Origin of the sequence: Paenibacillus sp. 2TAF8 (genome assembly GCF_052114825.1) — a bacterium.
Lineage (GTDB): Bacteria > Bacillota > Bacilli > Paenibacillales > Paenibacillaceae > Paenibacillus.
On sequence record NZ_JBFRFN010000031.1, the window covers coordinates 1 to 56,013 of the forward strand.

General features: G+C 46.2%; 58 protein-coding genes and 1 other annotated feature. Of the genes, 9 read left to right on the top strand and 49 right to left on the bottom strand.

Annotated elements, in window-relative coordinates; all coding sequences use genetic code 11:
- The 11 genes from AB4Z30_RS27460 to AB4Z30_RS27510 form a co-directional block, all read right to left on the bottom strand.
- Positions 1–399, bottom strand: a 399-nt coding sequence (locus AB4Z30_RS27460) for a DinB family protein (RefSeq protein WP_441930690.1), incomplete at its 3' end; no start/stop codon positions are given.
- 207 nt (positions 400–606) lie between these two features.
- On the bottom strand, positions 607–1,092 hold the full coding sequence (locus tag AB4Z30_RS27465) for a DUF1572 family protein (protein ID WP_441930692.1): 486 nt from the start codon (positions 1,090–1,092) through the stop codon (positions 607–609).
- Positions 1,093–1,266: 174 nt separating this feature from the next.
- Positions 1,267–1,800 (bottom strand): hypothetical protein, encoded by a 534-nt coding sequence (locus AB4Z30_RS27470; protein WP_441930694.1) that lies wholly within the window; start codon positions 1,798–1,800, stop codon positions 1,267–1,269.
- Between the two features lie 169 nt (positions 1,801–1,969).
- A complete protein-coding gene (locus tag AB4Z30_RS27475; RefSeq protein WP_441930696.1) occupies positions 1,970–2,680 on the bottom strand; it encodes a hypothetical protein in 711 nt (236 codons plus the stop codon).
- A 118-nt stretch (positions 2,681–2,798) separates the two neighbouring features.
- Positions 2,799–3,479, bottom strand: coding sequence for a hypothetical protein (locus tag AB4Z30_RS27480; protein ID WP_441930698.1), 681 nt, complete (start codon positions 3,477–3,479; stop codon positions 2,799–2,801).
- A 48-nt stretch (positions 3,480–3,527) separates the two neighbouring features.
- Positions 3,528–4,625: a Gfo/Idh/MocA family protein gene (locus AB4Z30_RS27485; protein ID WP_441930700.1), complete on the bottom strand. Its 1,098-nt coding sequence runs from the start codon at positions 4,623–4,625 to the stop codon at positions 3,528–3,530.
- 109 nt (positions 4,626–4,734) lie between these two features.
- The gene (locus AB4Z30_RS27490; protein ID WP_441930702.1) at positions 4,735–5,907 is read right to left on the bottom strand and encodes a Gfo/Idh/MocA family protein; all 1,173 of its coding nucleotides are present in this window, start codon (positions 5,905–5,907) and stop codon (positions 4,735–4,737) included.
- Complete coding sequence (locus tag AB4Z30_RS27495; protein WP_441930704.1) at positions 5,904–6,824, bottom strand: sugar phosphate isomerase/epimerase family protein; 921 nt, start codon at positions 6,822–6,824, stop codon at positions 5,904–5,906. Before AB4Z30_RS27495 ends, AB4Z30_RS27490 begins: the two co-directional genes overlap by 4 nt.
- Positions 6,825–7,094: 270 nt before the next feature.
- Entirely contained in the window at positions 7,095–7,592 is a 498-nt protein-coding gene (locus tag AB4Z30_RS27500; RefSeq protein ID WP_441930706.1) for a metallophosphoesterase family protein, read from the bottom strand.
- A 17-nt stretch (positions 7,593–7,609) separates the two neighbouring features.
- On the bottom strand, positions 7,610–8,059 hold the full coding sequence (locus AB4Z30_RS27505) for an Rrf2 family transcriptional regulator (RefSeq protein ID WP_441930708.1): 450 nt from the start codon (positions 8,057–8,059) through the stop codon (positions 7,610–7,612).
- Positions 8,060–8,101: 42 nt separating this feature from the next.
- Positions 8,102–8,479: a DivIVA domain-containing protein gene (locus AB4Z30_RS27510; protein ID WP_123067129.1), complete on the bottom strand. Its 378-nt coding sequence runs from the start codon at positions 8,477–8,479 to the stop codon at positions 8,102–8,104.
- 201 nt (positions 8,480–8,680) lie between these two features.
- Here AB4Z30_RS27510 and AB4Z30_RS27515 point away from each other — a divergent pair, with 201 nt between their 5' ends.
- On the top strand, positions 8,681–9,247 hold the full coding sequence (locus AB4Z30_RS27515; protein ID WP_441930710.1) for a TraR/DksA C4-type zinc finger protein: 567 nt from the start codon (positions 8,681–8,683) through the stop codon (positions 9,245–9,247).
- Between the two features lie 336 nt (positions 9,248–9,583).
- On the opposite strand, the gene AB4Z30_RS27520 is transcribed toward AB4Z30_RS27515, so the two are convergent.
- From AB4Z30_RS27520 to AB4Z30_RS27540, 5 genes are all read right to left on the bottom strand, one after another.
- On the bottom strand, positions 9,584–10,276 hold the full coding sequence (locus AB4Z30_RS27520; protein WP_441930712.1) for an ArsR/SmtB family transcription factor: 693 nt from the start codon (positions 10,274–10,276) through the stop codon (positions 9,584–9,586).
- An 87-nt stretch (positions 10,277–10,363) separates the two neighbouring features.
- Positions 10,364–11,620 carry an MFS transporter gene (locus tag AB4Z30_RS27525; RefSeq protein WP_441930714.1) on the bottom strand — a complete coding sequence of 419 codons (1,257 nt, stop codon included), beginning with the start codon at positions 11,618–11,620 and terminating at the stop codon, positions 10,364–10,366.
- Positions 11,621–11,886: 266 nt separating this feature from the next.
- The gene (locus tag AB4Z30_RS27530; RefSeq protein ID WP_441930716.1) at positions 11,887–12,903 is read right to left on the bottom strand and encodes a Gfo/Idh/MocA family protein; all 1,017 of its coding nucleotides are present in this window, start codon (positions 12,901–12,903) and stop codon (positions 11,887–11,889) included.
- Positions 12,904–12,905: 2 nt separating this feature from the next.
- Positions 12,906–13,280: a helix-turn-helix transcriptional regulator gene (locus AB4Z30_RS27535; RefSeq protein ID WP_441930718.1), complete on the bottom strand. Its 375-nt coding sequence runs from the start codon at positions 13,278–13,280 to the stop codon at positions 12,906–12,908.
- Between the two features lie 192 nt (positions 13,281–13,472).
- A complete protein-coding gene (locus tag AB4Z30_RS27540) occupies positions 13,473–14,654 on the bottom strand; it encodes an acyltransferase (RefSeq protein ID WP_441930720.1) in 1,182 nt (393 codons plus the stop codon).
- Between the two features lie 74 nt (positions 14,655–14,728).
- Here AB4Z30_RS27540 and AB4Z30_RS27545 point away from each other — a divergent pair, with 74 nt between their 5' ends.
- Entirely contained in the window at positions 14,729–15,106 is a 378-nt protein-coding gene (locus tag AB4Z30_RS27545; protein WP_441930722.1) for a YidH family protein, read from the top strand.
- A gap of 244 nt (positions 15,107–15,350) precedes the next feature.
- Here the strand turns inward: AB4Z30_RS27545 and AB4Z30_RS27550 are convergent, their stop codons facing one another.
- The 11 genes from AB4Z30_RS27550 to AB4Z30_RS27600 form a co-directional block, all read right to left on the bottom strand.
- Positions 15,351–15,959 carry a general stress protein gene (locus AB4Z30_RS27550; RefSeq protein WP_441930724.1) on the bottom strand — a complete coding sequence of 203 codons (609 nt, stop codon included), beginning with the start codon at positions 15,957–15,959 and terminating at the stop codon, positions 15,351–15,353.
- Positions 15,960–16,125: 166 nt separating this feature from the next.
- Entirely contained in the window at positions 16,126–18,663 is a 2,538-nt protein-coding gene (hrpB, locus tag AB4Z30_RS27555; RefSeq protein ID WP_441930726.1) for an ATP-dependent helicase HrpB, read from the bottom strand.
- A 261-nt stretch (positions 18,664–18,924) separates the two neighbouring features.
- Positions 18,925–19,731: an SDR family oxidoreductase gene (locus tag AB4Z30_RS27560; RefSeq protein WP_441930728.1), complete on the bottom strand. Its 807-nt coding sequence runs from the start codon at positions 19,729–19,731 to the stop codon at positions 18,925–18,927.
- 198 nt (positions 19,732–19,929) lie between these two features.
- Positions 19,930–20,772: a hypothetical protein gene (locus AB4Z30_RS27565; RefSeq protein WP_441930730.1), complete on the bottom strand. Its 843-nt coding sequence runs from the start codon at positions 20,770–20,772 to the stop codon at positions 19,930–19,932.
- Positions 20,773–20,782: 10 nt separating this feature from the next.
- Complete coding sequence (locus AB4Z30_RS27570) at positions 20,783–21,535, bottom strand: vWA domain-containing protein (RefSeq protein ID WP_090921050.1); 753 nt, start codon at positions 21,533–21,535, stop codon at positions 20,783–20,785.
- A 35-nt stretch (positions 21,536–21,570) separates the two neighbouring features.
- Positions 21,571–23,616, bottom strand: coding sequence for a hypothetical protein (locus tag AB4Z30_RS27575; protein WP_441930732.1), 2,046 nt, complete (start codon positions 23,614–23,616; stop codon positions 21,571–21,573).
- A 155-nt stretch (positions 23,617–23,771) separates the two neighbouring features.
- Positions 23,772–24,047, bottom strand: a complete 276-nt coding sequence (locus tag AB4Z30_RS27580) for a WXG100 family type VII secretion target (RefSeq protein WP_441930734.1) — start codon at positions 24,045–24,047, stop codon at positions 23,772–23,774.
- Between the two features lie 182 nt (positions 24,048–24,229).
- Positions 24,230–24,778, bottom strand: a complete 549-nt coding sequence (locus AB4Z30_RS27585) for a WXG100 family type VII secretion target (RefSeq protein ID WP_441930736.1) — start codon at positions 24,776–24,778, stop codon at positions 24,230–24,232.
- A 6-nt stretch (positions 24,779–24,784) separates the two neighbouring features.
- Positions 24,785–25,615, bottom strand: a complete 831-nt coding sequence (locus tag AB4Z30_RS27590) for a hypothetical protein (RefSeq protein ID WP_441930738.1) — start codon at positions 25,613–25,615, stop codon at positions 24,785–24,787.
- A 16-nt stretch (positions 25,616–25,631) separates the two neighbouring features.
- The gene (essC, locus tag AB4Z30_RS27595; protein ID WP_441930739.1) at positions 25,632–29,636 is read right to left on the bottom strand and encodes a type VII secretion protein EssC; all 4,005 of its coding nucleotides are present in this window, start codon (positions 29,634–29,636) and stop codon (positions 25,632–25,634) included.
- A 54-nt stretch (positions 29,637–29,690) separates the two neighbouring features.
- Complete coding sequence (locus AB4Z30_RS27600) at positions 29,691–30,011, bottom strand: hypothetical protein (RefSeq protein ID WP_441930741.1); 321 nt, start codon at positions 30,009–30,011, stop codon at positions 29,691–29,693.
- 420 nt (positions 30,012–30,431) lie between these two features.
- On the opposite strand from AB4Z30_RS27600, the gene AB4Z30_RS27605 reads away from it, so the two are divergent.
- On the top strand, positions 30,432–30,671 hold the full coding sequence (locus tag AB4Z30_RS27605; RefSeq protein WP_434751602.1) for a hypothetical protein: 240 nt from the start codon (positions 30,432–30,434) through the stop codon (positions 30,669–30,671).
- 163 nt (positions 30,672–30,834) lie between these two features.
- Here AB4Z30_RS27605 and AB4Z30_RS27610 read toward each other — a convergent pair whose 3' ends face one another.
- From AB4Z30_RS27610 to AB4Z30_RS27635, 6 genes are all read right to left on the bottom strand, one after another.
- The gene (locus AB4Z30_RS27610; RefSeq protein WP_441930743.1) at positions 30,835–30,984 is read right to left on the bottom strand and encodes a hypothetical protein; all 150 of its coding nucleotides are present in this window, start codon (positions 30,982–30,984) and stop codon (positions 30,835–30,837) included.
- 257 nt (positions 30,985–31,241) lie between these two features.
- A complete protein-coding gene (locus tag AB4Z30_RS27615; protein ID WP_441930745.1) occupies positions 31,242–31,334 on the bottom strand; it encodes a hypothetical protein in 93 nt (30 codons plus the stop codon).
- A gap of 188 nt (positions 31,335–31,522) precedes the next feature.
- Positions 31,523–32,044, bottom strand: a complete 522-nt coding sequence (locus AB4Z30_RS27620; RefSeq protein ID WP_441930747.1) for a GNAT family N-acetyltransferase — start codon at positions 32,042–32,044, stop codon at positions 31,523–31,525.
- Between the two features lie 64 nt (positions 32,045–32,108).
- A complete protein-coding gene (locus tag AB4Z30_RS27625) occupies positions 32,109–32,447 on the bottom strand; it encodes a L,D-transpeptidase (protein WP_441930749.1) in 339 nt (112 codons plus the stop codon).
- 57 nt (positions 32,448–32,504) lie between these two features.
- The gene (rsgA, locus tag AB4Z30_RS27630) at positions 32,505–33,599 is read right to left on the bottom strand and encodes a ribosome small subunit-dependent GTPase A (RefSeq protein ID WP_441930794.1); all 1,095 of its coding nucleotides are present in this window, start codon (positions 33,597–33,599) and stop codon (positions 32,505–32,507) included.
- Positions 33,600–34,164: 565 nt separating this feature from the next.
- Positions 34,165–34,758: a metalloregulator ArsR/SmtB family transcription factor gene (locus tag AB4Z30_RS27635; protein ID WP_441930751.1), complete on the bottom strand. Its 594-nt coding sequence runs from the start codon at positions 34,756–34,758 to the stop codon at positions 34,165–34,167.
- Positions 34,759–34,936: 178 nt separating this feature from the next.
- Here AB4Z30_RS27635 and AB4Z30_RS27640 point away from each other — a divergent pair, with 178 nt between their 5' ends.
- The 3 genes from AB4Z30_RS27640 to AB4Z30_RS27650 all read left to right on the top strand — a co-directional run bounded on the left by AB4Z30_RS27640 (position 34,937) and on the right by AB4Z30_RS27650 (position 37,134).
- Positions 34,937–35,977: a YpdA family putative bacillithiol disulfide reductase gene (locus AB4Z30_RS27640; RefSeq protein WP_441930753.1), complete on the top strand. Its 1,041-nt coding sequence runs from the start codon at positions 34,937–34,939 to the stop codon at positions 35,975–35,977.
- A gap of 5 nt (positions 35,978–35,982) precedes the next feature.
- Positions 35,983–36,426, top strand: coding sequence for a DUF441 domain-containing protein (locus AB4Z30_RS27645; RefSeq protein WP_441930755.1), 444 nt, complete (start codon positions 35,983–35,985; stop codon positions 36,424–36,426).
- Between the two features lie 195 nt (positions 36,427–36,621).
- Positions 36,622–37,134, top strand: coding sequence for an ADP-heptose synthase (locus AB4Z30_RS27650; RefSeq protein WP_441930757.1), 513 nt, complete (start codon positions 36,622–36,624; stop codon positions 37,132–37,134).
- 191 nt (positions 37,135–37,325) lie between these two features.
- Here AB4Z30_RS27650 and AB4Z30_RS27655 read toward each other — a convergent pair whose 3' ends face one another.
- On the bottom strand, positions 37,326–37,775 hold the full coding sequence (locus AB4Z30_RS27655) for an NUDIX domain-containing protein (RefSeq protein ID WP_441930759.1): 450 nt from the start codon (positions 37,773–37,775) through the stop codon (positions 37,326–37,328).
- Between the two features lie 444 nt (positions 37,776–38,219).
- Positions 38,220–38,516: a HesB/YadR/YfhF family protein gene (locus AB4Z30_RS27660; protein WP_441930761.1), complete on the bottom strand. Its 297-nt coding sequence runs from the start codon at positions 38,514–38,516 to the stop codon at positions 38,220–38,222.
- A 527-nt stretch (positions 38,517–39,043) separates the two neighbouring features.
- On the opposite strand from AB4Z30_RS27660, the gene AB4Z30_RS27665 reads away from it, so the two are divergent.
- Complete coding sequence (locus AB4Z30_RS27665) at positions 39,044–40,789, top strand: ABC transporter ATP-binding protein (protein WP_441930763.1); 1,746 nt, start codon at positions 39,044–39,046, stop codon at positions 40,787–40,789.
- Positions 40,790–40,801: 12 nt separating this feature from the next.
- The gene (locus AB4Z30_RS27670; RefSeq protein WP_441930765.1) at positions 40,802–42,895 is read left to right on the top strand and encodes an ABC transporter ATP-binding protein; all 2,094 of its coding nucleotides are present in this window, start codon (positions 40,802–40,804) and stop codon (positions 42,893–42,895) included.
- Positions 42,896–43,037: 142 nt separating this feature from the next.
- Here AB4Z30_RS27670 and AB4Z30_RS27675 read toward each other — a convergent pair whose 3' ends face one another.
- The 5 genes from AB4Z30_RS27675 to AB4Z30_RS27695 all read right to left on the bottom strand — a co-directional run bounded on the left by AB4Z30_RS27675 (position 43,038) and on the right by AB4Z30_RS27695 (position 48,028).
- Positions 43,038–43,670 (bottom strand): YdcF family protein, encoded by a 633-nt coding sequence (locus AB4Z30_RS27675; protein WP_441930767.1) that lies wholly within the window; start codon positions 43,668–43,670, stop codon positions 43,038–43,040.
- Positions 43,667–44,212: a hypothetical protein gene (locus AB4Z30_RS27680; protein WP_441930769.1), complete on the bottom strand. Its 546-nt coding sequence runs from the start codon at positions 44,210–44,212 to the stop codon at positions 43,667–43,669. Before AB4Z30_RS27680 ends, AB4Z30_RS27675 begins: the two co-directional genes overlap by 4 nt.
- Positions 44,213–44,379: 167 nt before the next feature.
- On the bottom strand, positions 44,380–46,107 hold the full coding sequence (gene argS / locus AB4Z30_RS27685) for an arginine--tRNA ligase (protein ID WP_441930770.1): 1,728 nt from the start codon (positions 46,105–46,107) through the stop codon (positions 44,380–44,382).
- Between the two features lie 64 nt (positions 46,108–46,171).
- Positions 46,172–46,463 (bottom strand) — a binding site (T-box leader).
- 80 nt (positions 46,464–46,543) lie between these two features.
- Positions 46,544–46,879, bottom strand: coding sequence for a four-helix bundle copper-binding protein (locus AB4Z30_RS27690; RefSeq protein WP_441930772.1), 336 nt, complete (start codon positions 46,877–46,879; stop codon positions 46,544–46,546).
- A 72-nt stretch (positions 46,880–46,951) separates the two neighbouring features.
- Positions 46,952–48,028, bottom strand: coding sequence for a CobW family GTP-binding protein (locus AB4Z30_RS27695; protein ID WP_441930774.1), 1,077 nt, complete (start codon positions 48,026–48,028; stop codon positions 46,952–46,954).
- 148 nt (positions 48,029–48,176) lie between these two features.
- Here AB4Z30_RS27695 and AB4Z30_RS27700 point away from each other — a divergent pair, with 148 nt between their 5' ends.
- A complete protein-coding gene (locus tag AB4Z30_RS27700) occupies positions 48,177–48,695 on the top strand; it encodes a MogA/MoaB family molybdenum cofactor biosynthesis protein (protein ID WP_441930776.1) in 519 nt (172 codons plus the stop codon).
- A 97-nt stretch (positions 48,696–48,792) separates the two neighbouring features.
- On the opposite strand, the gene AB4Z30_RS27705 is transcribed toward AB4Z30_RS27700, so the two are convergent.
- The 9 genes from AB4Z30_RS27705 to AB4Z30_RS27745 form a co-directional block, all read right to left on the bottom strand.
- Positions 48,793–49,380, bottom strand: coding sequence for a hypothetical protein (locus tag AB4Z30_RS27705; RefSeq protein ID WP_441930778.1), 588 nt, complete (start codon positions 49,378–49,380; stop codon positions 48,793–48,795).
- An 88-nt stretch (positions 49,381–49,468) separates the two neighbouring features.
- On the bottom strand, positions 49,469–50,476 hold the full coding sequence (locus tag AB4Z30_RS27710) for an oxidoreductase (protein WP_441930780.1): 1,008 nt from the start codon (positions 50,474–50,476) through the stop codon (positions 49,469–49,471).
- Positions 50,477–50,489: 13 nt separating this feature from the next.
- Positions 50,490–51,137 (bottom strand): hypothetical protein, encoded by a 648-nt coding sequence (locus tag AB4Z30_RS27715; protein ID WP_441930782.1) that lies wholly within the window; start codon positions 51,135–51,137, stop codon positions 50,490–50,492.
- Positions 51,138–51,545: 408 nt separating this feature from the next.
- Complete coding sequence (locus tag AB4Z30_RS27720) at positions 51,546–53,000, bottom strand: nicotinate phosphoribosyltransferase (protein WP_441930784.1); 1,455 nt, start codon at positions 52,998–53,000, stop codon at positions 51,546–51,548.
- Between the two features lie 91 nt (positions 53,001–53,091).
- Entirely contained in the window at positions 53,092–53,649 is a 558-nt protein-coding gene (locus AB4Z30_RS27725; protein ID WP_441930786.1) for a cysteine hydrolase family protein, read from the bottom strand.
- 46 nt (positions 53,650–53,695) lie between these two features.
- Positions 53,696–54,505, bottom strand: a complete 810-nt coding sequence (locus AB4Z30_RS27730; RefSeq protein WP_441930788.1) for an NUDIX hydrolase — start codon at positions 54,503–54,505, stop codon at positions 53,696–53,698.
- Positions 54,506–54,589: 84 nt separating this feature from the next.
- Positions 54,590–54,994, bottom strand: coding sequence for a PaaI family thioesterase (locus tag AB4Z30_RS27735; RefSeq protein ID WP_441930790.1), 405 nt, complete (start codon positions 54,992–54,994; stop codon positions 54,590–54,592).
- 264 nt (positions 54,995–55,258) lie between these two features.
- Complete coding sequence (locus AB4Z30_RS27740) at positions 55,259–55,672, bottom strand: RicAFT regulatory complex protein RicA family protein (protein WP_441930796.1); 414 nt, start codon at positions 55,670–55,672, stop codon at positions 55,259–55,261.
- Positions 55,673–55,819: 147 nt separating this feature from the next.
- Positions 55,820–56,013, bottom strand: a 194-nt coding sequence (locus tag AB4Z30_RS27745) for a hypothetical protein (RefSeq protein ID WP_441930792.1), incomplete at its 5' end; no start/stop codon positions are given.

The following is a 56,013-nucleotide window of genomic DNA, read 5'->3' on the forward strand; positions in this document are numbered from 1 at the left end:
TTTTAGATATCTTTCATAGGTATACGGTCGTTTATCATTGCCTATAAAAAAACGAATGTTTGAATGATCTACCTTACGGAATTGGTTGACTAAATGAGTTCGAGTTTCAATAAAGGTTTTAATCATACTTTCCCTGTCTGTAAATTCCTCCTTAGCCTTCTCTATCGCTTTTAAATTATGGGTATCATGATCGACGAACCCTGGAAGTTTCACTTGATCTTTTATGTGTGGGAACATCGTATTTAAAGTATATGTATCCCAATTCCATAGGTGGGCCACGACTTCCTTCACCGTCCACTTTCCAGGAGCAATCGGCTTTTTCCAAGTCCGATCATCAATTACTTTTACAAATTCATTGAAATGCTCAAACTGGTCTACTAGTTTTTTGTTTCTCTTCATTTCTATCATATAACGTTGTTGTATTCACGAACCCGAAAGGCTTAAGGTCCGCCAGGACTGGGTGGCTCCGCCACTTAGCCTCGCAGGGTTGTCTGCTGAATTCGCTTCCTCGAAAAGCCTCAGCAGGCCAAGGGCCGCAAGGCCAACAGCGTGAATATGGTGTTATCGGATGTTCTTGCCTTCTCCGAATTACTACAATAAACCTCTCTATTTAATACCCTTCTTAGGTATTGATGTTGTAACATATTCTCTGTCTTTAATCATCTTTCCTATATAAAGTACCTGTCCCATATGCTCAGAAAAATGTGTTGCGCACTGTATGAGCATGTCTAAATTTGTTCTTTCCTTATTCCTTACAAGTTGAGTCTTCATAAGAGATTCTTTAGTCATAATCTTTGTCGTTTCTATAATCTCATCAAACGATCCATTGGTTATATTAATCAAATCTTGTTTAGTTCTATATATAACTTCAAATTCTTCATCTCTATTTCTGGAGATTCCCTTATTATGAATTCCTTTAGTAATTCTTTCATTAATGTTCCCGCGAATATGGATAATTAAGTTCGCAATACTATTACTAGATTCATTAGGACGCCAATTGACCTGTTCATCACTTAACTGGTCTAAAACTAGTACTATTCTTCTTTGAATCTCTTCAAATTTTTTTGATAATAGTTTTATTACCTCTTCCATGTAATCACCCACTCTATAGATTTATATAAGCATTGCAAGAATCTCCGATAACGTTCCTGTATTCACGAACCCCGAAGGGGTTGTCTGCTGAAATCCCTCTTCGAATTTCCACGCAGACCAAGGCTCCGTAAGGAGCCGCTGCTTGAATATTATGTTAAGTGATGTTCCTCTGAATTACCTATCAAATACGTCTTTAAAATATTTATCCATTAATCCTTCATTCTTAAATCTGTCTTTAATATGTTCTTTTGCTCTTAAACAAGCATGTTTATAACCTTCACTTCTCATACTATCTGCAAGAAAAACCATTTCAATTATTGGATCACTTGGTTCCAACTCGTATGCTTTTGAAAGCATGTTTCTCCCTATGCTTTCCCAATGCTCATAGTCTCCAAAATGATGAGGAAACAACGTTATCATATAACCGAAAATCAATAAAAATTGCGTTTCTGTCGAGAAATTATGTATCCCTTCCTCTGTTACTTCGTTTAATGTCAATTCAATCATTTCATAATCGTTTTCATTAAGACCCTGAGTAACAAACGTATTTCCAGATTCGACACTCAAATACCAGGATAAAAAACCCAAATTCAAGCATATACTCAAATCACGCTTCCCTTTGTCCCATTCTCTTTTCGTCGACAGAAAGGCTTCTTGATAATTTTTTGCAGTCTCAAATTCATTTATCTGATCTCCATCAAGCATCATTTACCTTCCTTTCAATTTCCCTTCGGAATTTCACTTAACGTTGTTGCATTCCTGAAGTTGATTCCCTTAGATAGCTCTTATCTTAGGGAAATCAATGTGTCGCCTGAACCTCTTCCTCGAAACGCCTCTGGCGACCAAGGGGCGAATGCCCCGCAGTAGGAATGTGATGTTAGGTGATTTTATCAGACAGCATTGAATTAGCTCTCAAAAATTCTTTAGTTCTTTCATTATATTCCTCCCATAAATAATCTTTGTTTTCAATAATTAATTTTGGTATCTCCCATTCTTCGATCAATGACTTCATAAATTCTTGGTTCGGTTTCCAATCTCTTTCAGCTTCATCTAATCCTTCTTGAGTATGTAAAGAAGCTATCCATTCTACACCTCTTATCTTACCAAGTATTTCCCAATTTTTTCTAACATTTAATTGATAGATATAAATGAGAATAGGATTCATGTTTCTTAATATATCTACTAATTTGCTAAATAGTTCTTCAATCTTTAGTCGGTCCATTCCCCTGTTATATGCAAAACTTAATGTATCTTGAAATAGTACACTTTCGATTATTACAACTCCCGATTTATTTTTATGAGATTCTACAAAACTATTAAACAATTCAACTACTCGATTAAAATAATACTCTGCTTCCTCTTTATCTTTTAAGGTCGTAAATTTACGCTCACGTATAAATAGTGGGTGATTTTCAGTTAATTCATGATAAAATATATTGTTTATTTCTTGCTTATCCAACTCTTTAGATATCATTTCCGAAAGCGTTGACTTCCCAGATCCCGGTATTCCATCTACTATGATTAGTTCATGAGTCATTATATATTTTTCCTTCTTTCTGATAATTTCACCTAACGTTCCTGTATTCATGAACCCCGAAGGGGTTGTCTGCTGAAATGCTTCTCCGAATTCCTTCTCGCAGACCAAGGCTCCGAAGGAGGCATTGCTTGAATATTATGTTATCCGATGCTACTTCTTCTTAGWTAAACTATCGATTATTCATTTGTTTCTCCAAGAAATTAAGAAGTCCATTAATTATTATTTTTCTCATTTGTTCATAAGTAACCGATATATAATAAGTTCTTTCTTCCTCTACATCTTTTCCATACTCTTTCATTACTAATGAATTCAAAAATCTTTCTTCGTTATTTGAACTAAAATGGAAATTCGAATAAATACCTTCATGTACAAAGTCATGTCTAATGTTATAAAAGATCGTCGCTATAATACTTATATTTATTTTGGGTGAAACTTCTTCACGCATATCTGAAGCTGCCCTCTCTATATGCTCTAACAGAAAATCCTTATCTGTTTCAGTTATGTACTCCTCAAAAAAATCTCTAATAATCTTAATTTTAAATCTCTCTTTTTCTCCTTGATTAGCTATATGACTTACTGCTTCAATACATACTATCCAATAAAATATTGCTAATCCATATCTCCCTGGCTTTATTGATATAAGTTCATCTCCCAAAGAAATTAATCTTGAAATATTATTTATAATTCTTCTTGGTCTAACATCTTGATAAGTCATCTCATAACAATCTTTCAACAAATTTATTGCCTTCTCTTCGTCTCCAAAAAAATCATTAAAAAAATCTATATACTCTTTATTAATTACTGATACTTCTACAGTACCTTCATCTCTGTTCCTTCTTATTATTTCCAAAGCAATTCACCTCAGATTAGATTTAAAGTAGTTTCGGATAACTAAGCATTACTTGCCACCGACACTCCACACAACGCGCTCGCTCATTGCTTTATGCTGGGCGATCAGGCAAAGCTCTGCTGCCTTGAATGCATGCTCCTGTGTCATTGCGGTCTCAGTACGATCGAGACAGTCACGGATGAGCTGACCGAAGAATGGATAACCGATTTTGCCTTTGACATTGTATCTGAATTCACCTTCATGGTTGACCAGATATACCTGATCTCCTTCCGGCTCGCGTGCGATATCAATATACTTGCGCAGCTCGATGTAACCGTCGGTGCCGAGAATCACGGTACGGCCATCGCCCCAAGTGCCAAGACCGTCCGGTGTGAACCAGTCTACGCGGAAGTAACCGGATGCGCCGTTATCACCGATCAGGGAAGCTTCACCGAAATCCTCCAGTTCCGGGAACTGTGGATGATTGAAGTTGTTAACCCGGCTGAAAGCTACCTGTGCATCACTGCACGACGCAAAGGTCAGGAACTGCTCAATCTGGTGACTYCCAATGTCGCAGAGAATACCGCCGTATTGTTCATGGTTGAAGAACCAATCTGGTCGTCCCCCCGCGTTCAAACGGTGAGGCCCTGTGCCCATAACCTGCACTACTTTGCCGATGGCTCCTTGTTCAATAAGCTGTCCCGCATAGATGGCACTTTCCACATGCAAGCGTTCACTGTAATACACCATGTACTTTTTGCCTGTGCGTTTCACTTCTTCACGCGCCAAGTCTAATTGCTCCATCGTGGTGAACGGGGCCTTGTCTGTAAAATAATCCTTGCCTGCCGCCATCACTCTCATGCCGAGTGGCGCACGATCTGATGTTATGGCAGCACTAGCTACCAACAGTACCTCATCATCTGCAAGCACTTCAGCTTCCGACGCTGCAACCTGCGCCTGTGGGAACTGCTTGCGGAATGCTTCCACCTTGGCCGGGTCCGGGTCATATACCCATTTGAGCGTAGCTCCAGCATCCAGCAATGCGCCTACCATGCCATAGATATGTCCGTGATCCAAAGCCACTGCTGCGATAGTGAACTCCCCTGGTTCACACACAACTTCTTTTGTTACACTTTTGGGTGCATAAAACATTCCGTCTTTAGCCATGTTATCCCATCCTTATTAAAAGTTATATTCAAACGCATATAGATCAAGTTAGAAGTTCAAAAGTCATCGGAGTGTCCCGTGTAAATCTCCAGTTGAACTTATTTACATATCATTTAAAAGTCTGGCTCAGATCGGCAGGCTGCCCACCTGCATACGCTTTATCTTTCTTCGTAGTTGAATTGGCAATCCGCTCCTGCAAGTGCTCATAGAACAAGTCTTCATTGATCGGCAGATCGACCCAGTTATCCGTCCACGTGGAGAGTAACATCGCGTTAGATAACGTTAAGCCGTGAATACCATCCTGCCCTGGAGCGATCAGCGGCGCACCTGTGCGAATCGCATCAACCCAGTTGCGGATTAACCCTGGATGACCTGTCTCTATTCCTGTAATCGGCACATCACATTTCCAGCATTCGGGCTGTCCGAATCCGCCCGTAAAACGTTGATTGAACTCCGGCTCCGATTCGCGTAACCGCCAGAAGGTGAGCTGTCCGTCTTCGATGACGATTTTACCGCGGTCTCCGCTGACCTCAAAGCGGTTGGTTCCTGGTGCTTCACCCGTGGTGGTTACAAACACACCGGTCGCTCCATTTTCATATTCCACATAGGCAGTAACGTCATCTTCCACTTCAATGTTCCGGTATTTGCCGAAGGCGCAGAAGGCACGCATACGAACAGGCATCATGCCAATCGTCCATTGCCACAAGTCCAGCTGATGCGGGTCTTGGTTAATTAACACGCCGCCGCCCTCGCCTGCCCATGTTGCACGCCAGCCGCCGGAATCGTAGTAGCTCTGGGAGCGATACCAGTTGGTAATAATCCAGTTGGTACGCCGCACCTCACCAAGCTCACCTGAGGCAATCAGGTCTCGCAACTTGATGTACAGCGGATTCGTGCGCTGATTGTACATAATGGAGAACACTTTACCGCTTGCGGTTGCGGCTTCGTTCATCTCTCGTACCTGCTTCGTATACACACCCGCTGGCTTTTCAATCATCACATGCAAGCCATGACGGAATGCCTGGATTGCTTGTTCAGGATGATCATAGTGCGGTGTAGCAACAATGACGGCATCAATCGTTCCGGAATTCATCATCTGCTCTGCATCCTGCCAATAGGTTACGGTGGACGGAAGATTACTCGTTACCCAGCTCCCCATCTCTTCTCTCACATCACAGACGGCTACCAGCTCAGCACCCGGCACTTCTCCAGCCACCAATGTTCTGGCATGTGACGCTCCCATATTTCCAATACCAATGACCGCTACTCGAACGATACTCATACTTGCTCCTCCTCGTATACGCGACGCTCAATTTCTGCAAAAACGTCGGCAAAATGCTGCAACATCGCTCTGGAATCCAAAGCTCCGCTAAAATCTTCGATGCCATAATAACCGTCATATCCAACCGCCCTCAGATCACGGACCATCTGCACCCAGTCCACCATACCCTCCGTAAGCGGAGCCCAGTGGCACTGCCATGACGTACTCAATAATTGTTCAGATTCACCGCTTGCAGGAAGCGCCGCCCGATCGGACGTGTTCCCGGCGTTATCCTTGTACCATCCCGCATTTTTCACATGCACATGGGCGAGATACGGGCCAAGCAGTTCAAGTCCCATGCGATGGTTTTCATACCCTTCATGAACCATATTGCCTGGATCATAGAGCACCCCGATATACTGCGGGTCAAGGGACTGCACAAGACGGTAGGCTAGAGAAGCCGTTGGCGCAATCGTTTGATGATGCGTCTCAATGATCGCCTTGATGTTGTACTGTGTTGCCATATCCTGAACTTCGTTTAGGTAACGAACGGCCTTCGTGTATAACTCCGGATAAGCTGTACTTCGTTCATAACCGGGAACTCCGACACGCATCATGGAAGCACCAAGTTGAGACGCAGTCTGGAATGCTTGCTCGGTTGCAGCCATGTCCCCACAATTCAGATACGGCACAAGGGCAATAGACTGTCTACCTTGAGCCAAGGCTGCCTCTCGAAAAACAGGAACCTGTTCCTGCCACTTATCCGGATCAATAGAGCATCGATTGTTTCTCCAGAACGAAGGCTGTTCAGACAACGCATCCTCCGGTATTCCGCGATATCTCCACTCAATACCATCAATTCCCGCTGCTGCAGCTGCAGAAGCAAGTGCGTGTGCATCCAGATCAGGGACTGCAACGGTGAATATGGACAGCTTCATGTTCTTGACCCCCTTTATGTAAACGTATTCATTTTATGTCGTAAACGCATTGTATCACTCTCTTGAACACTCACATAGTGCTTAACATAAACAGATGAATGACAGATAACAATCCGCACATATTCCCCATTCAGAGATAACCCTGCAAACCAAAATCAGGCTACCAACTAAAAAAAGCATCTCCAAATCAGAAATCCATTCTGATCAGAGATGCTCTTCATATGAATGATATTCAAACGGTGTTCAAGCAACTTGTCCCTATAAACCGATCTATTCCCGGTCAAAAAATACATGCTCGGCCTGCAATTTACCATCTTCTGCCGTCATAATTCCGAACGAAAAACGTTTCTGGAATCGCCGGTCCGTAGGTGAACCCGGATTAAATACAAGCAGGTCATCTACCGTATGCATCACAGGGATATGTGAATGTCCATAGATCACCGCATCTAGCTGCTCTCCAGCAAAGGTCTGAATGGCGTTCTGCTCCGTACCTTTTGACCCACGGTGACCATGTACAATTCCCAACCGTAACCCTTCCGCCTCAACAATACGGGAAAAACCAAGCTTTTCCCCAATTTCGGATGGATCAGTATTACCAGCGACGCCCTCCACCGGAGCATATTGGCTTAGAAGCTCGTACACGCTCCAGTCCGACCAGTCACCCGCATGAAGAATGAGATCAGCACCTGACAATGCGTTAACCAAAGGTGCTGGCAAAGTCCGTGATTTCTTAGGTAGATGCGTATCGGAAATGACTATGATTTTCATATGACAACCGCCTTCCCTTAGTTAGGCTTTTGATTCGCCTCTAATTGTGCAGCTTGCATCTGCTGTGAACAGGTACGTTCCATATCTTTTAATGTAATCGTTGCAAAAAACTGTTCCACCTTCGACTCCGCGATCTGATACAAATTCGAAAGCAGCCCGTCCATTTGGATACCCACCTCGCAATTGGGATTGCAACTTCCATGAATCGGGAATAGAGGTCCTTCATCCTTGGCTGCCTGATAGATCATATCCAGCGTAATCTCACTGGCTGGCATCGCCAGATAAAATCCTCTTGTGCCTGGTGAAGAATTGACCAATCCAGCCTTTTTCAGTCCTCCCAGTATACGTCTGACAACGACAGGATTGGTATTGACGCTGCCCGCAATTTCAGCAGACGTGATTCGTTCAGGCGCGCTGATAGAAAGTAACAACAAACAATGCACACTGACCGAAAAATGAGTACTCATGGTTAACCACCTTTATTTAATATAATCCCACATGAAACATCGTTATTCTGTAAACAGATCCTTTTCAGGACGTGCTCTGACTTTAAGTTGTCGCACCGTATACTCCAGTTGCTTCACGATGTCATCCAGTTGTTTGCGATCAATCTTATTCGGATCATCTACAGGTTTGACCGAATTTTTGAGATCACGAATGGTCAGCTGCTGCTCCTGCCATTTATCCATTAAATCCGCAATATTCGCATAAAAGCGCTCGTAATCCTTAATCACCAGATCCAGGTATGCATCTACCTCATCCGGGTCGTAACCACGAAGTTTATAATTAAACTGTTTCTCATGAATAGATAGAGCATCCAGCTGTACACCCAGTTGTTTGAACAATTGTCTCTGTTTGTCCAATCTTCGTTTCATATGTTCATCCATCTTGACAACCCTCCATTATAGCCGAGCAGCGGTTCGATTCGTCCGAATAGAACATACGGCAATTTCTCTCTCTATTTTTTATAACACATAATTCATCAGATATAAAACGAAACAGCCCTCTCATGCGCAAAATGATTGCATCACTTGCTTTTCGGGTAAGAAGTCACTACAACCCCTCAAGCGGGAAAGGAGCATGTCCTTATGAGTACATTAACCCAAGATCAACGTAAAGAATTGCAGCAAGCGCTACTGGAACAGCGTGAGGATCTGCAACGTCACTTTGAATCCAGCATGGAAGACGGTGCACCAGCAGAATCGTTAAAAGATTCAACAGGCGAGCTCTCTTCTTACGATAATCACCCGGCAGATGCGGGAACAGAAACGTTTGAACGCAGTCGTGACCTCGCGATCGACGACACACTAACCGAAGAGTTTAATCAGGTCAATGAGGCCCTCGAACGCATGGAAGATGGCACATATGGAACTTGTGTTACGTGTGGTAAAGACATTCCTTTTGAACGTCTGCAAGCCATACCTTATACCGCCTATTGCATTGATGATACTCCAAACCGGAACGTAAGCAATGATCGTCCTGTTGAGGAAGAAGTCATGACGATGCCGCCAAGTGGCGCCGGAGAAGTGAGACAGCGTAATGCTGGCAAGTTTGACCAGGCGGAGGCATGGGAAGCGGTCGAGGAGTATGGTACATCCAATTCCCCTGCGATGGCCGCCAAACGTGATGTGCACGATTACGATGAGAACATGTAAAGAAGCAAATAATCCGACCTAGTCCAGCTATGCAGATTTCTCGGATAATCGTGTTACCGAGGTTATCGAGCAGAGTGTTTATTTTATAAACTATAGAACAGACTATCACGATTTAATAACAAAAAGCCGCCACTGGCGGCTTTTTATGTTCTATGGATCCTTGCTGCTGCCCTTTTTTTAATTATCTTCCTATAATTATTAAATGTTCCGTTCCAACCACTCACTCAGGTCCATTGTGCATTCTACATAGAAAGAAATAACCTATTTAAGTTATAACGCTAGCCATCTGTTGGCCCCGAAGCCTCGCAGCTTCCAGAACGTCTAGATCTCTTCGCCCTACTCGGTTGTACCGGGTGGTATGTCAGATGTTGTGGATGCCTTTGCAGGCGCCTTGGAAGCAGACTCTTTTCCCTTTTTCTGTACCGTTGCCTTCTTCTTAGACCCGGAACCAGCCTGCGGTGCAGCTTGCACCTCTTTGGACATTGCCGTGAATAACTGGAAAACTTGATGATCGGATTTCTGCCCCTCTTTGGTTAAATAGGGCTTGCAAAGCTCCACAATGTTCTCATATAACTCCTCTACTTCATCCGCTGTTGCATATAACCTCATATCGGATATAAAACGCTTCTCATCCTTATCATGCTCCGCATGATTCATGAAGCGCTGGCGACTCTGCTCAAACATCTCGTTCAGCAGCTTTAATGTCTCGGAGCGAAAAACCTGTTTTAGCGGTGAATTCTCATCCGCTTCATCCTTGTGTCGCAGATGAATTTCACCCGAGAAGGGTTCATAATATTTGGCGATAATGCCGTTGATTTCACGGGTCGATACCATGCTGAGGAGGCCGATCTTCTCCAACTTTTTCACATGGTAGTGCACCTTCGCAGGCACTTCTCCCATCAGATCCGCGATTTCCTTCACCGTGGACGGTCGACCCTGGCGATGAAACATATTCATAATCTGTATCCGGTACGGATCAGAGTATATCTTGATCTCTTCAATCGTTGAAAGCACTTTATGCTCTTGCATACCTGGTTCCTCATTTCCGGGGTACCTGCCTGCCCTTCGTTCCTTCTATTATACCGTTCAGACAAGACTTCGGTCAAAAGGTACCACTCACATCTCCTGACGAAAACTTTTGCTGGCAAGCAGCAAAATCGCCGATAATCCAAGCAGAACACCACATATAATGAACAAGATCGGCATCGAGAACCAGTCTGCAAGCATACCCGAAAGAACACTGCCGAGTGGCGAAACACTTAATACCAGCATACTTTGCAACGCAGATACTCTCCCGAGCATATGGGAAGGTGTGACCTCCATCAGGTAAGAAATCAGCGGCGTTGTCGCAAGCGGAACACCAAAACCCATAAGAAAACAGAGCAACCCTGCAACGGGAAGCTGGAATGCCGTCATATAAGCTGGAAGTGCAGTCATTGCGTAACCGAATCCAAGCATTACAAGACCCGTGATAACCAGTACGTTTTTGCGATAATGTGCTCCCCGTTGTGACATCCATAGACCACCAAGTATAATCCCCCCAACCAAAAGTCCACTAAGCACACTTAATCCCCACGCACCCGATTGCAGTATTTCCATAACGTAAGGTGTACGTAGCACATTATATGGCATTAGACAGAAGTTAACCCAAGCGAAGAGCACCGAAGAGACCAGTAACAAGGTATGTTTTCGCAGAAAATGAAAAGCTTCCGCCATCTCGGAGATTAGACTTTTGGCGGCAGAAGACGTTGCTCGTGGTGACATCCATTCTGGATAGATCACCCGGCTCATAAAGAGTGCACTCAGCGCAAACAATGCCGCGTCAATCCAGATCGTCCAGGCAATACCCACGGTTGCAATCAAGATACCTGCGGCAGCAAGCCCCGCCAGTTCAGCCAGCCGGGCAGCCGATGAGGTAATCGCGTTACCGGAGAGCAGCATAGACTGAGGCAGCAACCTCGGAACACTGGTTACCTCAGCGGGTGACGTGAAACATTCCAACAAGGAGTTGAGGATCGTGATTACGAATAGATGCCAGACTTCAAGCTGACCAAGGGCGAATAAAAGAGCTGTAATGCCAACCAAAACGCCACGTCCGGTGTTAGTCATCACGATGACTTTCTTCGGAGATAACCGGTCAACCAGTGCACCCGCGAACAGACCAAACAGGATATTCGGCAGAAAATTAACGGCTAGCAGTGTTCCCATCAGCACCTTCGAACCTGTCAGAATGTATACCATCCAGCTATACGCAATCGAATCGATGGAATCCCCAAAACGGGACACCATTCTGCTCAACATAAACTGCATGTACGGTTTAGTTCGAATTAATTCACCCAATCCTTGTTTCCCAACCACAGCACCTTCACTCACTTTACTCCACTCCTCAACGTTAAAATATTTTTCATGTTAATATTATTTTAAAGTAGTTTTCGGAAAAATCAATACAAACGTGAAAATATTTTTAACGTTGGATTGAAAATAGGCTAGGCTGCATTGTCCAGCTGATCCAGGCATACAAAAAAGACTCTCATCAATAGTGATGGAGTCCTCTAAAAGTCATGTATTTTATGGATTAGCCTTCAAAGTATAGCCTTCCGTCCAATGGCGTATCGGTACAACGCAGTTTCAGCAGTTATTCAGATCGGACTATGATCCACCAGCACCCTTTGACGCCTGCGAGCAGATTCCAGACAGGCATCAATGACACGCATGTTCCGAATGGTGTTGTCCGGACCGAATGGCAACGCTTCTCCCTCAAGGGCTGCAGTCGCAAACGTCTCCACCTGTAGCACATACGAGTTGGATACCGAAACCCGTTCCTCCCGGCTCACCGAATCGGTATGAATGATAATCTGAGGCGGAATATCGCTATTCTCCCAGCCGAACACTTTGGGTAGCTCAATGCGTCCTTCGGTTCCGAGAATTTCCATCTCAGCTCGTCCTGAAGCCCACATGCCACAGTCAAAGGTCAGGGCGACCGAGTTCGGAAACTCGATCAATCCCGATGCCATCATATCTACGCCGTCATGTTCCTCCGAGAACAGGGCATGAACGGTAACCGCCTCTGGCTCCTGTCCCAGATACATCCGGGCAGCCGAGATTGGATATACACCGAGGTCGAAAATGGAGCCCCCGCCCATATGTTTTTTGAATCTCACATTGTCTTTATCATCAGCGGTATTACATGTAAAATTACCATGAATGGCTCTGACCGTTCCAATCTCGCCACTCTCGATGATCTCCTGAACCCGTCTGTGTTTTGGATGATATCGATACATAATGGCTTCTGAGAACAAAACCCCGTGACGTTCACATACTTCGATCATCTCGATGGATTCCTTGGCATTCAAAGCCGCAGGTTTCTCGCATAACACATGTTTTCCAGCCTCGGCAGCTTTAATGGTCCATTCTCTATGCAAATGGTTCGGCAAAGGGATATACACGGCCTGGATATCTGGATCAGCAATAAGCTCTTCGTAACTGCCATAGGATCTGGCGATATTCATCTCTTCAGCCAGCATTTCCGCTTTTTCCTTCGAGCGGCTGGCAATGGCCAGCACTTCACCACGTTCGGACTGCTGAATCGCAGGAATGATTGCATTTCTCGCAATCGTTGAAGTTCCCAGTACACCCCACTGCAGAGGTCTGTTCATGCTCATCTTCCTTTCGTACCGTAATTATCCGCTTCTGCCTTGTGCAAAATGCCAAGACAGCGATCCAGATCGGCTTTCACCTGTTTCTTGTATAATTCTGCTTTGGCTGCACCGTCATCCGTGAAATGATAGAGAACGATCTCCTGAAAATCCACCTTTGGATCATTGCCCTTTAATTTTTTGGTTCGATAAAAGATACCCTGTTGGACTAACTCATGTAATGCACGATATACCTCACTCTGAGGCGGTACATATCCGTAATCTTTGAATTCCTCTTTCATCGCTTCCAGCATTTCGTAGCCATAGCCTCTGTGTTGCTCCACCATCGTTATAAGATAAACTTTGATAAATGCCCGCTGTGCAATCATAAAAGCCATGCTCGTTCCCTCCTGTCAGAACCTGTCTACATCTCATTATAAAACATATGTTCTGATCCTGCCATCTTGCTCCTGATCTTACCCTTGTGACGGGCTGCTATTGGGAATGAGCAAGATGAAAGACGGATTAAAACGGCTGAAGTACGAAAGCAAAGATGCTTATTATTGTGAATTTTTCACATGATGATATATTCATTTTGGAGGCGAAGCAGTCGTTTTACTGACTTGCGTCTGCTTGGGTACAACGCCCACGATCCATTTTCCCCATTTCAGACGCGAGATCAGCCAGGTCAACATACAAGACACCCCAAGTGCCACAAGCCAAGTGACAATCATGCGTACCGATGGGTTCCATCCCCATGCCACGTATAACCATTCATCTGGAATATAACTGTAACGAAGCACCAGCATATGCATCAGATAACCTCCATACGACATACCGCCGATCCATCCCAACCAATAAAGAACTTGGCGTTGACGAAGCTTGCCAGCAAGTTGGTACATGACCATAATCGAAGCAATCAGGAACAGAATCATATCGGGCCTGATCAGGCTGACAGTATAAAAACGGATTTGAATTCCTTCGGGCTTTTGAAACTCCAGCATTAATAGATAAATAAACCGTAGCCCCAGGGTGATAAACACCAGCCAGTATACCCAGCGCAAACGAACAATCCATTCCTGCCAGCGCTGAACGGAAAGTCCTGCCGCCGCACCAAGTACAAAATAAAAGAAGAAGTAGATGAAATTACGGTCTGCATAGGTTGTAAAGGCATCGGTTAGGACCGGAATTTGCAGCCGCTCCATCCATCCGGCAATGTTTCTTAACTGATCGGATAGAACCAGAAACAAGACGCCTGAGACCAGCAATGCAACCATTCTTCCCTTGGCTTGGTAACGATGGTACACATACCGGATGCCACGCAGAAATAACGGAAAAAACACGTAAAACTGAATCAGCATAATGATATACCAGAAATGTGAAGCCGTTTTGCCTGTTACCAGCTTCAGAGCAAGATCAGGAATGTCCTGCCAACCGAAATCTGCCCAGTTACGCGGCGCAAGTATATAATAAATGAGAGACCAGACCACATAAGGTAAAATCACGTCCATTACTCTTTTGCGCATAAACTGGCCATAATGCAACTGATCCCCGGTGTTGTAGAACAGCACCATCCCGGTTATAAATATAAACAGCGGTACCGCAAACTTGGCGAGCATCAGTAACAAAGCCAGCACGACGCCATCCTGAAGTCCTGCCTGCGGAACCAGGGAGTAATGGGCAATGGAATGCTGCAACACGACGGCTGCAAAAGCGATTCCTCTTAGTGTTTCGATTTCGGTAATACGTTCTTTGCGAGGCAAATCACTCAACCTACCCTTCTTGATTATTCTAGGAATATATAAAAACAAACTTTTCACTCATGGATAGGAGGCCTATGATATTCATGTCTGACAAATCATCCAGTATCCCTGAATCCAAAACTGTTCAGCAACATTTGGCAAACGAACGCACATTTCTTGCTTGGGTGCGAACAGGCATTGCCATGGCAGGCATCGGATTTCTCGCTGCCGGTTTTGGTTTTAACGCCAGCGTTTACGATCGCATTGCTCATCTGGCTGCCATCATAACAGGGATCACTTCCCTCTTCGGTGGTATTTCCATCATTGGTTTCTCAGCTGTAGCCTATCACCGGAAAAGAACACAGATTAATGAGCAGACTTTTCAAGCTACAACTGGACTCATCACGTTTCTCAGTCTCTTGCTTCTTGTCATTGGTTTCGCACTTGCGGTGCTGCTGTATGTATTGTTATTCCCTGCCTGATAACGTAAAAAACAATGTCTTGACTTAAGAGCATAAACCAATTGCAAACCTATAGTCAGCCAAATCCCGTATGGGTACAAAAACCGGCCTCCTCAGCGGAGACCGGCCGTAGTCCACGTTTAATTCCATGTATCCATCCTATTTCAAAGCCGCTATTTTTGAATGAGTTGACATCTGTTCTGTGTGCTCAGTCTTGATGTTCCTTTTATGGACCGACTTATCGGTTTATAACAATTCATCGGCTTTACAAAAAGGTGTTGTTGCCAAAACGAGCGGCTTTGGTCTGCGCTTCCATACGGCGCTCTTCCATATCCAGATCCGAACGAACCTCAGTCGCGTTCACATCTTCACCGTGCAGAGAGTCGATGTTCGAATGGGTGTGACGCTTCAAGTTGAACACATCGTATACCGTACTATCTCGGTCGGACGAGTCAACCAGCAACAGAATTTTACCATTCTGCACATACTCCTCATACTCTCTCGCATCTTCTTCAGGAATGCCCAGCCCGACGAGTCCGCCAACGAGTCCTCCGGCTCCTGCACCTACAGCTGCACCTGTGAAGGCCGCTGCAATGGGTCCTGCAGCCAGAATCGGGCCGATCCCCGGAACAGCCAGCGCACCTATTCCGGCGAGCAATCCGGCTACCCCACCAAGCACGCCGCCAGTGGCCGCCCCTGCTGCTACCCCCTCCGGCGCTTTCGTACCTGTCTCTTCCCGAATGGCCTTCAGCTCATCTCTATCCTGCGTAACAACCGATATTTCATCAGACGTAAAACCTTCTGCTTTCAAACTTTCAATAGCCTGCGATGCCTCACGCTCTGTATTAAACACACCTACGATTTTCTTCTTCATAGTGAATACCTCCTCAGAATTTTGAGTGGTTCGCTTCGCTATGTTATTACCCGTCATTCTTTCTTTCAAACGTTTCTAAGTCGATAATCGTATGCATGGATGCTAATTTAGGTCAAAAGAACGAGCTTCAACAAGGACGGAAAATGAAGATAACGAAGTGCATCATTTATCGCGGTTTTGCCCGATTCGTTGCAACCGCTTCAAGTGGATTATCCGGCCAATAATGCTTCGGATAACGTCCTTTCAAATCTTTCTTCACTTCAAAATAGGTCTCGCGCCAGAAGTTAGCTAGATCCCGTGTAACCTGAACAGGACGCTGTGCTGGTGATAATAAATGAAGTGTAACCGGAACCAGACCGCCCCCGATGCGTGGTGTCTCATGTTGACCAAACATCTCCTGTAATCGAACAGACAGGATCGGATCTTCCGGATTACTGTAATCCACCGGAATACGTGAACCACTTGGAACCCGGATATGGGTGGGAGCCTCTTCATCCAGTTGCTGCCGCTGCGTCCAGCTGAGTCCGCCCAGAAGCACGTCATGCATCGACAGCCGCTTCAGATCAGTCGCCGAGCGCATGCCTGTTAAATAAGGTGCAAGCTGTTCGGACAGCTCATCGGTCAGATGATCCTCAATCAGATCAGGCCAGTCCGGCAAGTGCAGATGCAGAAAACGCATGCGGTCCGCAAGTTGGCGGGATGTTTTGCTCCATGGCAGGATGTCTGATCCTTCCAGACGTATGCCTGATAAAAGCGCTTCAAGCACCTGATCTTCTGGTGGCTTCACAATCGTGCTTTCCTTGATGATGAGCGCTCCAATGCGCTGCCGCTTGTGTGCCCGCACACTTTTCGTTGTGCGATCCCAAGCCACGAGCACCTCTTCGTGCAGGAGATGCTGAGCGGCACGCAGCATCGTCTGCTCCTGCACTGGCGCAGCCAGCAGGATGCGCGCATCCGCGCCCTGGTCGTCTGCCTCGGCTGCGACCAGGTAGGCGGAACGGCTCAGCGACTCTGTCGACGCGAGCCGCACCCCTCGGCCGCTGCTCAGCAGATAGCGGCCGTCCTCCCGGCGTTGCCCGATCCGGTCCGGATACGCGAAGGACAGCAGCAATCCGCAGCTGTCCTCATCCGGCCGCACCGGATCGGCCGCCGGGCTGCCGAGCGCCAAGCGTAGCTGGCGGCTCTCCTGCAGCATGCGCCGCACGGCAGCACCGTCTGCGCCAGCTGCTGTCGCTTGCGGCATGGCGCTGCTGCTGCCTGCGGCCAGCAGCGCTTCCACGCGCGGGCGCAAGTCCGTGCCCGCGCCGCCAGCACTTGCGCTGCTGCTGCTGCGAGAGCCAGCCGGCTCCTGCAGCAGTGCCGCCAGCGTGCTGGCGTAGCTGGCCAGCCCAAGCTCCGCCGCGCGGAGCAGCATGCTGGCCAGCCGCGGATGAACGCCGAGCGTGTTCATCCGCCGCCCAAAGGGCGTGATGCGGCCTGCGTCATCCAGGCCGCCCAGCTGGCGCAGCAGCGCCTGTGCCTGAGCGTAAGCCGCATCAGGCGGGGTGTCCAGCCAGCGCAGCTCGGCCGGGGACTGGACACCCCAAGCGGCAAGCTCCAGCGCCAGCGGCGCAAGATCCGCGGAGGTGATCTCCGGGCGCGCTGCTTCAGGCAGCGCTCCATGAGCCTCCTCGCTCCATAGCCGGTAACACACCCCCGGGGCAATACGCCCCGCACGTCCGCGCCGCTGGTCAGCGGACGCCTTGGATGCCGGCAGTGTCACAAGCCGGCTCATGCCCGTCCTGGGCGAAAAAGCCGAAGCCCGGCTAAGCCCGGCATCTACCACCACTTTTACACCTGGAAGAGTAAGACTCGACTCCGCAATCGCAGTGGACAGTACGACTTTGCGCCAGCCATCTACAGCAGGCCGAATCGCCTCATCCTGTTTCTCAGCAGACATACTGCCATATAACGTATGTATGTTCACCTGTGCTGGTAGTGAAGCTTGCAACACTTGCAACAATTCCCGTTCGGTACGATGGATCTCTCTCGCCCCAGGAAGAAAAACCAAGATATCTCCCTCTTCTTCACTCAATGCTCGAATGATCGTGCGAGCCGTCCAGCTCTCCAATTCAACTGCCGCAGGTTTAGGAACATATCGTGTGTCCACCGGAAACGTGCGCCCTGCACAGTTCACCACGCGGGTTTCTTCTCCCAGCAAACTGCACACCGGAGCCGGATCAAGCGTAGCCGACATCACAAGCAGCTTCAGATCGGGGCGTAGCATTGCCCGCGATTCCAGCGCCAGTGCCAGGCCCAGATCCCCATGCAGATGCCGTTCATGGAACTCGTCAAAAATAATCATCGCCGTATCCTCAAGTCCCTGATCCTGCTGCAACATGCGGGTTAACACACCTTCAGTGACCACTTCGATACGTGTAGCCTTACTTACCCGGGTATCCATCCGTACACGGTATCCGATCGTCTCTCCTGTTTTTTCTCCCAGTGATGCAGCCATTCTCGCCGCAGCTGAACGGGCTGCAAGCCTGCGCGGCTCCAGCATAATTATTTTTTTGCCATCCAGCCAAGGCTCCTCCAGCATCGCGAGCGGTACAACCGTTGTCTTGCCTGCTCCCGGTTCTGCGATCAAAACACCTGTGTCCTGATCACGGAACAACTGCTGTAACTCCGGAATAATTACATTTATCGGTAAATCAGTGTACATATCATCGCTCCTAATGAATGTCTTACCACTTTAATCACTTATACTTGAATGACTTAAACTTTAATAACTTACATAAGTTCAACATTCGAATGTTAGCATTATAACAAAAAAAGCCGTCCCGAAGGAACGACTATACGAATCTATGATTTGTAGCGATTTCACTCAAGGTCATTCAGTCATTTAACGTTTCATCTAATGGGCTAATCTGTTATTTACAAACGGTTGTTGTCTTATACGATTACTGTCCTATCATTGACCAGATCAACTGAGCAGAGACTCCGCACCATCAATCACGATCTCAGCCCCGGTAATATGTTTGGATGCACCGGAAGCGAGGAAACTTACCAGATCGGCAACATGCTCCGGCTGTCCTGGTCCGTCAGCAAGCGGCTGCTGTCCTTCGGGGAATTCCATCGGAATGATAATGTCCTGCAAGTCGTCCGTCTTGATTGTACTTTGATCAATATTCGTTGCGATTGCACCTGGACAGATCACATTTACTCTGATCTTGAACTTCGCCAGTTCCAAAGCTGCCATTTTAGCAAAAGCAACCTGCCCGGCCTTCGACGTACTATAAGCCGACATGCCAAAACTGGAGAAACGCTGATTACCATTAATTGAGCTTGTGATAATAATGCTGCCCCCGCCACGCTTTTTCAGATGAGGGAGTGCATATTTTACGGTGAAAAATGTGCCGTCCAGATTCGTCGTAATAATCTGCTTCCAGTCCTGCACCTGAATCTCCTCAATGGGAGCAGATACTCCATTAATACCCGCATTGGCAAAAACGATATCCAGCCCACCGAACAGTTCCACGGTTTCCAGTACTGCCTTCTCAACCCGCGCCGGATCGGAAATGTCCACATCAAATGCGCGCGCAGCGCCTTCATGGTTCGCATTAATCTCCGCTTCTGTCTTAGAAATCCGATCATTTACCAGATCGAACAAGGCCACATGTGCCCCTTCATTCGCCAGCTTGAGTGCCGTTGCTTTACCAATTCCCGAGCCTGCTCCTGTAATAATAGCCACCTTGCCCTGAAACGGTAATCTGCTGTTGTGTTGTGTCATCGCCCAATCACTCCTTCGATTTGGAAATTATGTAGGAAGATTCGATTCAACTTGATTTCAATCAATTCTTCACAAGATTACCCAAAACGAGCAGCTTTTAAATCAACACCCACAACTTTTTTCATTTTCAGACGCCTATGTACACAGAGCATGTACCCTGACTCATCTGATCAAATGATCCTCATCCCATGTCTGCATTTACCACTCCAGTTCGATGAAAGCGGCATCATCCTCAAGTCCACCCGTATGGGCAGCATCCAGCAATACTTGTATATGCTCATCTGGGATGTATGTATCAATGGCATCAAGATCATTCAGTCCATCCGTATAGAGCTGAAGGCGAAAGGGTTCACTTCCTGAACCTTTCATCTCAAAAACATGGGGCTTGCCCCCTACAGATCCTTCTCGCGTAGACCAGCGTTCACTTGTCTTGCAATGCTTTTGAAATGGTTCCGACTGTTCCTGTCCATTACGCCAGAGCCGTATTCTGGAATCCCCTTGCCATGCCAACCAAGCTCGGCTTTTTCGTCCTCCAGAAGTAAGTTCAATGCGTCCGCATACATACATGGCCTGGCTTCCCTGAATTCGTTTCTCCATCAATACCTCCCGCAACAAAAGCGGAGAGGTATCTAAGGGCTGTAACTGTTCCAGCTGTTCGGATGCAGCCCCCGTTAAATTTTGAAGAAAGCGTTCAACCCCTTCAGCTGTTAACGTGGCCGTCTTTTCCAGCCATTCAAGCAGTGAACTGCCCAGAAAACGTGCAGCAAAATCACCGAGATAACTCATGCCAACTCCATCACACAATACAAAATGACAGACATTGCCTTGCATGCGAATAGCAACAAAGTCTTGCCCTGCGTCACCTTGATTGACGCTTTCTGCTGCACGTCCATACCCGTATCTGCATTTCAACTTGCCCTGGTAACGAGTTAACGGCTGTTCCCCCGTCTGCACGCTTACATAGCGAAAATTGTCATGCCGTTGCTTCGCATGACCTCCCCGATCACTGGCAGACAATGTCGCCATACGTATTGCTCGCATGATTCCCCTCCTATCTCACAGGTGTCGCAGCAGACATCTGGAACCCAATGGATACCAGTTCTGCACAAGTACCAGGCAACATCATAAGCGCACCTGGTGCAAGCAAATAATCTGCCTCCACCAACATTTCCCGATAGCTTTCAGGCAGCACGGATGACATATTGCGCAACTTCTCCCCATGCTCGTCTTGCAGATTGGTCTCTGGTGAAATACCTTTCCAACGTCTAGGCTCCGCGATAGGAGCTTCAAGCAAATGATCACTGATAAATATATTTTCAACCAAAACGTTTCCATCCGGTACACTCATGCCCATAATACGTTTGGCAATCGGCTCCGGGTCTTCCCCAGTCGCAACACCATCTGTCATGTGACAAACAAGCGGGGCTGGACAGTCTTGCATATTCGGTATTTCCGCTTGCAAAATTTTCTCTGCCTGCAAAAATGCCTTTGCCGAATCCGAGAAACGTCTAGGTGTCAGATCTGGCAGCGAACCTACAGCTGCCACCTCATCAATCCCTTTAATCCCGTTCAATACGTCGTAAACATCATCACTGTATGCCAATATTGCGATTCGGTAACGAGGCGTCAGCCGATTTCCCTTGGTTGAACGAAACACCATTTGGCGAATCGCCAAAGATAAGGCATCATAAACGATGTCAATTCGGCGACGATTATCCAGAACCATATTCATGGAAGCGCTAATATCAATTAAATAAATAATAAGTGCAGGTGTACGCTGTGATGCTTGAATTGTATAGTTCATCTAGAGTGTGTCACCTCTATATATTTAATATTAATTTATAAGTCAGGCAGTGAATACTTCGAATTACTCAAAAATTTGTTAATCGCACTCATCCGCGCAGCCACTTTCCCTACACCTTTAAAATACGAAGCATCTGTATTATAGAGGTTTTTGAAATCACGGGCATAGGCAAGTGCGTTATCTGTTTTTCTGCCTTTTTGTGCATTATACGCCTTGTTATAGTTTGCAATCAAAGTCACGACATTTTGAGCACGCTCTTTCTTAAGAGCTTCCTTCTGCGCCAGTTCCTGCTTACGCTTTGCTTCGGCGGCAGCTTTCTGCTTGGCAATTTTGGCATCATTTTCTTTTTTCCAGACCAGATAAGCTTCGTATTTCGCTTGCTGATCATATTTTGCCTGCAGTGCCTTTTGCGCTGCTTCCTTTTTCTGTTGCTCCTGCTTCGCCAGATAAGCCTCATATTTAGCCTGCTTCTCATATTTTGCTTGCAAAGCTTTTCGTTCTTCCTCTTTTTTCTTCGTTTCCGCTTCCTTTTTCTTCGCTTCCGCAAGCTTTTTCTTCTCTTCAGCTTCCAACTTTGCCGCTTTCTGCTTTTCTGCTTCTTCCTGTTTGAGCTTGGCGGCTGCTGCATCCTGTGCCGCTTTCGCTTCAGCCAGACGAGCCGCTTCCTGCTGTTTAACCTCGGACTGATCGGCCAGAATTTTGACTGTTGGTACGCCACCAGCCAGCAGTACAATGAGCACCGCCGAAGAGATCATGAATTTTCTGGATCGGTAAAATGGAATTGGTACTGGCTCTGTACTCTCCGTCTTCGCATTCATTTTCTCATCCAGTTCCTTGATCGCAGCCTCGACTTCCATCTGCATCGCACTGTTATCCGGAATGAAGTGATATAGTGAACGGTAAACTTCGAGCGCAGCCGAAGGTTTGTCCTCATCTTCCAGAGCTCTCGCTTGCAAAAATAGACGATTCACAACAGCTTCTTGATCCCTGGATTGTTTTGAATTTAAAGTATGGACGGCTGCTGCATCCTGCTTCACAACCTTTGATTCATCAGATTCCTTCGGTGTTGCAATCGCATCAGACTCTGACAAATCTGTCACATTCTCATCTGGCTCTGCCAGAGCAGCAAGGAAGGCCTCCGCCTGTTGTATATCTGCCGCTGCGAGTGCAATGTACCATTCCCCAAACGTTGGGCAACTGCTCAGATCGTGACTTTCCCATGCCCGGATAAAGAGATCCGACAATTTGGAACCCCAGCGATTCTCAAGAGAACCCCGCATCGCGAAATAACGCTCACTCATGGTCTGCATCTCATGTTGATCAAAATAACTCTCGCCCCAAGCCTTCTCTACGATAGCGGGGTCGGACCAACACAACATCTCTGCAATAATTACTGCGCCTGCAAATCGATCTGCATAAGAACTCCAAAGACCGCTGTGCACTGTACGATGGGCCGCATAACCCGGTGAACCGGCAAGCAGCGCATCTGGGCGATCCATTTTGGAGCCGTACATCTGCTCCACATCCACGAGTTCAACAGCAGAATTCAGGTCTGAGTTCTGCACTTCGGAAAAAAACGGAATCATTACATTGGGCGCGGACATATCACAATGAGCCAGGCCACGTTGCTCCATTGCAGAACCTGTACCTGCAAGTGCTCTAGCCAGCTGCAGACTTTCCTCCGCCGTCAATTGCTTTTGATCACTGATCACATCGAACCAGGTCAGACCTTGTACCCATGGCATCAGTACCGCATATAACAGATCGGGGTGTTCTCCAATAAGCGCTCCGTTTCTTTCCGGAGTGAGCACTTCTCGTTTGCATACCTTTAAGCCAGGTAGTTCACTGTACGGCTCCATATGCTCGGACTGATAGACCATTGCCGGGATACGGAATTTAGGAAAAAATACTTTTAGTGCTTTGGCCCCATGAATGGAGTCGCCGCGGGGAATCAATTGATAAACAATTCCTTGCCTGCCGGCTTGAGCATAAGCAAGACCAGGCGCAGCTGGATGCTGACCAATTGTATAGGCGATATCATTAATCACCACTTCATCGCCGGGATTCGGTTGGAAAGACATGCTCATCCCTCTCTCATTCTTTGTGTTATAGTTGCGGCAAAAACCGGGTGTAGTCCACCCGGTTTTTGCCGTATTTGTGCAATTTTCAACTTGCTACCCGCATATAGTCAAGACAATTTAAGTCACTATATTGTCCGGACCTATGTAAGAGCAGATTAACGAGATTGGTCTGCTGTGCGGAATTTAGTCGCGATTGCTGTAAGTTCTGCACTAATGCTATTCAGCGTTTGAACAAAAGATTGCATTTGTTTGCTTGCTTCCTGGAACTCTTGGAAGAAACGTTGTTTTGTCATACCTTCCCATTGTCCTTCCATACTTGTGATGGATTGAGTCAATGTAGATACGATCTGCTGACTTTGTTCTCCACTTTGTTTGAATTGATTGGAGACCTGATCCAGTTGTTCTGGGGTAACTAAAATACGTCCTGCCATTGTTAAATTCCTCCTTGATGTGTGCAATTATTTTGGTTTGTTCAAATTGTACTATACAAGGATCACTCGGACAAAAGCCGAAGGACCTAATCCTATTTACCCCATTTTTAGCATCTGAAACTTCAACTAACAGACTATTTACAATTTATTTTACGTCCAGTTGCACTACGTCTGCCAGGACTCTATGAAACTACAGGTTCAGTTCCTCTTCTCTCTCGAAAGGAAGGGTCTCTGAATCTCCATGCCACTGGTTCAGGCTGCATAGCCTGAACCAGTGTCGCCGGAGAACCATCAGGTGGAGCAGTATCCTGTATCCGATATACAGCTGCCATAGCGGAAAGAGGGTCGGATACAACAGCTACATCAGCAGCATGCGCAGGCAGAATCTCGCTACTGCGGCTGCTCTGAAGAACATTCAGCATATTGACCGCATTACCATAGGCAACATTGACGTGACTCAGCACGGAACGATATTCCATGTCTGCTTGTTGGAATAACACTGCCTTGCGTCCCAGTTGCACACTCAAATCCATCAAACGGCGAAGGGCTTCCTCACCCAACCGCTTACCACGATTCCATTCGCTCATCACCGCTGCACGGGACTCGATATCCCAATCCAGCGAATGTATCGCTTGATCCAACACTGTCATTTTTTGCTGTATTTGCTCCGCTGCATACTGAATCTGCCTGCTCAGTGCCCGAAGCACATCCGGTTCCACACGAATGCGCATTTACCATCACCTTTCCTCTTCCCCTGCAGGCTGTTTAAGCCAGTCCAGCAGCATTTCGTGAAACTGTTCTTTTGTTGTCAGTGCTGCAACAAGCCAGTCATCCGAGGCCGTTGAGCTCATTCGGAATAACCAGTTGGAGATCGGGCTCGCAGTAAATGCCGCCGATTGTGACCGCCAACCTTCCTGCCCCCATACAAGCAACCTGAGTTCTCCGTCCGATTGCTTGCCTACCAGGCAACGCGCTAATGCCAGTGAACCTTCAGAATCATTTGTTTCCTGTGAAAGCTCATCAGCTAGCGTTTGTACTTCACAGCCTATTAGCCCATTCATGACATCATAAAACTTTTTCTTGGAACACATCAGTGCCGGTCTCTCCACTGGAGAATGACCACTCCACTTCATCCGTTCAATCAGGACATCAATGGCTTCACGCACATTTCCCAGATCACTTAGACGGAACGAATCGGGGACATCCGCAACGCGGGTGACTTCAACGACGCGTTCATCCGTGCAGTGTATATAACTTTCATGCGACTTGCCGTTAATCGTATAGCGGAGCCAGCATGCTCTGTCGGATAATCCGGCAATGGCTACTCTGGAAAAAACGGTTGGTGTCATGATCAGCTCATCGGTATCTTGATCCTGAATCAAGTAGCCTTTGTCCAGCAAAGAAGTTTTGACGCGATCCCATTCCATGGCAATATCTTCTGCCATATAACCGCGGAAAGGATCTTCCACGCCGAGCAGTCGATCTGAACCGAGGATGCCAGCAAGGAAAAATAGTTCCTTAATCTGTAGCGTGACTACCTTTTGCTTAGAATCATGAACCGTCAACATTATGAGCCACCTCCCCTCAAACTACAACATGCCATCGGTCACGAATTTCTGAAATCCAATTATTCATTTTCCAGCTGCTATCACATGGAACTGCACCTTTAACCCTGGAATATTTGCGTTTTATATAATAACCTTGACCCGGTGGCAGTACCTTCAGCCCACCTGTAGTACCCCCGGACTCCGAATAAGGTATACGGAAGAACGAGAGATCATTAGGGTCCAAAGTCCCGAATAACAATCCGCTTTGGGAAGCTTTTACATCACTTACCCAATCCGAACCGAACGTTGGAAAATCCGCAGGAACCCCGGAGAGAATGACATGAATTCCCCGGTCTCTACCTTGACGAACAATGACACCGAGCTGATCTTTTACGTTAAAATCAGTGAGTTGTTTGGATAAAGTGTCGGCATCATCAATAACAAGTACGATATCCGGACCTCCCGTAATCTCACCGCGTTTTAGAACTTCATCGTACAACTCCTGAATGACAGGCGCAAGCTGTTCTTCCTTTGATACATGTCCGCGGACATGGGGCAAACTGCTGATTTCACCCAGTCCACCTGAGCCATACCTCATATCTACCGTGTATATTTGCGCATCCTCAGGCGAGGCGTGATAGGCCAGTGACAACATCCAAGTTTGCAAAAATGTCGTTTTACCGCCTTCCATTGGACTTGCCACCATAAAATGCGGCCCTTCACGCAGATTAAGTTCAAACGGCTCCAGATCGTCCGTAAGCAGGCCTACTGGTACATTCACCGTTGAAGTCTCCCATGCTTTGCCGAAGGAACCCGTGCGAACGAGAAGGTCTTTAAGCTTAATTTCTTCTGGTAGTGGTGCAATTTGTGGTGTTTCTTCCCCCGTCCATTCTTGACGAATCGTAGCAATTGTCCGCCGCAATGCGGATGAGCGTTCACCCTCATCCGCTCCGGAAGATGGTAGCGCAGCCTGAAACATTAATGGAGGTACTTGACCTTTCACTAACCCTCGGCCGGGAGGAAGCTGACTGGGAGCCTTGGAAGGGCGTCCCACAGCATAATAATAATCACTCGGATCAGACAGTTCAAACGAAACTGCATTCTGAATGTTACTTCTGAATTTCTCGAAAATATCGGTGACCCGATTAGCGGTGAGCACAAAGGTAATACCTAAACTTCCGCCTTCTCTCAAAATAGTCTCAAGTGATTCATTCTCATCTGGATAAGCATTGCGAAAAGACATATAACCGTCAATAACCACCAAAATCTGTGGGACTGCGGCATGAGCGGTACGACGATAAGCCGAAATCGTTTTAACCCCAGCCTCCGATATCATATCTTTGCGCTGCGCCGAAATTTTCAGAATGTAACGGAACAAGCGCTTGATACGATCTTCTTCCTCAGCCATCATTACTCCGCCGATCTGTGGTAGCCCGGCAAAGTCTTTCATCATACGGCCCATATCAATAATGTATCCGTTCCAAGGCTCTGTACGCTCCTCAGAAGCAAGAGACATTAATAACGTCTGAACAAAAGTCGTTTTGCCAAGACCAGGCATGCCATACACAACAAGATGACCCTGATCCATGGGCAATGCCAGCGGCAACTGACGCTGATTCGGCAAATCATCCAGCATACCAACCAGCGGTTTAAGCCCACTTGCTCCACCATCCAGCAGAGGTTCTCTTTTCTGCATCTGCTTCCAGTCATGAAGATAGTCCAGTTCCAGCGTCTCTGGCAACGGAGGCAGCCACGGCCCAGGCAAACGCTCTATGCCAGCCTCTGCAGCAGTCTTTGCAACATAATCAATAAATACCTGTAGCTGTTTCGGAACATCCTCTCCCTTAAGAACAGCTCTACGCTCTCCTGTTAACAGCGGCTCACGCTTGCCGTTCAGGCGTACTTCCATCACGGGCAGCACCGTTGTTGAATCCTCTTGCTGATTATAAGGTGCACCACTCCAGGCGAATTGCATTTCTTCAAAAACTTCGTCACTGCCGACTTGAAAATAACCTCGACCAGGCTTGGTAATCCAGGCAGCGTTCGGAATTTTAATCATATCTCTGCTGTCTCCCTCACTCTGTACACGAAGACAGATGCGGAAACGGGAGTTACTCCATATTTTATCATCCACGACGCCGGCAGGCTTTTGCGTTGCCAGAATAAGGTGAACGCCAAGCGTCCGGCCGATGGCTGCAATACTGATCAACTCGTCCATGAACTCTGGCTGGTCACGTTTCAGTTGAGCAAATTCATCAATAATAATAACAAGATGAGGCAAAGGCTGTTCATGTCTGGAACGCAAAATTTTGTAGTACTCATCAATATGTTGCAGGTTTCCAGCATCATTTAAAATTTTCTGTCTTCTGACCAGTTCCGCCCGAAGCGAAACATTAGCACGTTCTATTAAATTGCCATCCAGATTCGTAATGGTACCTACGACATGCGGCAGGTCAACAAAGGTGTTGGACATGCCCCCGCCTTTATAGTCGATCAGCATGAAAGCCAAGTCATGTGGATGGAACTCCGCGGCCAGTGAAGCAACAATGGACTGAATAACTTCACTTTTACCTGAACCGGTTGTACCCGCAATCAAACCATGTGGGCCATGCCCTTGCCGCTCGATTTTGTCATGCAAATTAATAGAGATTTTTTTACCGCCAGCCCTTACACCCATAGGTACAGGCAGCGTATCCGGGTACCTGGTTTGTGCCCAGCGAGACACTACATCCAAATCTTCCACATGTGAAGTGCTAAGCAAGTCAAACAACGGGAGCACTTGCGGAATCTCCGAAGCAGAAGAGCGTTTAAGACGGATCGGTGACATATACCGGGATAATGCCTCTGCGGTCTCCCTCGAGATTACATCCGGTTTATACGTTTGCGAGATGACATCCGCATCTTCCGTCTTTTTAATATAAACTCCTCTGTCTTTGGAAGCCTCCATAATTAACTGACAGTGCATAGGCAGTGATTGTTTACGGTTCGCCAGTACAATTGTGCATACATCAATCTCTTGCGCAGCCTCCAGCAACAATGGAAGTAACGGCTCTTCTTCAATGAGCTGAGTATCGGACAGAATAACAACATAACAAGGGGTTTGCACTGTTTTTTTATAACGGTCTTCCTTATTGTTACGGCGACGGTTCAACACGGAAAACAAGCTGTCCGCCAATTGATGCGCACTGCTGTGCCTGTCGGCCATATAACGCTGCCCCTGATCCTCATCCCAGATGTGGGGCAGCCAGCGGAGCCATTCCCACTCTTTGCTATCTTTTTCTTCATAAAATGCAGCAAGCTTTAATTCATCCGGTGAGTGCCTTACCGTGAGTTGCGAGATAATAACCCGCAGTGAAGCCATCACTTCTTCCCGATCCCCCACCAGCCCCATCACTTTGGATTCGAATAAAGGCAGGGTAATCGTGGCATCAGGCACAGTCTGGAATTCAGCAGCAAGTCCATGGGCTGCCTCAATTAATTCATCCTTTTCATATCCATCGATGCGCGGAACCTGAAGTTTAATGCGAAAAGGAATTTCTCCTGTTCCGATACGAACCTGTAGGAAATCATCATCTTCCGGAGAACGCTCCCAGAGGGAGCTATGCCGGTTCTTCACAACCTGCAAGCACACAGACGGATCACCATGAATCTCATGTAGGCTTTTCACCTGATCAGCCTGTGCTTCCTTCAGCTCTTCACGGTGTTTATCCAGCTGTGCGAGATACATCGCTTTGCGTTCCTCAATCTTTTTGCGATACGATTTTTTATTGCTCAGATATACAAAGAACGGGATGGTATACGATGTAAGCATCATCATAACCGTCATCATCTGGAACATCATGTAACTACTGTTATTCATTTTGTTAGTCATATTGATGTACACGTAGAAACCGATGCTGACCATCGTCATCATCACGGGAACAACGATTGAAATCATGGAAAACGTAGGTTTGTTCGGTTCTGCAGGCGGCCTGAGGATTTCGAGGTTCTCTTCCTTCAAAACCGGTGTCATTCTCGGAGAACGCTGGTATAACACATTCACGAAGAAAAGACCTCCTTTTAGTTGTTCAATTAATGAATGATACGCTTTATAACGTTATTCGTTGCTCTCCTGTTGAAATAACGAGCGTCTTCCGTAGATTGGCGCCTCTTCAGAAGTCGTTGAAAATGCACGTTGCACACGTACACAGCTTCCTTGGCGAAGCCCTGTTTCCATTAACTGCTGGGTGTTCTGAGGACTAAACCACAGTCCCTCCGGAAATTTAGCCTCCAATATATACTGAATCCCATCTCCAGGTGCCTGTCCGAATATTCGTACACCGAGCAGTGTCTTTAGATGTTCAATGGTGCATTCATCCGGAACCTCAATGTCGAACCATTCGCCTTCCTCCCGGCCGGAATACACGGTTAGAATCATGTGAATCCCTCCCAAGGTCTCATATGTAAATTGTCCTAATGTCAGATTAAATCAAAAAAATGCGAGTGAAACGGTATTCCATCCTATTTTCTTATATAAAACCCTTGTTTGCAACGTATTCGCTGTAATTTTGTTACATATGACCCACGTATATATTAAAATATCGTCCATTTGACTCAGAACTTTCGTGTCATTGTTCCATTTAGAAATTGCAACGATGCGAAAATTTCGCACATATTTCCATTTAATAGTAAAATAAAACAATGAATCTGGGACTTTTATTCCTTCGCCCACAATTGAATTGTGAACACTTTTCAAACTTTATCCACCTTTATGTTTTCATAAGCTGATTTTAAGGTAATTTTAAGCATTGGTATTTAATATTACCTGTATGAAATAACTCTCGTGAGGTGATTCCAAGTGAGAACTCTAATAACTTTTCAAGACAAATCAATCCCTGTATATTTTAATCAAGAAAACAAACAACCTGTGCAAAAAACATTAAGATTGCTTAGCAGTGCTCTCGAGCACAAGATCAGTAACGGTAAACGCGCTTTGCAAAAATGTCTGCGCTCTTTGATTAGTATTGAAATTGTTGGCGGCGAAGCTATTCTTCACAGCCGCAGTGAAAATGACTCTCTTGCTCTATCGTTATATTGAAGAAGAGCCCATTTTCCAGCGTTTATGCGTTACCATGAAAAAGGAAGCTTCCCTCCAGGGACAAGCTTCCTTTTTCATGTTCTTTTACACCCAGTTATCATTAGAGGAGAACTACCTTCGCCATAGCTCCCCTTATGTGACTGATCGCTTTACGAATTCTGCATTATTGCAACTTCTCCAGCACATAGGACGCATCATCTTCCGCAATCTCGGCTTTGCGAATACGAATGACAAACAATCTAACCAGATTGGCACGTGTATGTTCTTCCTGACAGGTATTTAATTTCCTCAAAATAAAGCGGYCAATGGACATGAGTTCCAAGCCCCTTTGCCATGATATTTACGGAGAATTTCATTCCGTGTATCCATAAATAACCAGAAGAAGACATGCCCAAACAGCTTTTTCATCCGTTGTAAAATGATGCAAAAACCCGTCCTCACAGTGTTGAGACGAACTTCACGCACCACCTATCGTTTCATTTCGAACTGACTCGGATTAGCAAATGACTACATCTCTCCATTCATGCATATTCGACTTATTTCACGCCCTGATACTCCCGAAATTTGATGTTATAAACTAATCCAGCGTGTACGTCTAAACTTATGAATCGCCCAGTCTCCGCCAAAACGACCGATACCAGATGATTTCTCTCCACCAAACATGAAATGAGCCTCACTATGTTGGTTGGTTCTCTGCGAAAGTCATTACGTACACCTCCGATCTTAAGATTCGAATGTACATATATAAAGAATGTCTCATTCATTAACCTTGCTCGAAGTTAGGCAAACGATTATTGCAACGTAAAACGGAGTGCGTAAGACTAAAGCTTGGATGACATGACCAAGTTGAACTATCGATCAAATGACGTCAGATCAGACCAGCCGTAGGCGATCTCTGCCAGATCTTCGTTCCCGATACGAATCCACTGTGTTTGAACAGGGATACCGCCCATTTTTTCATAAAAACGGCACGCTGGATTTCGCTCCAATGCCCAAATAATCATTGTGCGCATCTGGCATGTCTCAAGGTGAAGAACTACCCGCTTGACAAGTTGTCTGCCAATTCCAGAATTCTGATAAGGCTGCAACAGGTAAATCGCGTACAATTCACCCTCATAGGGTAACTTACCTTCACGTTCCTTACCTCCGCAGGCAAAACCGACAATCTTCCCGTCTTCATCCTCAGCGACGATTAAAATCTGATCTTTTTCGTCAGAACGTATCTGCTGCTCCCATTGGTTTAATCTAGATTCTGTAGTCAAATGATCCAAAATATGATCTGGCACGATTCCCCGATATGTTGTTTTCCAGCTCTCTGTATGTACGGATGCAATCCCTTGTGCATCCCCTTCACATGCCAGTCTAATTCGCATCGGTTTCTACTCCCTTTCTCTCTTAGGACGAATCCCTTTCATATTCGAAGAAGCAAAACCCGGCCTATGGCCGGATCGTAACTCGGGTCCCCACAGATACCTTGGAAGACAAATTCAGCACATCCGAATTGTACATACGTATGCAACCGTGCGATACGGATTTGCCGATCGACCAAGGTTCATTGGTTCCATGAATACCGTAATGCGGTTTGGACAACCCCATCCAAAGCACACCAAAAGGTCCTCCCGGATTCTCTTGTTTGTTGATAATTGTAAACTCTCCGCTAGGAGTATTGGTAAGCATCTTACCTGTAGCTATGGGATACCCCTTCACAACTTGATCTCCATCCAGCAGATATAACATATGGTCGGACAAGTCCACGATAATTCTGTAATTTGGCATTACGACATCCCTCCTGCCCTATCCTATGCAAGACAAACAGGGATGCCCCGCCTTATATCAGTCCTGTTCCCAATCTTTGATCCGCTGGGCATGCTTTGCCTTGCGTGTTTTGATCGGTTTGCTTGAAGCTGTTCGCTTTCTCGAAGCGACTTCTTCCTTGCGCCGCTGATACTGCATCTCTTTTTGCATCTTGAGGAAGTTATTCAGCCTCTTCTCATCCAGTTCACCCTTTTCAATGGCCTCTTTAACTGCACAACCTTCTTCTTTTGTATGACTGCAATCCATAAATCTGCATGCAGTAGCCAGTTCATCAATTTCGCCAAAAGCCTGCGTTAGGCCACCTTCTCCTTCGTCCCAGAGATGAAGTTCACGCATACCTGGCGTATCAATCAAGACAGCTCCCTGCGGCAATATGAACATTTCCCGATGCGTTGTTGTATGTCTTCCACGACTATCGCCCTCACGAACCGATTGCGTTACCTGAACATCTTTACCCATCATCCAATTGACCAGTGTAGACTTCCCGCTTCCAGAGGAGCCTGTGAGTGCCACGGTTAACCCTGGTTTCAAATAGATTTCCAACAGTTCCTTCCCGAGTCCTTCTACCGCCGAAATCGCCAGCACCTCCACTCCGGGTGCAATTCCTTCTACATCACTGATTCGTTGCTGCACATCATCGCACAGATCACTTTTACTAAGAACAATCACTGGTCTTACCCCGCCATTCCAAGCCATTAGAACATATCTTTCAAGTCTTCTAAGGTTAAAATCATGATTAAGCGCGGCAACGATCAGAAGTGTGTCTACGTTGGCAGCAATGAGCTGTTCTTTCGTTATTGGTCCAGCTGCCTGTCTTGACACACGACTCTGACGTGGCAATAAATGATGAATAATCACTTCCTCACCCTGTTCTCCTGCCACAGCTACCCAATCGCCAACAGCAGGTGCAAGCCCTGACTCCAAGCTATCATGACGAAGTTTTCCTGATACTTTACCCCAACATTCTCCGTCCGCTGTAATGAGACGCAGCATGTGTCCGTGATCCGCAATAATTCGCGCAGGCCGTCTGGATTCCAAGCCCAACTGTTCCTCAGACCATCGTTTCTCCCATGCAGCAGACCAGCCATAATTTTCAATTCCCTTATTTTCCATACGTTGATTTAAAATAAAAATTCCTCCCACATTGTTTACATTTTGAGTTTAGGTGTTTTTAAATTCAATTTTTTTCGCTTTGTTCTGCAGTGTTTTGTTTTTTTGTTTTTACTTTTATTGTTTCGTGCTTGAATTACGACTTCATTCTTCATCTCCGATTCAGATCTAAACAAAAAAAAGCCACGGGGTTGTCATACCCGCGGCAATTCATAGTTATCCGAATAAAAGAAAACTTTCACAGCATATTGAATAACGGTTTTCCTAATCCACTCGTTATCCCAGCCCTGAAACTCCCCTTATCATCACACAAAAAAGCCACGGGAAYGTCTCCCGTGACTTTGTCTGAAGGTCTATTGATCGTTCGCCAACAATTGGATGTTTCTATCCATCTATAGCAAAATCAATCTACCTTGATCCGTTCCGGAGACGCTGTTCCTATTCAACTCCACGTATACTGCCGTTAGATTTGTCATGAACATCGCCTCCCTTATAGAATATGCCATCATGTTACACAGTCTGCTGTGCGTTTGTCAAGCCCATTCTTTTTTTACTTCCGTACTCTTCTTTATTTCACCTGATCCCATCTTGTCCACATTTCTCGAGGATTCAGCTCATATACTCCGTCTTCGCGATACATGAACTGATGCATGATAAACTCCCGGCGAAGGGTTGCAAAGTCCTCGTGATAGTTCTGAATAAACATATTTATTTCTTTCTCGCTGTACTTGCGTCCGAACTCTAATTGCTCCGCCAAATATTCAAGCACCACCAGCTTTTTCTTGTACTGTGCAGGAATTTGACGAAGCCGGCCATCCTTGGAGAAAAAGTTTCTCATGATTGACGCTTTAAGGGTCTCATTAACATCTGTCATTTCGGATTGCTCCTTTCTTTTGAATATAAAATCAACCGAAGCTTGGGCGTGTTCACGAATAAAAGAAGGGTTCAACGTAAAATAAACCGTATTTTTATCCCGTCGTTCTTGAATGAGCGCGGCTTCTCTCAGTTTGGCAGCATGATGAGTCACCGTCGGCTGAGATAAATTAAGACGCTCCGCCAGCGCTTGTCCATGCAGTTCTCCTTCAGATAACAGCAATAGCATCCGAAGCCTTGTTGGATCTGCCAGAGCTTTGTGATAGGACACAATTTTCTCCAACTGCATCGTTTTACACCTCTCATTTAATTAGATGATCATCTAATTCGATATTAATCTATATGTATTCGAGAGTCAATTCAAATTCATTTTTGATTTTCATCCCATTGCGTTGTATGTCAAAACTGGCATTGAAGTGTTATTTACGGTAGGATTATATTGCTTGTAATGAAGGAGGATTAAGAACATGGAAGATGTCATTATTATTGGCGGAGGCCCATGCGGTCTGTCCGCAGCAATTGAATGTGAGCGGGTAGGATTGTCCGTAGTCATTATTGAGAAACACAATATTGTACAATCCATCTATCTTTACCCAACGCATATGCAATTTTTCAGTACAGCGGAGTTGCTTGAAATCGGGAACGTACCATTTAGTAGCCCCAATGACAAGCCGTTTCGATACGAAGCACTTGCCTATTATCGCAAAGTAGCCGAACATTTCGGCCTGCGTGTTCATAATTATGAGGAAGCCCGTGAGATCCAGCGTAAGGAAGACGGCACTTTCGAGGTACATACGGTTAATCGGCGCGGAGAAGCCACCGTACATCAGGGTCGTCATGTCATCGTGGCTACCGGCTATTTCGATCACCCGAATTACCTCGGCATCCCTGGTGAAGACAAGGAAAAAGTGACCCATTACTTCCGTGAGGCTCACCCTTACACTCGCACTCGCGTAGCCATCATTGGCGGAAGCAATTCAGCTGTTGATGCCGCCATGGAACTTGTCCGCGTTGGAGCTCATATTGATATGGTGTACCGGGGCACGGGTCTATCCGACCATATCAAACCTTGGGTTCGTCCTTTGTTCGAAAGTATGGTACAGAAAAATCACATTACACTTCATCTCGGTTCACGTGTGAACGAGATCATGGATGATTCAATCCGAATTGTGCACACAGACGGTTCAGAGAGCGAACTGGAGAACGACTTTGTACTCGCTTTGACCGGATTCAGGCCAGACCGTCAGCTGCTGACCTCCATTGGCGCTGAGATGTCTGAGGACATGGATAAACCGTTATACAATCCACAGACGATGGAAAGTAGCGTACCAGGAATTTACGTGGGCGGTGTTATCGCTTCCGGGCGCAATGCGAATGAAGTGTTTATCGAATCAGGCCGCTGGCATGGACGTTATATTGCCGAACATATTATTAGCAAAACAGAACATACCATTGACAATTCAGAACATATCAACGGCACAAATCGCGCTCAGTCTGAGGAGCAATGAAATCGATGGATATGACCTCCCTCCTGTTGCTTGTGTTCGCGGCACTTGGCATTATTAGCAGCAATACACCAGTAACCGTTGCAATGGTGTTTCTTCTCCTGCTTCGCGTACTAAACGTTAATCAAGCTTTTCCCTGGCTTGAAAAATACGGACTCACCGTAGGCATCATTATTCTGACAATTGGTGTTATGGCCCCCCTTGCCAGTGGTAAGATGAGTCTACAGACCATCGGTGAATCATTCCTGCACTGGAAGTCGCTGCTAGCGATTGGAGTGGGCCTGCTTGTTGCTTATTTGGGTGGACGCGGCGCCTCACTAATGAGCGCACAGCCAACGGTTGTTGCAGGTCTCTTGATCGGGACAGTTCTTGGAGTTGCCTTGTTTAAAGGCGTACCTGTTGGGCCTCTGATTGCAGCAGGCATCTTGTCCTTGCTTTTAGGTAAATCCTGAATCGTACGATACGGTAAATCGTGTTGGCTTTTGCAAACTGGCTGTATTTCCCACCGCTCTGTGCTATACTTCTATTCATGCAAACAGATGCAGATGCATGCATCTTGCAACAGGGATGATCATCTTTCTTAGCTTGTCAGATGAACTCATTCAGCACTTCACGACGTTTATCGTCCTCAGGAGGATTCAGGAACCATGTCACGTCCCTTTGTTACCGAAGCCGTGATGGTGGCCATCTACGGTCAATTACTTGCGCCGCCGGCGCCTGTGGAATATATCGTTCCTTATACCACCATCCTTGAACTATACGAATTTCAGAGCAGTGCTGATCCCATGATGGATAATCCTATAGATGATCAGCATGTCAAAACCAAAATCAATGAATTGATCTCCTACTTCGAGGAGCCGTTGAATAAGAAAAAGATTGAACGTGCCCTGGCGGTACCTTGGGCGAAAAGCCCTGCTATTCTGTTTGGCGATCATGCCTGCATTACAATTGTTAACGCGATGGATACCGCACAGTATGGAGAGTACTTTGACCCGATTGAGACAGAGCTTATTCTCACTTCTCAGCGTTTGGGTATTCCAATCCTGACCGATCAGGTGGAATTGATTGCCCGAATCATTGAATCGGAATCTCCTGTGCAGGTGTTTGACATTGATGATTTCGATTTTGCGATGGATGACGAGCCACTGGATCAGGTGTAATTCAATGCAAAACATATACTCAAATATATGCAAAAGACCTCAACTTCCACTGAGTAGTGGCAGTCGAGGTCTTTTTTTGAAGTCACACACTTTAGTTCCTGACTTTAAGTTCACACTGTACACATTACAGATTCATAATGCTCATACTGAAGTTTGTCCTGTTACTTCAAACATTCGTACTGTTGAACGTATTACTTCAAGCCAGACTGTTCCAGTAGCGTTTGGCTGGTACTGTTCAGTGGAGGCAGTGCATTTGGATCAAAAAAATTCAATCCCGCATCGCTGTTTACACGCGCTTCCACAAGATCATCCTGTATAATTCGGGCTTTGAAGAGGGCAATAACATAGTATTCCTCATCTCCGTTCGCATGTACTTGCCGTAATTCCGGGCCGGAGTATAGCGCTTCAAAGCTCATCAACTCTGTTGTCCATCCGGTCTCTTCCCAGAGTTCACGATGCGCAGCCTCTTCAATGGTCTCACCAGGGCGCATATCTCCAACAGGCATTCGCCAATGTCCCTGTTCGGCATGCTGGATGAGCAGTAGCTTACCTTGTTCGTTTGCGGCCATCACGGCCGCTTTTACCACAATATTAGCACGTTTAGCAATGTACTGGCCTATATCCCGCGCCGGCAGATCCACTCCTCATCCCTCCTTTGTCCCGATTAAACTCACCCTGCGAGCCTTAATCAAGTCAGACTAGCACGATTTTACCCGCTAACGATCACCAGAGAGCTTATTCGGCTAATTTGAAGACGTTTCAATTTCTAACGATCTCCAGGAACCTTATTTACTCTCAAACCCCAGAAATACACATCAAATCTTCACTTTATCAGAAAATAATGCTGCACAGATCGTTAGAATGCTGAACAGTAAAAAAACGTGCAAATAGCGCTTCCTGTGTATCGTTAAAATGTAACAGCAGTCTATATACTGATGGGGCCACCGCATGTTGATCTGTGTATTATTGGGATTGTTGATCTGTTTTTTTATTGACTTGATAACTTGAGTCTTGATTTGCTTTTCAAGTCGCTTTTGGTCTGTTTGTTCAATGTACGAGGGTACTGAGTACTTGACTAGTGTTTACTACACTTCGGTGTAACGATATTCAATATCCCGGCCTTCATCAACGACATCCACATGCAGCTGATGCCCTTTCAGATACCAGTAATCGTGATCTTCCATAAAAAACTGGATGCCGGAAACCTCCGTTTGGTCTGCAGGATGTCTCGGTTTTTCAACGGCGATTCCCAATGAAAAACCTGGATGAAGACCTCCGCCAGAGCTGTAACGGGCAAAAAAGCGGATGCTGTCTCCCTCATTTAGGTTCAGTTCTTCTTTGTACCAGCGGGCAGCTTGGTCCGATACATATATGGTACTCATATGATGTCAGCTCCTTTTATATATATATGTTACATCATATCGCTAGAGCGGCTTGAACACAAACCCTGCAAATCATACACAGGCATAAGATCTTGTGAAAAATGTTTGACAGATTGTAAAAACGGGTGGTAAGATGCAAACATACGAGGTCTACATTGCATTTATTTCCATTAACAAGAAAGGGTGATTACGGTGTTTAACACACATAAGTTGGTTCACATTCACACACAATTAAATACCGGAGTATCCCCGAAATCACTTTTCCGTTCATAAGACAGCACTTCAGGTGTCTCTTTTTTATCAGACCCCTGTCAAGCTCGCTCACAATACCTTATGTACGTCGGCGGCTCTGCTCTTGGAGTCATGCTGCCGTATGAAGATATAAGACATACCGCCTGCGTGCGGTGTGTCTTTTTTTGTGGGCTTTTTATTGGATTGAACTGCGCTTGAATGAGCCTTAACAAGCTTTAGCTGTCATTTTGAACGAAACTTTGTACTTCTTGGACATCGAAAGGAAGGGATAACACTTGTTCTCTGTACTTAAAAACCTGGCCTGGTTCTTCAGGCTGGAACGCAAAAGATACCTGATTGGTGTCATTTTGCTCATCCTTGTGGGCATTGCTGAATTGCTGCCTCCGCGCCTTCTGGGGAACGCCATCGACGAGATCGTACGCGGCTCCATTACTAGCGCCTCATTAACATTTTACATTTCACTTATTCTTGGGACGGTCATCATTATCTATCTGATCACGTACATATGGATGCACAAATTATTCGGCGGAGCCAATCTCGTAGAACGGTTGCTGCGCTCCCGATTCATGGATCACTTGCTGCGAATGACACCACCCTTTTTCGAAAAAAACAGAACCGGGGACCTGATGGCTCGCGCCACCAATGACCTTCGTTCTATTGCCACAACCGCAGGTTTCGGTATGCTCACGTTAACAGACTCCACGGCATTTCTCTTAACTGTACTGTTCGCCATGGGTTTCCTCGTCAGCTGGAAACTGACCTTAGCTGCGATTCTACCCCTGCCTTTTATCGCCATCGCTATGATGATCTATGGTAAAGCGGTGCATCAACGGTATACGTTGGCACAAGATGCCTTTGGTGATATGAACGATCAGGTGTTAGAGTCCATTGCAGGCATCCGTGTTGTACGCGCGTACGTTCAGGAACGTCTGGACGAGAAACGATTTGCTGATGTCACGGAAGATGTATATCGAAAAAACTTAGCGGTTGCGCGAATGGATGCTTTATTTGAACCAACCATTCGACTATTTGTAGGTCTGAGTTATGTTATTGCACTGGCCTACGGTATTTATCTTGTTTTTCACAATGAAATTACCCTGGGAGACCTCGTATCATTCAACATGTATCTGGGGATGATGATCTGGCCGATGTTTGCCATCGGTGAATTAATTAACCTGATGCAGCGGGGGAGTGCTTCTCTGGATCGGGTGAACGAAACGTTATCCGTAGAACCTGCTGTTCAGGACAAAGAACATCCTGTTCATATTACGCAGCCGGACGAAATCGTCATGAAAGATGTGMCATTCCGCTATCCATCCTCTACCGTAGATAATCTGAGTCATATCAATGTTACCATTCAACGTGGACAAACACTTGGCGTGGTAGGTCGCACGGGAAGCGGAAAATCCACCCTGCTCAAACAATTGCTGCACGAATACCCTGCCGGATCAGGTACGCTCAGCATTTCAGGACATTCAATCGAGGATATTGCGAAGGATGATCTACACAGCTGGATCGGATACGTACCACAGGAGCAAGTATTGTTCTCCAAATCGGTTCGTCAGAACATTCAATTCGGTAAACCGAACGCGTCTGATGATGTCATTATGGAAGCAATTCGTACCGCTGCCTTTGACGGCGATCTCGGAACGTTGTCAGACGGTCTCGATACACTTGTAGGTGAAAAAGGTATCGCTTTGTCAGGTGGACAGAAACAGCGGGTATCTCTGGCTCGGGCTTTTATCGCTAATCCGGATATCCTCATTCTTGACGATGCCCTATCTGCTGTTGACGCTCGCACAGAAGCTAAAATCATTGAAAACATACGCAACAAACGCGCTGGTAAAACAACACTGATCTCGACACATCGCTTGTCCGCTATCGAACACGCAGATCGGATCATCGTGCTGGAGCACGGTAAAATTACGGAAGAAGGCACTCATCAGGAACTACTAGCCAAGAATGGCTGGTACCGTGAACAATATGAACGGCAACAGGTCGAGTCCAATCTGTCCACGTAGGAGGTAACACATTTGAAGTCCAATACAGGTAAAAGGTTGCTGGATTATGCCTTGAAAGCCAAAGGTACATTCATCGCTGCCTTAATCATGCTGACGATTGGTGTTGCGGCTGAACTCGCCGGTCCCTTTATCGCCAAATCCATGATTGATAATCACTTGCTCGCCATCGAGCAGCCATTTTATGAGACTGCAGCTTCGAAAGAAGCCGCAGTTTATCAAGGTAAAAATTATAAACGTGAAGGTTTGTTTGCACCAGACGAAACCAAAGGAACCGAGGTACGCGTACTGCAAGCCGGTAAAAGCTTTTATTTCGTGGGCGAGCCGGTCCGTGCTCCTGACGGTGATCGTTCCTATGCGAACGGAACCTTAACCGTAACTCGCGCAGGTGAAGTTACAGGGCAATATGCGGCAGTACCGCTATCTGCCGGTGAACTGTTTGCCTTTTACAAACCCGAAATGCCAAGTATCTATCAATTAATTGTGTATTATCTGATCTTTCTTGTGATCTCCGTTATTATGGAGTTCGGTAAAACCTTCTGGCTGCAATCTTCGGCCAACAAGGTCATTCAACGGCTTCGCAACGATGTGTATTCACATATTCAGCGTCTGCCCGTGAACTTTTTTGATAACCTGCCTGCAGGTAAGGTCGTATCTCGCGTCACCAATGATACCGAGGCCGTCAAAGATCTGTTTGTGGCGGTTCTGTCCAACTTTTTCTCAGGTATCATTACGATTACAGGGGTTTATATCGCCCTCTTCTTGCTCGATATACGTCTGGGTCTAATTTCATTATTCGTTGTACCGATGCTCATTGCGTGGATTGTGCTCTATCGCAAATTCGCCACCCGTTACAATACGATCATTCGCTCACGGCTGAGTGAGATTAACGCCATCATTAACGAATCCATTCAGGGGATGTCCATCATTCGTGTGTTCCGTCGCCAGAAACAAACTCGCCAGGAATTCGAAGAGCTGAATGAAGACTATATGAAACATCAGAACAAGATGCTGAATCTGAACGCATTTACCTCACATAACCTGGTGAATGTGCTACGGAATATCGCCTTTGCCGTAGTTCTGTGGTACTTCGGTGCAGGTGCAATAACGGGCACAAGTATTATTTCACTCGGTGTACTGTATGCCTTTGTTGATGTTCTCGGGCGTTTGTTCCAACCAATTATTGGTATGGTTAACCAACTCGCGAACCTTGACTCCTCTCTTGTCTCGGCCGGCCGTGTATTTGAGCTGATGGATGAAAAAGGAGAACCCGTTACAGACGGCTCGATGCCGAGGTACAAAGGAAATGTCGTTTTTGACGATGTATCGTTTGCTTATAAAAAAGATTATGTGCTGAACAATATCTCGTTCAAAGCATCACAAGGCCAGACGGTGGCCCTCGTCGGTCACACCGGTTCAGGCAAAAGCTCCATCATTAACCTGCTGTTCCGGTTCTATGATCCGCAAAAAGGCAAAATTACGATCGATGGACAAAACGTCAAAGAGTTGCCTAAACAGTGGATTCGGGAACATATGGGGATCGTGTTGCAAGATCCGTATCTCTTCACGGGTACCATTGCTTCTAATGTCAGTTTGGGTGATGAAAAAATTTCCCGGGCACGGATCGAGCAGGCACTTCGTGATGTAGGTGCAGAACGTATTCTGGCGCATCTGCCGCAAGGCTTTGACGAGCCAGTTGTCGAGAAAGGCAGCACGTTGTCCGCCGGGCAGCGTCAACTGATCTCTTTTGCCCGCGCACTAGCCTTTGATCCAGCAATCCTCATTCTGGACGAAGCCACCGCCAACATTGATACGGAAACAGAAGCGCTGATTCAAAACGCACTGGAAGTCCTCAAAAAAGGACGCACCACCTTCATCATTGCTCACCGTTTGTCAACGATTCGCTCCGCAGATCAAATTCTCGTATTGCATCGTGGAAAAATTGTGGAACAGGGCGCGCATGAGGATCTGATGGCACTGAAAGGCCGTTACTATCAGATGTATCAGTTGCAGCAAGGTGCTCAAGGAGAAACCATCGCGGATGGTTCTACTCATTCAGCTGCTTCTTTCAGCACGGCATCGGCATCGCTGGCGGGAGGAAATGCTTAACTTTCTTTAAATCCAATTCATTCAACAGATGTTATGCAACAGTTTTAGTGACGTATTCAACATATATAACCCGCTCTGTACAGTAGCCTTCTGGTTACTGTACAGAGCGGGTTTTGTTATAGTTTGGATTTATTCACTACATTTAATTCCATCCTTTCAGTGTATACCCCATATACATGACTGTTTCTCGGGCAAGGAATGGAATTTGAGTGCTCCAGCTCTGATAGGCAGTTGTTTGTGTCGGTGATGGGACGGCATCCATACCAAGTTCAGTTGCCATTTTCATCGACCGTTTCATGTGCAGAGGATCGCTAACAATGGTGTAGGTCCGATATCCTTCCCTTCTACCTACTTCCAGCGAATATACCAAATTCTCTTGTGTAATTACCGATTTCATCTCCACCTGGATGTGCTCTGGTCTTACGCCATGGGCAAGAGCATACTTGCGCCCAACCCAGGCTTCCGTTGGAACACCTTCAAGACTGGAACCTCCTGTAAAAATGAGATTACGCACCGTACCGGCCTTGTACAGCCGTATCGCTTGTTCGATTCGTTCACGGAATACCGGTGAAGGATTCTCCCCTTGTACCGCTGCCCCCAACACAATTGCTGCATCGGATAACCTAAGTGAGTTTGTATTCATCTCCGAAAGAATGCCTCCGGCTGTGACACCTGCCCAAATGAATAGGGCTACGAGTAAGAATGAGATAAACAGAAATACCCGGCGTTTCGCTCGATGTTTGGGTCTGCGTTGGACTGAATGACTGGTGCTCATGCTTCCTCATCTAGTCTCTGTTCCTCGAAACTTGCAGCATGCATTCGTTCCAAAGCAGCCCATGCTGCCGCCGACTCATCATTTAATCCCAATGCTGCGATCCAAGCAGTTATATATTGCTGGAGTGTCATCTCCAGTTCTTGTGCACGTTCTTTGAAATCATTCAATTCCTTAATCATACGAGTTCGCCCTTCCGGACTGAACGTTTCATGAATACGTTCCTTGAAATAATGATGCACGATCCGATTTCGCTGCTGCCATAATTCATTTAATTGGTTCGTTTCTTCTTCTGAAAACGTAAAATGGTGGCGTGCCTCATGAATAAGCTGACCGAGTGAACTGCTCATTTTTCGCTCGTATAACTCCTCCAGCTCTTCCTCGGACACGACTTTGCCCTGTGACATTTTAGTTAACAAAATAAGATTAACCAGTTGCTGTTCCAGCGCCTGTCCATAATATACGGCCAAACCGTAATAGGCAAACAGTTCCTTGGAGTGTTCGCTGTCCAGCATGAAATCATTCTGGAAATCCGTGTTATGCATGTGCGAGCGCTCCTTTCCATCCGTGCATCTTGGCTGTTTATTCTGCCTCTATCGTAACCAAACTGCAAACAACATTCAAGTTGCCGGAAAAGGAAGCGTCTAACTTCGGATTATCCTACGCTGTGTCCAGCTAAAATGAATCCGTGGCAATAACACAAGGGCATCGCTCACATCCGCTCAGGAGCCTGCACACCTAGTAAAGACAAGTTGAAAGCCAGACGGTTAGCAGTGTGCTTTGCCAGCTTCACTCGAAAAGCTTTGATGGCAGCCGGAGCGTCCGCAATTCGTTCGGCGTGATAGAATCGGTTAAAGGCTTGAGCAACATCAATCGTATATTTGGCTATGACCGAAGGTTCGTTGCGAAGCACTGCTCTCTCCAGATAAGACGGATAGTCACCAAGTAATTTTAACAGTGCCCATGACGTATCGCCGACAACGGTTACTGATTGGTTATTCATACTCTCCGCAGCAGAATCGTTCATGTCCAGAACCGTTCCCTGTTCCTCTCGTGACACATTGGCAGCTTTGGCAAGCACACTTTGAATCCGAGCATAGGTATATTGCACATAAGGGCCAGTCTCTCCTTCGAAACTCACCGCATCCTCCAGTGAAAAATCGATGTCATTCATCCGATTGTTTCGCAGATCACCGAATACAATAGCCCCGACGCCAACAGCTTCGGCTACTTGTTCAGCTTGCTCCAGATTCGGATTTTTTTCCTGAATAATTTGCAAGGCACGAGCGACGGCTTCATCCAGTACTTCCTGCAGAAATATAACCTTACCCCGACGTGTGGACATTTTCCGTCCCTCGAATCGCATCAAACCAAAAGGAATGTGCTCACAATTCGCTGCCCAGCCATAACCCATCTTTGACAATACGGTAAACACCTGACTGAAGTGAAGCTTTTGCTCCCCGCCAACAACGTACAACAATCGATCTGCCTTCATCACATCATGCCGATAGAGCGCTGTTGCCAAATCCCGGGTTGGATAGATCGTCGTTCCGTCTTTTTTAATAATCAGACATGGCGGCATATTCTCTTCGTCCAACCTTACCACAAGAGCACCATCACTCTCTTCCAGTAGCCCTTTGGCTTGAAGATCCTCAACAACGGGACTCATCTTGTCATTATAAAAACTCTCACCCAGCGTATGGTCAAAATCAACATTCAGGCGTTCATACATCCGGTTGAACTCCTGCATACTCACTTTTACGAAAAATGCCCATAACCGCTTTGCTTCCTCATCCCCTTGCTCCAACTTGCGGAACCAGTCCCGCGCTTCAATCTCCAAAGACGGATCGTGCTCTGCTTCATCATGGAAACGAACATACAATTCTAGGGAATTACGTATCGGATCTGCTTGCAATGCTTCTTCATTTCCCCACCGTGTATATGCTGCGATTTGCTTGCCAAACTGAGTTCCCCAATCGCCCAGATGATTCACACTTATCGAGGTATAACCTGCTTCGTTATAAAGACGACACAATGCTGCACCAATAACGGTCGAACGCAAATGTCCAATACCAAAAGGTTTAGCGATGTTAGGTGAAGACATATCAATCACAACACGTGCCCCTTGCCCGAGTTGCAGTTTACCAAATGTTTCGMTAGCTATCTCTTTAAGTAATTGGGGTGCCAGCGCATATCGATCAAAGCGAATATTCACATAAGGCCCCGCAGCTGTGGCATCCGTTCCAGTGGCCTGCAATCCAGTTGCAATCTCACTGGCAATAATGGCGGGTGCTTTCCTTAGCGACTTGGCTAGTGTATAACAAGGAAATGCGGCATCTCCCATCTCCTCCTGCGGTGGAACTTCCAATAGTCTGCACACTTCTTCCTGTGTGAGTCCAGTCAAAGGGGCAATCTGAGCTGCAGCCAGTTTCATTAACACTTCAAACACTCCTTTTCTTAATTAGATGGCTAAAATAAACGCAAAAAAGCTCTCGTCTCTTCAAACAAGAGACGAGAGCTGTGTTTACAGTTCCCGCGGTACCACTCTAAGTGAACAGTTAACTAACATGCATCAGTTGCATATCAGATATAACCGATCCGCTCGGTGCAAGTAACGGTTGCGGCCGGATTACCCTCAAATCCATTAAATGTACTCTTGGTTAGAGCTACCTTGCATGGCTTCGGATAACCATCTCACGGGTGCGCTTCACACAGATCATCACATACCGGCTTACACCTCACCCGGCTCGCTGTCATGGCCTGAATCTGGGTTACTCTCCCGATCACAGATATTGCTGTTTCGATCATTTCAGATCATTATACATATCCTTGTATGGAATGGCAACCCTGATATTTCCTCTGATGATACAAATCAATTAAGCAACCACCGCCATTAAACGGCAAGCTTCTGCACATCTGCGGCAAGCTTCTGCGCAGTCTTGACAATGATCATGCCCATGTTTTCCACATTCCGCTGCACAGGCTTCACATGCCTTCACACACAGTTCACAGATTTCACTGATAAATTCACTTCCACGTGTCATTGCTTGTGCAGCAAATGCACAAATATCAGCACATTCCCGATTCAGACGAATACAGTCACGCAGCATGGCCAGATCATATTCTTTCAGGCTCGATATGTAACATACGTTGCAAGCATTCATGCATTCCAGGCAAGCATCGATACATTGTTGGTATTGTTGTTGTGTCATTTAAAGTTACCTCCCAGACAAAGTTTGCTATGCTTCTTAATACCCATCTGGGAGGAACTTTGAACCATTAGCCTAGTCTTGTTCTACCGCTTCCAATTCCAGTAATTGTTTACGAATGGTAGTTTGATCAAAATGCTCACCGATAAATACAGCTACATTGGGCACATCACCTTGTGGTGTAATCTTCATGTAATCCGATTCACGATAGGCATATTGAAACCAGAACCGGCTTGCCGTATCACTAAACGATAGGATTCCTTTCGCGCGGTATATGTCACGCGGCAAAGCAGCCACAAACTGTTCAAACGCTTCGCTGTTCACGGGTTCACTGAAATAATGCGTATAAACCATAACATGTTCATGTGATGTGTGAGGTTTGGATACGTGTTCATGATGATTGTCTGAATCGTCATGATGATGGTCATGGTCATGATTGCATCCATGTGTACGGCATGCATCTGTATGTACATGAGACTCTGCTGCATCAACTACTGCACCTGACTGCTGAATGTGAACGTCAGTACCGCTATGAAGTAAATGTTCCATTTGCACTTCGCATTTGACCGTAGGAATTACCGGTGCAAAACCATTCCATTTGTTCAAAAGCTGTTCCAAATCCTGTAGCTGCTCTGCTTGAACACGATCGGTTTTATTTAAAAGCAACACCGAGGCACAGCGAATCTGTTCTTGCATCAGTTTGAAGGTTTTACCCTTTTGCTCCTGATACAGGCCAGACAGATGGGCAGCATCCACTACAGTGATCAGACTTTTTAGCTCCAAACGCATATATAACGAAGTTTCCGTTACAGCATCCAAAATCTCCATCGGATTTGCTGCACCGGTCGCCTCGATTACGATGACATCAGGCGACTCTTCCTGAACAAGATCTGCAAGCTGAAGTCCAAGATCCCCCCGTACGGTACAGCAGATGCATCCGCCCAACATTTCTGTCATGGGCACTTCCTCATCCACGATCTGACCATCCAGATTCACTTCACCAAGTTCATTCATCACGACCGCTGGACGAAGATTCTGTTGCTTCCAATATTCAATAAGTTTCACAAGCAATGTCGTTTTGCCACTGCCCAAAAAACCGGACAAAATATATACAGGAATGGTTTTTCCTTGTTCATTGTAGTTATTCATCATCTACACACCTCTCTGCCAATCACTATCCTAGTCTGACTCTATTAGCGAGTGTACACTATCCTTCAATTGTTGTGCAATAAAACTTCATTGCCGGATTTACATGAATGGTCTATGCTATGAGGACATGTTGATTCAAGGAGGATTTGCAATGACCAATTCGGTTGAGCAGCACCGTCAAGAAGCTCCGCAAACCGTGGCCTGTATGATTGTTACTGTCTCAGACACACGCACCAAAGAAACGGATACAAGCGGTCAGCTCATGCACGAGTTATTGCACCAAGCTGGCTATCAGGTGGTGGAGTATGTGATTACTCCAGACGAGACAGAACGCATTCAAAGCATTCTGCAAGATGCCGTTGTTCGGGATGATATCGAAGCTGTGCTGCTAAGTGGAGGCACAGGCATCGCTCTCAGGGATACTACGTATGAAGCCGTCTCTTCCCTGCTGGATAAAGAACTGCCTGGTTTTGGTGAAATATTCCGTTACCTCAGTTATACCGAGGATATCGGTTCAGCAGCCATTCTAAGCCGAGCGGTTGCCGGAACCATCGGACGTACAGCTGTATTTTCGATGCCAGGCTCTCGCGGAGCAGTTAAACTAGCCATGGAACGCATTATTTTACCTGAGCTACGCCATGTTATGCGTGAAATATATAAACCCGTCTGATCATTCAGACGGGTTTATATATTTCACCTTTATTTTGCTCACACAAGACTTATAGTTGGAATTAACTAGCTTAACTTTAGTTAACTTAATTTTATTTTCATTTCATGTCATTGGACAGGATGTCATTCTCTCTTATTTGATGAAGCACACCCTGGAATACCTGCATAACATCCTGCTCATATACATCCTTCTCTCCACCAGAAGCCGTATAGACAAATGATACATGTCCTTTACTGCGAATGGTCGTTCTGCCCAGTGCATTTTCCAGAACTGCATTCTCTTTGCGCTCGCCATACATCTCTTCCATTCGTGCAGCCCTGATGTTCGCATCACGATAGATGTGCACTTTGACGATATGCCTTGCACTACCATTTAATAAGTACATATAAGACATGCCGCCATCACCTTCATCCTCGAACATATTATTCATCAGCTTTATGTGTTTGGCAGCAAAACCTTCTGTTAGTTTTTTGGCTAACCTACCGTTCAACCCGTGACCTTGCTGTTTTGCCCTGAAATTGCCTTCCGTTGTTGCTTCACGTGTGTAAACTTTTCTTTCTTGCTCAATCGATGAAGACATACAAGCTTCCAAAGATACCACACTTAGAAGCAGCACGCTACTTACCATAACAATGCGTTTTACTTTCCGACCCGCCGGATTCCAATTTTTCCCATTAAGCAACATGTCTAACCTTCCTTTCTATGAGCCACAGCAGGGTGACTCTCTCAGGTAGAATTAGCATGTCTAAGCGATAAACATTTTATTCCAAACATTATTCAGACAGAATACGTACAACGGTGCGTCCGACTGCACCACCCTGTAATATTTTTTCTAACGTATGGGGCAGCTGCTCTAGTGTATTCTCCTGAATACCCAGTGTGAGTGCTCGCTCCGGTTTCCATTCCCCGCCCAGCTTTCTCCAGATGTGTTCTCGACGTTCCATGGGACAATATACCGAATCAATCCCAATCAGCTGGATACCACGCAAAATAAATGGATATACCGTCGATTCAAAACTATTGCCTCCAGTTAACCCTGACACGGCAACTGCTCCGCCATATTGTACCTGCTTCAACCGCTGGCCCAGTGCCGGCCCCGCTGTTGGATCAACAATTCCTGCCCATTGCTGTTTAGCCATGGTTCCCTTGATCGGAGCGTCCGCTTGTTCACGCGAAATCACTTCGGCGGCTCCCAAGCTGCGTAGCAGTGCCTCTTCCTGCTGCTTTTTCCCGGTGCTCGCTGTCACTTCAAAGCCAAGCTTGGCAAGGATGGCAATCGCCATACTGCCAACGCCTCCAGTGGCACCCGTAACTAGAATTTTACCCATTTCGGGGGTCACACCGGCGTTTAATAATGCGTCCACTGAAAGCGCAGCTGTGAATCCCGCTGTACCAATTGCCATCGCTTCCTTTTCGCTTAGTCCTTGCGGCAAAGGTACCAGCCACTCACTCCGCAAACGAGCATACTCACTATATCCCCCATAATGAGAAACGCCGGATTCGAATCCAGTGCTGATTACCCGATCCCCAGGTGCGAAGCGCCCACTCACCGATTCCTCCACCGTTCCAGCCAAATCAATACCAGGCACCATCGGATAATTCCGAACTACGCCTCCGCTCTCTTTTGAAGCAAGTCCATCTTTATAATTCACACTGGAATAGTGTACTTGTACTGTCACATCACCGTTCGGAAGGTCTTCCTTTTTCAGTTGTTCTATACCAGCAGTTACTCCCTTTTGATCATCCTTGCGTATTACATAAGCTTGAAACTGTTCTTTCATCGGTATCATCTCCTTATTTTCGTTCCGTGAGCAGATATAATAATGGTCCTGCGATCGGCAGTAATCCTGCCCATGCCCAGTAAGTTGTCCGCCCGTTCACTCTGGCATCCCTGGAGATTGCCATCGTGGACAGCAAAGTTAGTACACCAAAGTCGATTGTCATGATATGTACAAACGAGGATTGATTGAACGCTTCTGCTAAACGTTCTGGGTTTCCCTGTATCATTGCATAACATGCCGATCCTAATGTTAAGATTAGCAAGATCAGATGGGTCAGCTTATGCGATGCCACTCGCGAAATGCCAGATTTCGGACGTTCAGCAGATGGCCAATGATCAGATGATACTCCTTTTTGAAAAGGAGAACTCAGTGCATAGTACGGCAATAATGCAAATGCACCCAGCCCAAAAGAAAACAAGACGAACGGCCATGCAGGTACACGCCGATCCTCACGTACTCTTATTGATTTTCGTAGTAAAATGCAGGCATACACTGCCGGGAAAATACCCAGCCACGAAAACACCGTAAGCAGCCAAGGCTCCTCGCTTTGGAATGTAAGCAATTCTTTAAATATAGGATCATTCCCAGGGGAATTTCCCGGCGCCATAAATAAAGCGTAAGCTATAAATGCAACCCACAGTAGTCCAAGCACATATTTCATCAGGCAACCCTCCTCTACCTTTCATCCCCTGTCGACATGAGTTTGAAACAGAACCATTTTCACGCCTCGCTTCTTGTTCCAAAAGGCATTTTCTTCTGTCGAAGCTACTCTAAGAACATGGCGGGATTTGACGTTTCCTGCGCTTTCCCGAGAAATAATTTTGTTTACCTTACTTAGAGCAATGCTTGGCGCTGGAGATGCAATGGATGCTCTACAAGAGTCACTTTACGAGAGTCACTTCACTAGTATAGCTTATCAAGTGAGTGTACATCTTCCTCCGGTATACTTCTATGAAGCTGCACACATGTTAGCTGGGATCATCATCCATGTTTCATCATATCAAAAAGGCATAAGCCGGTATTTCTACCACTTATGCCTCCTTCATTCTCGCATATTGTTTACGAAATGTTACTCTTCCGTCGATTTTACATGCTCCGCTATCAGCTTCTGCTTCATATTCCAAGCCGCGGGGCTGATATTCACACGGTAAATCTCTGGATTCAGCTTCCGCTGGTATTCAGGCCAGAAGAGGTTCAACTGCTCCTTGTGGTACGCACGTATTTCATCCAGGGTAGGCAGATCATACACCTTACGTCCATTTACAAAAATCGGCTCCAGCATATTCACTGCCTCATAGCGAGTCACCGTCTTTTTCAGATAAGGATGTAGCGGGTTGAACAGCTTGAGCGGCCCTCCCTGAAGCGGTTGCTCCTCATCCGGATAGCAGATGTAGTCCGCAATGGCTTTACCATGTTTCGGATCAATGATCCGAAACACTTCTTTTTTACCCGGTGTAGACACTTTCTCGGGATTGGCAGATATTTTAAGCGTTGGCAACATTTCTCCGTTCACTTCACGCTCTACCAGTTTGTAAACACCGCCCAGAGAAGGCTGATCTGACGCCGTAATTAACTGTGTACCGACACCCCATGTGTCGATCCGTGCACCTTGAGCTTTCAAGTTAAAAATCGTATTTTCATCAAGATCATTCGAAGCTACGATTTTCACATAATGCAGTCCAGCTTCATCCAACATCTGACGTGCCTGGATGGAAAGATAGGCAAGATCGCCGCTATCGAGGCGAATGGCATTCATCTTTTTGCCTTGACTCTCCAGCCATTTGGCCGTTTTGATCGCATGAGGAACGCCGCTATTCAGCGTATCAAACGTATCCACCAGCAGTGTCACCTGATCTGGCAGCACTCTTGCGTAGGCATCAAACGCCTCCTGCTCCGTCATAAAGCTCTGCACCCAGGAATGTGCATGTGTGCCGGCTGTCGGAATGCCAAACTGTTCACCAGCCAGCATATTGGATGTGGCATGGAAACCGGCGACATACGAAGCACGAGCACCCCAAATTGCAGCATCTGCTTCTTGTGCACGACGTGTTCCGAACTCAAGCAGTGTATCCTGCTGCGCCACCTGTTTAATACGAGAAGCCTTCGTTGCAATCAGTGTTTGATAATTCATGAAGTTAAGTATCGCTGTTTCCACCAACTGCGTTTCCAGAATACAGCCTTCTACCCGAATGAGCGGTTCGTCAGGAAAAACAATTGCACCCTCCTTCATGGAATGAATCGTTCCCTGAAAAGAGAACTGAAGCAATTCTTCCAGAAAGACCGGATCATAATTCTCTGGTTGTTTGGATAAAAACTTGATATCTTCCATGGTGAAACGGAGCTGGCTAATATAATTCACAATGCGCTCCAATCCGGCAAATACGGCATAACCGTTGCCAAAAGGAAGCTTACGGAAGTAGGCTTCAAATACTGCCTTCCGTTTGTGTGTACCATTCACCCAGTGCGCATACATCATGTTGATCTGATATTTATCCGTATGTAAAGCCAGGCTTGTTGTCTGCATTTGTCTCATCCTCTCTGACTTCCGCTCGCTTCTCAGATCCATACCTGAAAAACGGGCTTAAAGCTGATTCACCGCAATACTTCGTGACGAATCAGGCCAAAATCGTTTCACTTGCCTTAAGCACCTGTGCACCCATGCTGGAACGGAAATGTCCAAGCGCCCAATCATGGCCTGCGGGGTTAAAGCTTGCAACAGCATCCTCATAGATCGTAATATGGAATCCTTTGTTATACGCGTCCACAGCGGTATGCAATACACATATATCTGTACATACGCCGATCAGTGCGATATCTGTTATACCTCGTTCACGCAGCTTCAGTTCCAGGTCTGTGCCGCAGAATGCGCTATATCTGGTTTTATCCATCCACCGAATTTCGTTTGCACGTTTCTCCATCACCTCAGCCAGACGACCGTATAGTTCTCTTCCCTCTGTCCCACGAATGTTATGAGGTGGAAAAAGTACTGTTTCCGGATGGTAAGGATCATTTTCTTCATGCAGGTCTACCGCCATGATCACTTCATCCTTGTTATGGAGATACGCTTCCGTAATTGCCGCTATCGTTTCTTGGATCTCCACAGCTGGCTGACCTACAGGCAAAGCCCCTGTAACAAAATCCCGTGTAAAATCAATCACAATCAATGCTTTCATCGTCCACACTCCCTTTTGGATATGGTTGAATGCATCTTCCGTTTGCTTACGTATAAATCGATAAACGAGGCACAAGCTCAGTGAATCGGTAAAGCTGAGCTGGACGCTGAGAATACTGATTCGAGCTAACCAGGTTGCCTTCATCGTCACGCACTTCTTCGACAATCCCTTTACGGCTGCGTGTAGATGTTATTTTACGAATAAAATTAGGCTCTTCGAAATCGGGCACAACACTCTGGATAACCTGATATAATTCACTTAACGTAAAGTCACGCGGGAGAAACTGTCTGGCAATCGTAGTCTCCAGCATCTGCTGCTGGATTCGTCTGTATGCATCTTCAATGATCGTTCTGTGATCAAAGGCCAGTTCAAGCTCTTCCAGTGCTTCCTTGATCGTAAACAATCCCACATCCTCAGCATCATCAGCTGCCTGTCTGTGTTCAAGCATCCACTCCTCAACAAGTGCAAAGAAAGCGTGAGAGATAATCCATCCCCTCGGGTCACGTCCCGGCTGACTATAAACGTTCAGATATTCCAGATGTCCACCATCTACACCGGTCTCCTCCATTAATTCGCGCTTCGCTGCACCATAAATGGACTCATTTTCTTGACAAAATCCACCAGGCAACGCCCATCTTCCGGCAAACGGCCAACCTTTGCGTTTAATTAACATGACCTTCAACTCTCGAATTGGGAGAGTTTTCGTTACCGTTTTGCGTTCACGTTTCGTCAGGGTGAACATGACGATATCCGCAGGGACCCCGTCCGGGGTACGATATTTCTTGGAACTATAATTACGTGCTTCCAGTTCATCGTTCGCTGGTTCAATGTTAATGTGTTTGTTATTTTCGCTCATGGGCACCACCGACTAAATTCATTTTGATAATCTCATTATGACATAATAATCTCTTTTGTCAACTGTGGATTCCAGTTCTTATCTTCAAGCTCTCGATTTCACCATGCGGAATGTAGCTGTAGCCATACATCCCAGTGTTCCCGCTGCGTCGCGAACCTCGGCCTGGGTTGTGATGCTACGTCCGGCCTGATGAAGCACAGTAGACGTTACAACTAGTTCACCTTGTCTCATTGGCGCAAGAAAATGCACATTCAGGTTTGTGGTGACACAACTATCAACCTCCATCGCAGCTGCCGCGACCATGCCCATCGCCTGATCCATCAGTGATGTAAGCACACCGCCATGAATGATGCCCATCGAGTTGGTATGGTGTTCACCCGCTGTCAGCGCAATTTGAACTTCTTGATTGCTGCCCTTCAAATAGCGGCATCCGAGAAATCCCCAGAACCGGCCATCGCCGTCTTCCACCATTTTGTCCAATATACTCATGTTTCATTTCTCCTTCTATTCTACCCGTTGTCTAACTCACTCTGGATGTCGTTTATCATTAATACATTTTTAACGTTTTCACCTATTGTTTTCACATATTATTGTATGCTCGCACACTTACCTGGGCTACCCAAACCAAATAACCCCACATCGTGGAGCACGGCCTATAACATGTTTTTCATGAGTCAGGCACTTGCCGCTCCATTCGGTATGTCCCCATCATGTCAAAAAAGGCGCGGACTGCGTCCGCACCCTTCCGTTCATTTAACCACAGCTGGTCGGAGGTGAATCCGTTCCTGCTTCGACATTGACTTTGTCGGATACTGTATCCCGAATAACCGATATGACCAGTTGAAGCAGATAATTGATGTCACTTTGACTCTGCTGGAACTCCGTTACGAGTGGAATACTGTCCAGTTCGTTTTGCAAATCATCAATTTCCTGTTCAATTTTACTGACCATTGCGCTATTGTTAAAGCTTTCAAAAGCAACGATTTCCTTCTGCTTCTTCTTGATCGTTGCAATCAACTGCTGAATGCGCTCATGATCTCGGATCTTGGCTTCCGCCTGTTGAAACTGTTTCACTTCTTCGCTCGTACCGAGCATATCTGCCAGTTCTTTGGCCTTTCCCATAATGTCGTCGCGTATGATCAGATTGCGCGTATCGTAGGTTGGCATTCCGTAATGGTTGTACTGCACTTCTTCCTGCGCCACTGTGATCGCTCCATTCGTATGAGATGATATAAGATGAGATCGCGTTTCAATAATCGCTAGGACTTCTGCTCGAGTGGACGCTCCGGGTTCGGATCGTTCTTTCGATCGCTGTTATCTCTGGATTTTTTTGATCCCCTTCTCAGAGGGGAAAATCCAGCGATAAAGGCGAGCGCTTCGCTTCTTCAGAATCGATTCCGTCCCCTTCGCTACGTGAGCAGATATCCAAACCTGATAATGAACCTGAAACCTCATCTTGTTAGGTGAGTTGTTGTAATAGTAAGGCTTGAGTGGACGCTCCGTGTTCG

Excerpts from the sequence above, each read along its gene's own strand:
- AB4Z30_RS27575 (WP_441930732.1), bottom strand. The coding sequence starts at position 23,616 with ATGTCTTTCCAACCGAATCCCGGCGATGAAGTGGTGATTAATGATATC.
- AB4Z30_RS27620 (WP_441930747.1), bottom strand. The coding sequence starts at position 32,044 with ATGCGAATTAGACTGGCATGTGAAGGGGATGCACAAGGGATTGCATCC.
- AB4Z30_RS27625 (WP_441930749.1), bottom strand. The coding sequence starts at position 32,447 with ATGCCAAATTACAGAATTATCGTGGACTTGTCCGACCATATGTTATAT.
- AB4Z30_RS27565 (WP_441930730.1), bottom strand. The coding sequence starts at position 20,772 with ATGCGAGCAATACGTATGGCGACATTGTCTGCCAGTGATCGGGGAGGT.
- AB4Z30_RS27650 (WP_441930757.1), top strand. The coding sequence starts at position 36,622 with ATGTCACGTCCCTTTGTTACCGAAGCCGTGATGGTGGCCATCTACGGT.
- AB4Z30_RS27495 (WP_441930704.1), bottom strand. The coding sequence starts at position 6,824 with ATGAAGCTGTCCATATTCACCGTTGCAGTCCCTGATCTGGATGCACAC.
- AB4Z30_RS27635 (WP_441930751.1), bottom strand. The coding sequence starts at position 34,758 with ATGCAGTTGGAGAAAATTGTGTCCTATCACAAAGCTCTGGCAGATCCA.
- AB4Z30_RS27560 (WP_441930728.1), bottom strand. The coding sequence starts at position 19,731 with ATGACACAACACAACAGCAGATTACCGTTTCAGGGCAAGGTGGCTATT.
- AB4Z30_RS27585 (WP_441930736.1), bottom strand. The coding sequence starts at position 24,778 with ATGCGCATTCGTGTGGAACCGGATGTGCTTCGGGCACTGAGCAGGCAG.
- hrpB (WP_441930726.1), bottom strand. The coding sequence starts at position 18,663 with ATGTACACTGATTTACCGATAAATGTAATTATTCCGGAGTTACAGCAG.
- AB4Z30_RS27705 (WP_441930778.1), bottom strand. The coding sequence starts at position 49,380 with ATGTTGCTTAATGGGAAAAATTGGAATCCGGCGGGTCGGAAAGTAAAA.
- AB4Z30_RS27675 (WP_441930767.1), bottom strand. The coding sequence starts at position 43,670 with ATGAGCACCAGTCATTCAGTCCAACGCAGACCCAAACATCGAGCGAAA.
- AB4Z30_RS27710 (WP_441930780.1), bottom strand. The coding sequence starts at position 50,476 with ATGAAAGAACAGTTTCAAGCTTATGTAATACGCAAGGATGATCAAAAG.
- AB4Z30_RS27590 (WP_441930738.1), bottom strand. The coding sequence starts at position 25,615 with ATGTTGACGGTTCATGATTCTAAGCAAAAGGTAGTCACGCTACAGATT.
- AB4Z30_RS27640 (WP_441930753.1), top strand. The coding sequence starts at position 34,937 with ATGGAAGATGTCATTATTATTGGCGGAGGCCCATGCGGTCTGTCCGCA.
- rsgA (WP_441930794.1), bottom strand. The coding sequence starts at position 33,599 with ATGGAAAATAAGGGAATTGAAAATTATGGCTGGTCTGCTGCATGGGAG.
- AB4Z30_RS27740 (WP_441930796.1), bottom strand. The coding sequence starts at position 55,672 with ATGCCAACCTACGATACGCGCAATCTGATCATACGCGACGACATTATG.
- AB4Z30_RS27475 (WP_441930696.1), bottom strand. The coding sequence starts at position 2,680 with ATGAATACAGGAACGTTAGGTGAAATTATCAGAAAGAAGGAAAAATAT.
- AB4Z30_RS27570 (WP_090921050.1), bottom strand. The coding sequence starts at position 21,535 with ATGAACTATACAATTCAAGCATCACAGCGTACACCTGCACTTATTATT.
- AB4Z30_RS27470 (WP_441930694.1), bottom strand. The coding sequence starts at position 1,800 with ATGATGCTTGATGGAGATCAGATAAATGAATTTGAGACTGCAAAAAAT.
- AB4Z30_RS27645 (WP_441930755.1), top strand. The coding sequence starts at position 35,983 with ATGGATATGACCTCCCTCCTGTTGCTTGTGTTCGCGGCACTTGGCATT.
- AB4Z30_RS27700 (WP_441930776.1), top strand. The coding sequence starts at position 48,177 with ATGACCAATTCGGTTGAGCAGCACCGTCAAGAAGCTCCGCAAACCGTG.
- AB4Z30_RS27695 (WP_441930774.1), bottom strand. The coding sequence starts at position 48,028 with ATGATGAATAACTACAATGAACAAGGAAAAACCATTCCTGTATATATT.
- AB4Z30_RS27520 (WP_441930712.1), bottom strand. The coding sequence starts at position 10,276 with ATGCAAGAGCATAAAGTGCTTTCAACGATTGAAGAGATCAAGATATAC.
- AB4Z30_RS27550 (WP_441930724.1), bottom strand. The coding sequence starts at position 15,959 with ATGAAGAAGAAAATCGTAGGTGTGTTTAATACAGAGCGTGAGGCATCG.
- AB4Z30_RS27515 (WP_441930710.1), top strand. The coding sequence starts at position 8,681 with ATGAGTACATTAACCCAAGATCAACGTAAAGAATTGCAGCAAGCGCTA.
- AB4Z30_RS27535 (WP_441930718.1), bottom strand. The coding sequence starts at position 13,280 with ATGGCTTTTATGATTGCACAGCGGGCATTTATCAAAGTTTATCTTATA.
- AB4Z30_RS27720 (WP_441930784.1), bottom strand. The coding sequence starts at position 53,000 with ATGCAGACAACAAGCCTGGCTTTACATACGGATAAATATCAGATCAAC.
- AB4Z30_RS27725 (WP_441930786.1), bottom strand. The coding sequence starts at position 53,649 with ATGAAAGCATTGATTGTGATTGATTTTACACGGGATTTTGTTACAGGG.
- AB4Z30_RS27530 (WP_441930716.1), bottom strand. The coding sequence starts at position 12,903 with ATGAACAGACCTCTGCAGTGGGGTGTACTGGGAACTTCAACGATTGCG.
- AB4Z30_RS27680 (WP_441930769.1), bottom strand. The coding sequence starts at position 44,212 with ATGCATAACACGGATTTCCAGAATGATTTCATGCTGGACAGCGAACAC.
- AB4Z30_RS27580 (WP_441930734.1), bottom strand. The coding sequence starts at position 24,047 with ATGGCAGGACGTATTTTAGTTACCCCAGAACAACTGGATCAGGTCTCC.
- AB4Z30_RS27465 (WP_441930692.1), bottom strand. The coding sequence starts at position 1,092 with ATGGAAGAGGTAATAAAACTATTATCAAAAAAATTTGAAGAGATTCAA.
- AB4Z30_RS27510 (WP_123067129.1), bottom strand. The coding sequence starts at position 8,479 with ATGGATGAACATATGAAACGAAGATTGGACAAACAGAGACAATTGTTC.
- AB4Z30_RS27490 (WP_441930702.1), bottom strand. The coding sequence starts at position 5,907 with ATGAGTATCGTTCGAGTAGCGGTCATTGGTATTGGAAATATGGGAGCG.
- AB4Z30_RS27660 (WP_441930761.1), bottom strand. The coding sequence starts at position 38,516 with ATGAGTACCATATATGTATCGGACCAAGCTGCCCGCTGGTACAAAGAA.
- AB4Z30_RS27500 (WP_441930706.1), bottom strand. The coding sequence starts at position 7,592 with ATGAAAATCATAGTCATTTCCGATACGCATCTACCTAAGAAATCACGG.
- AB4Z30_RS27505 (WP_441930708.1), bottom strand. The coding sequence starts at position 8,059 with ATGAGTACTCATTTTTCGGTCAGTGTGCATTGTTTGTTGTTACTTTCT.
- AB4Z30_RS27545 (WP_441930722.1), top strand. The coding sequence starts at position 14,729 with ATGTCTGACAAATCATCCAGTATCCCTGAATCCAAAACTGTTCAGCAA.
- AB4Z30_RS27735 (WP_441930790.1), bottom strand. The coding sequence starts at position 54,994 with ATGAGTATATTGGACAAAATGGTGGAAGACGGCGATGGCCGGTTCTGG.
- AB4Z30_RS27615 (WP_441930745.1), bottom strand. The coding sequence starts at position 31,334 with ATGTTTGGTGGAGAGAAATCATCTGGTATCGGTCGTTTTGGCGGAGAC.
- AB4Z30_RS27690 (WP_441930772.1), bottom strand. The coding sequence starts at position 46,879 with ATGACACAACAACAATACCAACAATGTATCGATGCTTGCCTGGAATGC.
- AB4Z30_RS27730 (WP_441930788.1), bottom strand. The coding sequence starts at position 54,505 with ATGAGCGAAAATAACAAACACATTAACATTGAACCAGCGAACGATGAA.
- AB4Z30_RS27600 (WP_441930741.1), bottom strand. The coding sequence starts at position 30,011 with ATGATTCTAACCGTGTATTCCGGCCGGGAGGAAGGCGAATGGTTCGAC.
- AB4Z30_RS27715 (WP_441930782.1), bottom strand. The coding sequence starts at position 51,137 with ATGAAATATGTGCTTGGACTACTGTGGGTTGCATTTATAGCTTACGCT.